The sequence below is a fragment of the Streptomyces sp. NPDC046303 genome (assembly GCF_055588085.1).
This window is the reverse complement of the sequence record NZ_JBVJFA010000027.1, coordinates 1-56,766: the sequence shown is the minus strand read 5'-3', so window position 1 is coordinate 56,766 and position 56,766 is coordinate 1. Positions and strand designations below refer to the sequence as shown.

The window sequence follows — 56,766 nt, the reverse complement described above, 5'->3', positions numbered from 1 at the left end:
GTCCGGTGCGTGGCGCAGGACGTGCGCCACGCACCAGGCCAGCCGCCGGCTGTTGCGGTCTTCCTCGGCCGTCGACATCGCAGCCCGCCTCGCGCTCGTACCCGTACCTGTACACGCACCCGTACATCAGTCCGACTACTGTCGATGATTGCAGGTCAGCGGAGGGGACGGTGCACGTTTTCCCGGGTCGAGGGGCCCGGGGCGGCGTCCGCGATCCAGGGGCCGTCGCCGGAGGGGTCGATGATGCCGTCCTCGAGCCAGGTGTAGGTGCCGCTCAGCACGCCTTGGACCACCTTGTGGTCGAGGGCGTCGGTATTGGTCCACAGCCGCCCGAAGAGCTCCTCGACCCGGATCCGGGACTGCCGGCAGAAGGCGTCGGCCAGCTGGTACGCCTCGCGGCCGTGGTCGCCCGTGGCACGCAGGTGCTCGGCGCGGACGCAGGCCGCGCTCATCGCGAAGAGCTCGGCGCCGATGTCGACGATCCGGCCGAGGAAGCCCTGTTTGGTCTCCATGCGGCCCTGCCAGCGGGACATCGCGTAGAACGTGGACCGGGCGAGTTTGCGGGCCCCGCGCTCGACGTAGCGCAGATGGATGGCGAGGTCCGGGTGGCCCGCGGGGTGGAAGGCCCGGTACGAGCCGGGGACCTGGCCGGGGCCGGTCGCCAGCTTGGGCAGCCACTTGGCGTAGAAGCCGGCGGCGCGGGCGCCCGCCCTGGCCTTGTCGCCGAGGTCCTTGTCGGGGTCGATGAGGTCGCCCGCGACCGACAGGTGGGCGTCGACGGCCTCGCGGGCGATCAGCAGGTGCATGATCTCGGTGGAGCCCTCGAAGATCCGGTTGATGCGCAGGTCGCGGAGCAGCTGCTCCGCGGGGACGGCGCGCTCGCCGCGGGCGGCGAGGGACTCGGCGGTCTCGAAACCCCGCCCGCCGCGGATCTGGACCAGTTCGTCGGCCATCAGGCAGGCCATTTCCGAGCCGTACAGCTTGGCGAGGGCGGCCTCGATGCGGATGTCGTTGCGGTCCTCGTCGGCCATCTGGGAGGCCAGGTCGACGACGGCCTCGAGGGCGAAGGTGGTGGCCGCGATGAAGGAGATCTTGGCGCCCACGGCCTCGTGCCGGGCCACCGGCCGGCCCCACTGCTCGCGCACCCCCGACCACTCGCGGGCGATCTTCAGGCACCACTTGCCGGCGCCGACGCACATGGCGGGCAGCGACAGCCGCCCGGTGTTGAGGGTGGTCAGGGCGATCTTGAGGCCGGATCCCTCGGGGCCGATGCGCTGCGCGGCTGGGACCCGCACCTGGTGGAAGCGGGTGACGCCGTTCTCCAGTCCGCGCAGGCCCATGAAGGCGTTGCGGTGTTCGACGGTGATGCCCGGCGAGTCGGCCTCGACGACGAAGGCGGTGATCCCGCCGCGGTGGTTCTCGCTCCGGGGCACCCGGGCCATCACCACGAGCAGGTCGGCGACCACCCCGTTGGTGGTCCACAGCTTCACCCCGTCGAGGACGTAGGCGTCGTCCCCGTCCGGGACCGCCGTGGTGGCCAGCCGGGCCGGGTCGGAGCCCACGTCCGGCTCGGTGAGCAGGAAGGCGCTGATGGCGGTGGTGGCGCAGCGGGGCAGGTAGGCGTCCTTCTGCTCCTGCGTGCCGAAGATCTTCAGCGGCTGCGGGACGCCGATGGACTGGTGGGCCGAGAGCAGCGCGCCGATGGCGGGGCTGACGGACCCGACGAGGGCGAGCGCCTTGTTGTAGTAGACCTGGGTGAGGCCGAGGCCGCCGTACTTGGGGTCGATCTTCATGCCGAGGGCGCCGAGCGCCTTCAGTCCGCGCACGGTCTCGTCGGGGATCTTCGCCTCGCGCTCGATGCGCGCGCCGTCGATCTCCGTCTCGCAGAAGGCCCGCAGCCGGGCCAGGAAGGCCTCGCCGCGCCGGACGTCCTCGTCGGCGGGAAGCGGGTGGGGGTGGATCAGGTCGAGGCGCAGCCTGCCGAGGAAGAGCTCCTTGGCGAAGCTGGGCTTGCGCCAGTCCTGTTCCCGGGCCGCTTCCGCGACCTGCCGTGCCTCGCGCTCGGTCACCTTGGGCTGTACGGGCTGTGTTGCGGACATGAGGGGACTCACCTCGCCGCCGAGTCGGGTGGTTCACCGGATTACCAGCCGGTGCTACCTGTGAGTCGTACCCAATGTGGGCGGAATGGAAAAGGGGGACGGCCGGAGCCCCCGCACAGTAGGCTCCGGCCGTCGGCTTTTTGGCCGTACGAGATCAGATGTCGAGGCCGGTCAGGACCAGGACTCGCTCGTACGTGTAGTCGTCCATCGCATAGCGGACACCCTCGCGGCCCACACCGGACTGCTTGACGCCGCCGTAGGGCATCTGGTCGGCGCGGTAGGACGGCGCGTCGCCGACGACCACGCCGCCGACCTCGAGCTCGCGGTGGGCACGGAAGGCGACCTGGATGTCGCGGGTGAAGACGCCGGTCTGCAGGCCGAACTTCGAGTCGTTCACCGCGGCGAAGGCCTCGTCGGTGTTCTCCACCTTCGTGAGGGTGAGGACCGGCCCGAAGACCTCCTCGGTGGCGAGCTTGACGCCCGCCGGGACCTCCGCGAGGACGGTGGGCTCGTACGAGGCGCCCTCGCGCTTGCCGCCGGTGAGCAGCTTGGCTCCGGCGGACACGGCCTCGTCGACCCAGGACTCGACCCGCTGGGCGGCGCTCTCGGAGACGAGGGGGCCGACGTCGGTGGCGGAGTCGGAGGGGTCGCCGGTGACCTGGGCCTGGACCTTCTCGACGACCTTCTCGACGAGGCGGTCGTAGACGGAGGCGTCGGCGATCACGCGCTGCACGGAGATGCAGGACTGGCCGGCCTGGTAGTTCGAGAAGGTCGCGATACGGGTCGCGGCCCAGTCGAGGTCGGCCTCGGAGGACCAGTCGGCGAGGACCACGGCCGCGGCGTTGCCGCCGAGCTCCAGCGTGCAGTGCTTGTGGGGCACCGACTGCTGGATGGCGTAGCCGACGGTGTCGGAGCCGGTGAAGGAGATGACGGGCAGGCGCTCGTCCTTGACCAGGGCGGGCATCTTCTCGTTCGCGACCGGCAGCACCGACCAGGAGCCGGCCGGGAGGTCGGTCTCGGCGAGCAGCTCGCCCAGGATCAGCCCGGACAGGGGCGTCGCCGGGGCGGGCTTGAGGATGATCGGCGCGCCGACGGCGATGGCCGGGGCCACCTTGTGGGCGCACAGGTTCAGCGGGAAGTTGAACGGCGCGATGCCGAGGACCGGACCCTTGACGAAGCGGCGGGTCAGCGCGAGACGGCCGACGCCACCGGCGTCGGTGTCCAGGCGCTGGGCCTCTCCGCCGTTGAAGCGGCGGGCTTCCTCGGCGGCGAAGCGGAACACGGACACCGCACGGCCGACCTCACCGCGCGCCCACTTGATCGGCTTGCCGTTCTCGGCGGAGATCAGCTGGGCGATCTCCTCGGTGCGCTCGGCGAGCCGCTTGGACACGTGGTCCAGGGCGGCGGCGCGCACGTGGGCGGGGGTCGCCGAGAACTCCGCCGTCACGGCGTACGCCGCGGCCACGGCCTCTTCGACCTGGGCGTCGGTGGGCACGCTGACCGTGCCGACCAGGCGGCCGTCCCACGGGGAGTGGACGTCGAAGCTGTCCTCGCCGGTGGCCAGGCGGCCGGCGAGCCAGAAGGCGTGGGTGGAAGTCATGCGAATCCCGGCCCTTCGGAGTGTGCGGTGGGGGCTTGTCCCCTCCACGGTAGGACCCGCTCCGGGATTCGTCGTTTAGCCGGGGTGTAGTACGCGCGGCGGGGGCCGCGCCGCTTTGTCAGTGTCCGTGGGGGTCGCGGCCGTGCCGGGCGCCTGCGGCGGGCACGCGGTACGGGTGCGGGCGCGGCGCCGTTGGCGGGGCTCCGCCCGGCCGGGCCCGCGCCTCGAACGGCCTACGACGGGCTCGGGGAGGCTTTGAGGGCGAGCCAGAGCTCCATGCGGACGTCCGGGTCGTCCAGGGAGCGGCCGAGGATCTCCTCGACCCGTTTCATCCGGTAGCGCAGGGTGTGCCGGTGCACGCCGAGGTCGGCGGCGGCCGCGTCCCACTGGCCGTGCCGGGAGAGCCAGGCCTGCAACGAGGCCACCAGGTCTCCGCGCCCGGTCGCGTCGTGCTCCCGCAGCGCGCGCAGGGTGCCGTCCGCGAAGGCCCGTACGGCGTCGTCGGCCAGCAGCGGCAGGACCGAGCCCGCCGCCATCTCCTCGTGCTCCACCATCGGCCGTCCCCGCCGCCGGGCCACGGCCAGGGCCTGGTCGGCCTGTTTGAGCGCCGCCGCGACGGTGCCCGGACCGGCCGCCGCGGACAGGCCGACCACCAGTTCGTCGGGCTCGGGGCCGGCGGCGTCCCGCCCGCGCCGCGCCTCCAGGAGTTCCGCGTGGTCCGTGCAGGCCTGGACGGCCGCTCCCCCGTCGGCGGCCAGGACCACCAGCCGGCCGGGCTCGGGGACCACCAGCAGCGGCTCCCCGCTGCGGGAGGCCGCCGACTCCACCGCGTCGGCCAGCAGGGCCAGCCCCTGGGGCTGGGCCGTGCCCGGCAGCGCGGCCTCGGCCGTGATCAGCCGGAACGGCGCCTCCAGCAGGCCCCCGTACAGGTCCCCGGCGACGGCCCGCGCGTGCTCGGCCTCCCCGGCCAGCAGCATCCGCAGCACCGCCGCGCCCAGCCGGGACTCGGCGTCGTGCAGCGAGCGGGAGCGCTCGGTGGTGAGGGTGAGCAGGGCGACCGCCGAATGCACGGCGTACCGCTCGGCCGTGCCCAGCGGGGCCCCGGTGCCGACGGCCAGGGCGCCGCGCGCCCGCCGGCCCGTGCCCAGGGACTGCAGTTCGACCCGGTCCTCCGAGCCGCCGACGACGGCGCTCGCGGGCGCGGGCCGCTCCCGCAGCCGCTCCACGTCAGGGGTGAGCCGGGCGGCGCGCCGGGCGGCCCAGTCGGGGGCGGCCGCGACGACCGCCCCCGACGTGTCGTAGAGGGCGGCCCAGCCGTGCACGTGCGCGGCCAGCTTCGACAGCAGCTCGGCCGGCCCGTCGGCGGACAGCGCGGCGCGCGTCAGCTCCCGCTGCGCCTCGAAACCGGCGGTCACGGCCCGGTACTGGTCGGCCGCGAGGGCGGCGGAGACGGCCTTGCTGATGGCGAGGAAGGGGGTCCGCCGCGGGACCTCCAGCAGCGGCATGTCCTCCTTCCGGGCGGCCTCGACCAGCGCTTCGGGGATCGCCTCGTAGTTGACGCCGACCGCGAAACCGATGCCCACGACCCCGGCCGCGGCGAGGCGGCGCACGTAGCGGCCCATCTCCTGCGGGTCCTCCGCGTCCAGCTTCATCGCGGTGATCAGGAGCAGCTCGCCGCCCTCCATGTAGGGCACGGGGTCGGCGAGTTCGCTGACGTGGGCCCAGCGCACGGGGGTGTCGAGGCGGCCCTCCCCCGCCCGGACGCTGAGTTTGAGCGCCGAGTGCTGGACGAGCGAGGCGAGGGTGAGCGGCATCGGTTACCGGGGCCTTAGCGGGAGGGGACGGCGGAAGGGGGGCGACAGAAGGCCAAGGCCATCAGGGCAGCCGCGCCCGATTTCGCCGTGTCGTATGAACGGCTCCCCTCGATTCTGCCACCTCGTACGGGTCCGTTCAGGTCGTTCCGCCGAGCCGGACCAGCAGCGGAGCCGCCCTCTCGCCCTGCACCGAGGTCAGGGACAGCACCGCGTGCCCCGGCGGCACCGCGTGCGCCAGGTCCGAGGCCGACCACCGTTCGCGCTCCACCTGCCGCACGGTGACCGCGTCGGTGGTGACGGCCTTGCCGGTGACGAGCTTGCGGAAGGCGTGGATCAGCCGGGTCAGCGGCTGGTCGGCGAAGACGGTGCGGTGGGTGACGTCGCGCGTCTCCACCCACTCGGTGCCCCAGGCCTCGGCGAAGCGCTTGCCGTCCCAGGTGGTGACCCCGGAGAAGGCCATGCGGCAGCCGGCCGCGCCGAGCAGCGGCGTCCGCAGTTCCTCCGGTACGTCGTCCAGCGTGCGCAGCGTGAGCAGCACTCCCGCGTTCGCGGAGCGCAGCCGCTGCACGCCCCGGACGGTCTGCGGGGTCAGGGTGTGCGAGGCGTCGTCGAAGGCGAGGAAGGCGAAGAGGGAGCGGTCGGTGCGGGCGGCCGCGGCGGCGTTGAACTGGGCGAGCAGCAGCCGGGCCAGGATCCGCGAGGCGTCGGCGTGGCCGCGCTCGGGCAGGTCGACGCGGACGCGGATGGGGTGCTCGAGGGTCCGCAGGGAGAACGGCCGGTTCTGGCCGGTGGTGTCGAAGAAGGCGGCGAAGGCGGGCCGGTCGAGCAGCGCCACCCGGTCGGCGAGGGCCGGTCCGGGGTCGCCGGGGGCCCGGTGCTGCCGTTCCCGTGCGTCGAGTTCGCGCAGCATCGCGTGGTGTCCGGAGTCGGCCAGCTCCCGGCGCAGCGCGGCGAAGGCGTCGGGCAGCGGGTCGAGCAGTTCGCGCAGCTCGGGCACGGCGGGGAAGCGGCCGTAGGCCGTGCGGAACGGGCCGAGGAGCTGGGCGAGCGCGGTCGCGGCCCGGCGCACCTCGATGCCGGGTACGTCCCCGACGAAGGCCTCGGCGAGGAGGGTGGCGGCCTCGTCCGGGTCGGTGCTGCCGCCGTACAGGTCGAGGTCGTAGACGGATCCGGGATCGCCGATGCGCACCACGACGTCGTAGGCGGCGTCCGGGCCGAGCTGGGCCCCGGCCGCGCCGACGGCGACGACGGCGGCCTGGCCGGCGAGCGCCTGGAGGGCGAGGGACTCGACCACGGGCCGGACCAGGCGGCGGGTCTTGCCGGATCCGGAGGGGCCGACAGCGAGCAGCGAGGTGCCCAGCACGTCGGGGTCCAGCGCGAGCGAGGTGCCGCGGCGGACGTAGGGGTTGCGGGGGCCGTCCTCGACGGTGCCGAGCCGCACCTGCCGGGCCAGCAGGTCGTGGCGGGCGGCGCGGACGGGCAGGTCCCGGGCCCCGGACGGGTGCACGCAGGCGCCGGCGCCCTTGTCCCGCACGGCCTCGGCGAAGGCCCGCAGGCGGGAGGGGTCGGCCCGTACGGAGTCCCAGGCCCGCCGGATGCGCGTGTAGTCCACGTCGTTCATCCGCCCGGCCCCGGCCTCCCCCTCCAGCCGGTCGGCGGCCTCGGCCAGCCCGGCGGCCCGCAGCTGCGGCCAGCGCGTGGGGTCGTCCGCGCCGCCCGCCTCGGGACGGTCCGGGGCGGCCGCGTGCACGGCGCGGACGGGGCGGCTGGTGAGGATGCGGCGGCCCAGCTCGCCCCAGCGGCCGAGGCGTCCGAAGCCCGTCGCCAGGATGCCGGCGACGATCGCGTACCAGACGTACGCGGCCACGACCGAGGGGAGCGTCCCGGCCCAGGAGTCGGGGGTGAACATGTAGAGGGGCCAGAGCCAGAAGCCCCCGAGGTAGCCGTTCCACAGCAGGGACCACAGGAGCAGCCCGGCCAGCAGGGCGATCAGGGCTCCGCTGACCAGTTGGCGGGTCGGGGTCTCCTCGGGCTCCTCGGCGGCCCGCGGCACGTGTCCGTACGACCAGACGCCGGGCCCGTCCGAGGCGCGCGGGACGCGCAGCCATTCGCCGAGCGACGGCCCGGCCGCGGGCGCGTGGGAGGGCTTGGGGGGAAGACCCGGGACCGGCGGGCCTGCCGGCCGGGGGATCCGCCCGGTCCCTGGCGGGCGCGTCTCGTGCGTGCCGTCGGTGTCCATGAAACCCCTGCCCCCTGCCCGTTCCTGCGCTGCGCCGCTCAATGTAGTTGCCGGGCGGCGGCCGTGGGCCGTACCCGCACGGGTTTCGCCGCGCGGCGTCCGCCCAAGTCCGGTGAAGCCGCTCCGCGGTCCTTCCTATGGCCGTCACGGACAAGGACACGCGGGCACCACTCCCGAACGGAGCATGCAGTACCCCCTCCGCCGGGCCTAGCCTGCGGACAAAGACACAAGTGCGTCCGAAAACACCCCCCAGGAGCCCTCTATGACCGCTGTCCCGCAGGAGCGCCGCATCGTCACCGCGATCCCCGGCCCCAAGTCGCAGGAGCTGCAGGCCCGCCGCCTCGAGACGGTGGCCGGCGGCGTGGGCTCCGTGCTCCCCGTCTTCACGGCCCGCGCGGGCGGCGGAATCATCGAGGACGTCGACGGCAACCGTCTGATCGACTTCGGCTCCGGCATCGCCGTGACCTCGGTCGGCGCTTCCGCCGAGGCCGTCGTGCGGCGCGCCTCCGCGCAGCTCGCGGACTTCACCCACACCTGTTTCATGGTCACCCCCTACGAGGGCTACGTGGAGGTCTGCGAGGCCCTCGCCGAGCTCACCCCGGGTGACCACGCGAAGAAGTCGGCGCTGTTCAACTCCGGCGCCGAGGCCGTCGAGAACGCCGTCAAGATCGCCCGTTCGTACACCAAGCGCCAGGCCGTCGTCGTCTTCGACCACGGCTACCACGGCCGTACGAACCTCACGATGGCGCTGACCTCGAAGAACATGCCGTACAAGCAGGGCTTCGGTCCGTTCGCCCCCGAGGTCTACCGCGTCCCGGTCGCCTACGGCTACCGCTGGCCCACCGGCGCCGAGAACTGCGGCCCCGAGGCCGCCGCCCAGGCGATCGACCAGATCACCAAGCAGATCGGCGCCGACAACGTCGCCGCGATCATCATCGAGCCGGTGCTCGGCGAGGGCGGCTTCATCGAGCCGGCCAAGGGCTTCCTCCCGGCGATCGTGAAGTTCGCCAACGACAACGGCATCGTCTTCGTCGCCGACGAGATCCAGTCCGGCTTCTGCCGCACCGGCCAGTGGTTCGCGTGCGAGGACGAGGGCATCGTCCCGGACCTGATCACCACCGCCAAGGGCATCGCGGGCGGTCTGCCGCTCGCCGCCGTGACGGGCCGCGCCGAGATCATGGACTCCGCGCACGCGGGCGGCCTGGGCGGCACCTACGGCGGCAACCCGGTGGCCTGCGCCGGTGCGCTCGGCTCCATCGAGACCATGAAGGAGCTCGACCTCAACGCCGCGGCGAAGAAGATCGAGTCCCTCATGAAGGCCCGCCTGACGGCCATGCAGGAGAAGTACGAGATCATCGGCGACATCCGGGGCCGCGGCGCCATGATCGCGATCGAGCTGGTCAAGGACCCCGCGTCCAAGACCCCGTTCCCGGAGGCGGCCGGTGCGCTGGCCAAGGCCTGCCACGCCGAGGGCCTGCTCGTCCTCACCTGCGGCACCTACGGCAACGTGCTCCGCTTCCTCCCGCCGATCGTCATCGGCGAGGACCTGCTGAACGAGGGCCTGGACATCCTCGAGGCCGCGTTCGCGGGCATCTGATCGAAGTGCTAGAACGTGCGAGCGCAGCGCCCGGTTCCTACCGGCGGTAACGGTCGGACGCTGTGAAGAAGGTGTGGGGGGCCGATGGCGGGTGCGCGTTCCTGCTGTCGGCCCCCCTCTCGCTGCCGTACGGTTTCTGCAGATGAGTGAGACACCCCGCTCTCGGGCAACCGGGGGCGATTCCAGTACCGGGCTTCCCCAGCGCCGTACTGGGCATGCGTTCGCGCACACTCCTCACCGATCGGACGGCCGACCGCCCCAAACCCCCCGGGGCGAGCGGCAACCCGATCCGGGCGGCCGTCCCGGAACCATCCCCCCTGTTCCGGGACGGCCGGCCACTCCCCTCCTGGCCGCCGCGGTCTGCGGCCTCCTCTTCTCCCTGGTCACCTGGCAGGTGCTGGTCTCCGGCCCGCTGCTGACCCCGGACCGCGCGCTGAGCCGCGCCCTGGTGCGCACGGTCCCGGACTCCGTCACCGAACGCCTCTCGGATCTGGGCAACGTGCCCGTCGCCGTGCCCGTCCTCGTGCTCGCCATGGCCTGCGCCGTCTGGCGCGGCCGGCGCCTCGCGGCCCGGGCGGCCGCGGCGGCCGGGCTGGCGATGGCCCTGGTGCCGGCCCTGGTCATCCCGTTCAAGCAGTGGACCGCCCGCCCGGGCCCCCTGGAGCCCTGGGCCGCCGGCTACTTCCCCTCGGGCCACACCGCCACGGCGGCCGTCGCGTACATCGGCGCGGCCCTGCTCGTGCGCCCGTACACCCGCCGGGCTGGTCCTGCGGGGCTGGCACTGGCCGCTGGACGTACTGGCCAGCCTGCTGCTGTGCGCGCCCCTGCTGCTCGGCGTGCGGTGGGTCAGCCGGCTGCGCCCGGGAAGTACGCGTCGAAGTTCCGGCTGAACTCCCCGCCGCCGAAGCGGTCCCAGTTGATCGACCAGGCCATCAGGCCGCGCAGCGCGGGCCAGGTGCCGTGCGTCGCGTAGCCGCCGCAGTTCGTCTTCTTCGTCAGGCAGTCCAGGGCCTTGTTCACCTCGGCGGGCGGGGTGTGGCCGTTGCCCGCGTTCGTCGTGGCCGGCAGGCCGATGGCCACCTGCTCCGGGCGCAGCGGCGGGAAGACGCGGGCGGTGTTCCCGGCGACCGGGAAGCCGGTGAGCAGCATGTCGGTCATGGCGATGTGGAAGTCCGCGCCGCCCATGGAGTGGTACTGGTTGTCGAGGCCCATGACCGGGCCGGAGTTGTAGTCCTGGACGTGGAGCAGGGTGAGGTCGTCGCGCAGGGCGTGGATGACCGGGAGGTAGGCGCCGGCGCGCGGGTCCTGGCCGCCCCAGGGGCCGGAGCCGTAGAACTGGTAGCCCAGCTGGACGAAGAAGGTCTCGGGGGCCATCGTCAGGACGAAGTCCGGGCCGTAGGCGGCCTTCAGGGTCTTCAGGGCCGAGATCAGGTTGACGATCACCGGCGTGGTGGGGGCCCGGAAGTCGGTGTCCCCGGCGGCCAGCGAGAGGGAGTGGCCCTCGAAGTCGATGTCGAGGCCGTCGAGGCCGTACTCGTCGATGATCGTGCGGACGGAGGAGACGAAGGTGTCGCGGGCGGCCGTGGTCGCGAGCTGCACCTGGCCGTTCTGGCCGCCTATGGAGATCAGCACCTTCTTGCCCGCGGCCTGCTTGGCCTTGACGGCCGCTTTGAACTCGGCCGGGGTCTCGGCGTTCGGGCACTCGGCGACCGGGCAGAGCCGGAAGCGGATGTCGCCCGAGGTCACGGAAGTCGGTTCGCCGAAGGCGAGGTTGATGACGTCCCAGGAGGCGGGCACGTCCGCCATCCGCACGTAGCCGGAGCCGTTGGCGAAGCTCGCGTGCAGGTAGCCGACGAGCGCGTGCGGGGGCAGGCCGCCACCCCCACCGCCGCCGCTCGCCGTGGTGACGGAGACGGGCGCGCTCTGGGGGGACTCGCCCGCCGCGTTCACCGCGCTGACCCGGAAGGTGTACGTCGTGGACGGGGCGAGGCCGGTGACGGCCGCTGGGGCGGAGGGGACGGACAGGGGCGCGGCGCCGTCCCGGTGGACGGTGTACGAGGTGGCTCCGGCCACCGCCGGCCAGGACAGGGACACCGAGGTCGACGAGGTGGCGCTCGCGCTCAGGCCGGTGGGGGCGGCCGGCGGCAGGGGCTGACCGGGGCCGCCGGGATCGGGGCCGATCAGGGTGAGGTCGTCGGTGAAGTGGGCGGGCTGGCCGTACCAGCCGTGGGTGTAGACGGTCACGGAGGTGGTCGACGGGCCGGTGCGGAAGGTGGTCGTCAGCTGTTTCCAGGCGCCCGGGCTCTGGGTCCAGGCGGACACGTCGGTGGTGCCGGTCCCGCTCGCGCCGAGGTACACGTACGCGCCCTGCACCCAGGCGGCCAGCGTGTACGCCGAGCCGGGCGTGACGGCGACGGTCTGGGCGCAGCGGGCGTTGTCCTGCCCGGCCGGGGTCGCCTTGAGGGCGGAACTCCCGCTGTGGACGGGGGTGGTGACGGGCATTGCGCTGCCCGCCGAGCAGTTCCAGCCGTCCAGGCCGGCCTCGAAGCCGCCGTTGCGGACGAGGTCGGCGTCGGCCGCCGCGGCCGGCGGGCCCGCGGCGAGGAAGCCGGCCGCCGCCAGGGCGGCGGCCGTAAGGAGGGACCAGGCTCTGCGCACAACTGCCTCCGGAACATGGGGGGATGGAGGGGGTCAGCGGCGACCAACATGGTCCAGACCAATATCCTTGTCAAGGCTTCCGGCCCTCCTCGGCCACCACGCGCGCGGCCGCCTCGTGCATCGCGAGCTCCAGCACGGCCGGATCGGTGAGCGTCCCCTGCCCGTCGGGGAGCACCAGCCAGCGCACTCCGCCGGTCGCCCGGCCCGGGTACGGGACCACGATCCAGGTCCCGCGGCCCGCTCCCCGCACGCCCGTGCCGATCCAGCGGGACGCGGTGCCCGGAGGCACGAAAAAGCCCAGCCGCGAGTCGCCGAAGTCGGCGAGCACGGGGCCGGGCCGTTCGAGGAGCAGGTTCAGTACGTCGAGGGTGGCCTGCCCCAGTTCCCCGGGCAGGATCAGCACGTCCCAGCGCCGGCCGGCGGGCAGGAGGACCACCCCGAGGGGGTTGCGCTCCCACTCCCACCGGCAGGCGTCGGGATCCGGCGCCACCGATACGAGCCATTCCACTGCCGTCTTTTCCCCCGGCGTCGTCATCGCCCGGCCTCCGTTCGTCTCGTGCGGTGAAGGGTTCTCACCGGGAGAGAGCGCGGCCGGGCGCGGCTATGACGCGGGTTCCGTTACTCCATGGTGGTGAAGCGGGTCACGGGACGGGCGGCGGTGTGCGCCGGGGGCGTGCGGGCGTCCACTCGGCGGATCCCGCCGGACCGGGACGGCTCGCGGCGGGTCAGCTGTCGAAACCGAGGCCGAGGCGGTCGAGCGTCCGCAGCCAGAGGTTGCGGTGCCCGCCGTGGCGGTCGGCGCGGGCCAGCGACCACTTGGTGAGGGTGATGCCCGTCCAGGCGAAGGGCTCGGGCGGGAACGGCATCGGCTTGGACCTGACCATCTCCAGCCGGGTGCGCTCGGTGGGGACCCCGTCGAGCAGGTCCAGCATCACGTCCGCGCCGAAGCGGGTGGCGCCGACCCCGAGCCCGGTGTATCCGGACGCGTAGGCCACCTTCCCGGAGTGCGCGGTGCCGAAGAAGGCGGAGAAGCGCGAGCAGGTGTCGATCGCGCCGCCCCAGGCGTGGCTGAACCCCAGGCCCTCCAGCTGCGGGAAGGCGGTGAAGAAGTGCTCCGCGAGCTTGAGGTAGGTCTCGGGCCGGTGGTCGTACTCGGAGTCGAGCTTCCCGCGGTAGGGGTAGATCGCGTCGTAGCCGCCCCACAGGATCCGGTGGTCCTTGGTGATCCGGAAGTAGTGGAACTGGTTGGCGCTGTCGCCCAGCCCCTGCCGGTTCTTCCAGCCGACCGAGGCGAGCTGCGCCTCGTCCAGCGGCTCGCTCATCAGCGCGTAGTCGTAGACCGGCACGGTGAACGGGCGGATGCGGCGGACCAGCGAAGGAAAGATGTTGGTGCCCAGGGCGACCCGGCGCGCGAGGATCGTGCCGTAGGGGGTCTGGACGGTCATGCCCCGGCCCGCCGAGGCCATCTTCAGGCCGCGGGTGTTCTCGTAGATCCGCACCCCGAGGTCCAGACAGGCCTGCTTGAGGCCCCAGGCCAGCTTCGCCGGATGGAGCATGGCGACGCCGTCTCGGTCCCACAGGCCCGCGAGGAAGGCCGGTGAGTCCACTTCGGCGCGCAGCGCGTCGCCGTCGAGCCACTCGTAGCCGCCCGCGAGGCCGAGCCGCCGGGCCTCCTCGTGGAGTGCGCGCAGTTCCTCGACCTGGTGGGGCTCGGTGGCCACGTCGATCTCGCCCGTGCGCTCGAAGTCGCAGTCGATGCCGTAGCGGGCGACCGCCTCCTCGATGGCGTCGAGGTTGCGGGCGCCCAGCTCCTCCAGCTTGGCGAGCTCGCCGGGCCAGCGGGCCAGCCCGTTGGCGAATCCGTGGGTGAGGGAGGCGGCGCAGAAACCGCCGTTGCGGCCGGAGGCGGCCCAGCCCGCCTCCTTGCTCTCGATCAGCACCACGTCCCTGCCGGGGTCGCGCTCCTTGGCGAGCAGCGCCGTCCACAGCCCGCTGTAGCCGCCGCCGATGACCAGCAGGTCGCACCGCTCGTCGGTGGTGAGCGCCGGCTGCGCGGCGGGCTTGCCGGGGTCGTCCAGCCAGTACGAGACCGGCTTCGCTTCGGAAAGGGATTTCGCAACGCTACGCATGGCGACTGGGGCCATGGCTTCCAACTCCCTACAGGGCTCTACTTCGGCTGTGCCTTCTTGCGGCGGTTGCCGGCCATCTGGCCGGCGAGGACCACCAGTACGGCGATGACGAACATCGCCGTTCCGATGACGTTGATCTGCACGGGCGTACCGCGCTGGGCCGATCCCCACACGAACATGGGGAAGGTGACGGTGTTGCCCGAGTTGAAGTTGGTGATGATGAAGTCGTCGAAGGAGAGCGCGAAGGAGAGCAGTGCGCCCGCCGCGATACCGGGTGCCGCGATCGGCAGCGTGACCCGTACGAAGGTCTGCACCGGGCCCGCGTAGAGGTCGCGGGCGGCCTCCTCCAGCCGCGGGTCCATGGACAGCACCCGCGCCTTGACGGCGGCGACGACGAAGCTGAGGCAGAACATGACGTGGGCGATGAGGATCGTCCAGAAGCCCAGCTGGACGCCCATGTTGAGGAAGAGCGCGAGCAGCGAGGCGGCCATCACGATCTCGGGCATGGCCATGGGCAGGAAGATCAGCGAGTTGACCGCGCCGCGCGCCGTGAAGCGGTAGCGGGCGAGCGCGAAGGCGATCGCGGTGCCCAGGACGGTGGCGCCGAGGGTCGCCCACAGGGCGATCTGGAGCGAGAGCGCGAGGGAGCCGCACAGGTCGGCGACCCCGCAGGGGTCCTTCCACGCGTCGAGCGAGAACTCCTGCCAGGCGTAGTTGAACCGCCCGGTGGGGTTGTTGAAGGAGAAGACGGTGACGACCACGTTCGGCAGGATCATGTACGCGAGGGTGCCGAGACCGGCGATCACTACGAGATTGCGGCGAAGCCAACGCATCAGACCAGGTCCTCCGTCCCCGCTCGGCGGATGTAGATGGTGACCATGATCAGCACAATGGCCATGAGGATGAAGGACAGCGCGGCCGCCGTCGGATAGTCCAGGATCCGCAGGTACTGCGACTGGATGACGTTGCCGATCATCCGGGTGTCCGTGGAGCCGAGCAGTTCGGCGTTCACGTAGTCGCCGCTCGCCGGGATGAAGGTGAGCAGGGTCCCGGAGACCACACCCGGCATGGAGAGCGGGAAGGTCACCTTCCGGAAGACCGTCGCGGGGCGGGCGTACAGGTCACCGGCCGCCTCGTGGAGGCGGGTGTCGATGCGCTCCAGCGAGGTGTACAGCGGAAGGATCATGAAGGGGAGGAAGTTGTACGTCAGACCGCAGACCACCGCGAGGGGCGTGGCCAGGACCCGCTCCCCCTGGGTGAGGCCCATCCAGCTGGTGACGTCGAGGAAGCCGATGCCGTTGAGGACGGCGACCAGGGGGCCGCCGTCGGCCAGGATCGTCTTCCAGGCGAGGGTGCGGATCAGGAAGCTGGTGAAGAACGGCGCGATGACGAGCACCAGCAGCAGGCCCCGCCAGCGGCCCGCCTTGAAGGCGATCAGGTAGGCCAGCGGGTATCCCAGCAGCAGGCACAGCAGGGTGGCGGTGCCCGCGTACAGCAGGGAGCGCAGGAACTGCGGGTAGTACTCGGTGAAGGCGTCCCAGTAGGTCCGGAAGTGCCAGGTGACCTCGAAGCCCTCTTCGAGCGAGCCGGTCTGCACCGAGGTGGAGGCCTGGTAGACCATCGGCAGCACGAAGAAGACCAGCAGCCACAGGATGCCGGGGAGCAGCAGCCAGTACGGGACGAGGCGTTTGCGCGCGGACGGCTTGTGCACCGGGGGTTCGGCGGGGGCGGGCGCCTGGGGCGGCGCTGTGTTCACCGCGGGCCCGGTCACGCGGACTCCTCGACCGTCTCGATGCCCGCGTCGATGTCCTGGGCGGCGTCCAGGCCGAAGGTGTGCTCCGGGTTCCAGTGCAGGATCACCTCGGCGCCGGGCACGAGGCGGCCGTCCCGCTCGATGTTCTGCGCGTACACCTCCAGCCCGGGGCAGACCGGGCTGTCGATGACGTACTGGGTGGACACGCCGATGAAGGAGGAGTCCGCGATCCGGCCGGGGACCTGGTTGCGGCCGGCCGCGATGGTGTGCTCCTCGTCGGCGTGGACCAGGGAGATCTTTTCCGGGCGCACTCCGACCAGCAGCTTGCCGCCGCTGCGGGGGCTGGTCGCGCAGCGGGCCGCGGGCAGCCGCAGCTTCGTACCGGAGGCGGCGACCACCACCTCGGAGCCGGCGGACTCCACCGAGGCCTCGATGAGGTTGGAGGTGCCGAGGAAGTTGGCGACGAAGGTGGTGCCCGGGTTCTCGTACAGCTCGGCCGGGGCGCCCAGCTGCTCCACGCGCCCGCCGTTCATCACGGCGACCGTGTCGGCCATGGTCATGGCCTCCTCCTGGTCGTGCGTGACGTGCACGAAGGTGATGCCGACCTCGGTCTGGATGCGCTTGAGCTCCAGCTGCATCTGGCGGCGCAGCTTGAGGTCGAGGGCGCCGAGCGGCTCGTCGAGGAGGAGCACCTGGGGGTGGTTGATCAGCGCGCGGGCGACGGCCACGCGCTGCTGCTGTCCGCCGGAGAGCTGGTGCGGCTTGCGCTGGGCGAACTGGCCGAGCTGGACCAGCTCCAGCATGTCGTCGACCTGCTTCTTGACCGACTTGATGCCGCGGCGGCGCAGGCCGAAGGCGACGTTCTCGTAGATGTTCAGGTGCGGGAAGAGGGCGTAGCTCTGGAAGACCGTGTTGACCGGGCGCTTGTACGGGGGCAGGTGGGTGACCTCGCGTTCGCCGAGGCTGACCGTGCCGGTGGAGGGCTCCTCCAGGCCGGCGATCATGCGCAGGGTGGTGGTCTTCCCGCAGCCCGAGGCGCCGAGCAGGGCGAAGAAGGAGCCCTGGGGGATGGTGAGGTCCAGCGGGTGCACGGCGGTGAAGGTGCCGTAGTGCTTGCTGATCCCGGCGAGGCGGACGTCGCCGCCCGCGGTCTTGTCAGTCATGGGTGGGTCCCGGGGTTGGGTGGGGAAGGGTCAAGGGGCGGGGCGGAGCCGGCCGGGGTGCACGGCCGCCGGTGGCGTCCGGTGGGCTGTGCCCCGGTCCTCCACGGCTCGCCGCGCGGGGCGTCGGGCGTCAGGCTCCGATCAGCTTGGCGAACTTCTCCTCGTACGCCGTCTCTTCTTCGCCGGTCAGGGAGCGGAAGGCGTGGGCCTTGGCGGCCATGGCCTTGTCCGGGACGATCAGCGGGTTGTCCGCGAGGGCGGGGTCGATCTTGGCGAGTTCGTCCTTGACGCCCTCGACCGGGCAGACGTAGCTGATGAAGGCGGCCAGCTGGGCGGCGACCGGGGGCTCGTAGTAGTAGTCGATCAGCTTCTCCGCGTTGGCCTTGTGCCGGGCCTTGGCGGGCACCAGCAGGTTGTCGCTGGAGGTGATGTAGCCGGGGGCGGGGATCGCGTACTGGATGTCCGGGTTGCCCGCCTGGAGCTGGATGACGTCGCCCGCCCAGGCCAGACAGGCCGCGAGGTCGCCCTTGTCGAGGTCGGCGGTGTAGTCGTTGCCGGTGAAGCGGCGGATCTGCCGGGAGTCCACGCCCTTCTGGAGGCGGCCGATCGCACCGTCGAAGTCGGCGGTGGTGAAGTTCGCCGGGTCCTTGCCCTGGTCGAGGAGGGTCATGCCCACGCTGTCGCGCATCTCGGTGAGGAAGCCGACCCGGCCCTTGAGGGTGGGGTCGTCCAGCATCTGCGTGACGGAGTCCACCTTCTTCCCGTCGGTGGCCTTGGTGTTGTAGGCGATGACGGTGTCGATGCCGGTCCACGGGTAGCTGTAGGCGCGGCCCGGGTCCCAGTCGGGGGTGCGGAACTGCGGGATCAGGTTGGCGTAGGCGTGCGGCAGGTGGGAGGGGTCCAGCTTCTGCGCCCAGCCCAGGCGGATGATGCGCGCGGCGAGCCAGTCGGTGACGACGATCAGGTCGCGGCCGGTGTCCTGGCCGGCGGCGAGCTGCGGGCGGATCTTGCCGAAGAACTCGACGTTGTCGTTGATGTCCTCGGTGTACTTGACCTCGATCCCGGTCCGCTTGGTGAACTCCTCCAGGGTGGGCCGGGTCTTCTCGTCTTCGCTGGTGTCCATGTACTCGGTCCAGTTGGAGAAGTTGATCTCCTTCTCCTGGGCCGAGTGGTCGTCGGAGGCCACCGCCGCGTCGCCCTCGCGTTTGGCGGGCGGGATTCCGCACCCGGCGAGGGTGGACAGGCCTCCGAGGGTGAGCGCTCCGACTCCGGAGGCGCGCAGCAGCGAGCGGCGGGTGAGGGCGCCGCGCCCGCTGGTGAGGCTGCGCCGCATCGCGGCGAGTTGCGCCGCCGAGAGGCGGTCGGGCTCGAACTGCTCCATGCGCTGTGCCCTTTCGGGAGGTGTGCCGCTGGTCAGGCGGGGTGGGTTTCACGCGGCGGTGGCCGCAGATGGTTACGGACGGTCCCCGAAGATGGTGCGGTGCCAGTCCTTCGCGGCTACCGCGGTGTTGTCGTACATCACGTGCTTGACCTGCGTGTACTCCTCGAAGGAGTAGGCCGACATGTCCTTTCCGAAGCCGCTGGCCTTGTAGCCGCCGTGCGGCATCTCGCTGATGATCGGGATGTGGTCGTTGACCCAGACGCAGCCCGCCTTGATCTCGCGGGTGGCCCGGTTCGCCCGGTAGAGGTCGCGGCTCCAGGCGGAGGCGGCGAGTCCGTACGGGGTGTCGTTGGCCAGGGCGAGGCCCTCGTCGTCGGTGTCGAAGGGCAGGACGACAAGGACCGGGCCGAAGATCTCGGACTGCACGACCTCGCTGTCCTGGGCGGCGCCGGTGATGAGGGTGGGCCGGTAGTAGGCGCCTTCGGCCAGCTCGCCCCCCGGAACCTCGCCGCCGGTGACGACGGTGGCGTAGGCGCGGGCCCGCTCGACGAACCCGGCGACCCGGTCGCGCTGGGCGTGGGAGACCAGCGGGCCGAGGTCGGTGGTGGGCGCGAAGGGGTCGCCCAGGCGGACGGTCTCCATCAGCTCCGCGACGCGCGCGACGAAGGCGTCGTGGAGCGGGCGCTGGACGTAGGCGCGGGTGGCGGCGGTGCAGTCCTGGCCGGTGTTGATGAGGGAGGCGGCGACGGCGCCGTGCGCGGCGGCTTCCAGGTCGGCGTCGTCGAAGACGAGGAAGGGCGCCTTGCCGCCGAGCTCGAGGTGGAGCCGCTTGACGGTGGAGGTGGCGATCTCGGCGACCCGCTTGCCGATCGCGGTGGATCCGGTGAAGGAGGTCATGACCACGTCGGGGTGGCCGACGAGGTGCTCGCCGGCCTCGCGGCCGGCGCCCGTGACGATGTTGATCACGCCGTCGGGCAGGCCCGCGTCCTTGGCGGCCTGCGCGAACATCAGGGAGGTCAGGGGGGTGAGCTCGGCGGGCTTGAGGACGATGGTGTTGCCCGCGGCGATGGCCGGGAGGATCTTCCACGCGGCCATCTGGAGCGGATAGTTCCAGGGGGCGATGGAGCCGACCACGCCGATGGCCTCGCGGCGTACGCAGGAGGTGTGGTCGCCGGAGTACTCGGCGGCCGCCTGCCCCTGGAGGTGGCGCGCGGCCCCCGCGAAGAAGGCCGTGTTGTCGATGGTCCCCGGCACGTCGAACTCCGTGGACAGCTTGATCGGCTTGCCGCACTGGAGGGACTCGGCGTACGCGAAGTCCTCGGCCTGCTCGGCCAGTACGGCCGCCAGGCGGTGCAGGGCGTCCGACCGCTCCCCGGGGGTGGCGCCCGCCCAGCCCGGGAAGGCCCGCTGGGCGGCGGCGACGGCCTCGTCCACGTCCGCCGTGCCCGCGAGTTCGTAGGTGAGGACCTCGTCCCCGGTGGCCGGGTCGACCACGGTGTGTGACCTGCCCGAAGTGCCGGGCCTGAGCCGGCCGTCGATGTACTGCGCGCCGTCCGCGAAGCGGTCCTTGACCTGGAAGCGGTTGCCCATCACGCTCTCACGCTCTCCGTAGCTACAGTTCGAGCTACAGCTCGAATTGAGTGCCGATCCTGGCAGAGGAGGCTCCCCTGTCCAAGTGATTCCGTTGTTGCCTTTTGATTACGCGACGGATTCGGTCGACCAAGTGTCGAGGCACGCCCGAAATCCCGTACGAGTTGTCCGTGGCGACTGCCAGACTGGCGTGCATGGACATGATCGACGACCTGATCCGGCAGGTCAGCCGTGGTGAGCGAGTGAAGTACCTGCCGTTCTGGGGGCACCGGCCGAGGCCGGACGGGACCCTCGGTCCGAGCTGCCTGAGCCAGTGGTGGCCGTCCGAGTTCACTGTGGGTGACGTCCGCTATGCGACGGCGGAGCACTGGATGATGGCCGGGAAGGCGCGCCTCTTCGGGGACGCGGAGGCGGAGCGGGCGGCCCTCTCCGCGCGGACCCCGGCCGAGGCGAAGAACGCCGGACGGCTCGTGCGCGGCTTCGACGAAGCGGTGTGGGAGCGCGAGCGGTTCGCCCTGGTCGTGGAGGGCAGCGTGCACAAGTTCGGCTCCGACCCGGCGCTGCGCTCCTACCTGCTGACCACGGGCGACCGGGTCCTGGTGGAGGCGAGCCCCCTGGACCGCGTCTGGGGCATCGGCCTGGCGGCCGACGACGAACGCGCCCTGGACCCGGCCCGCTGGCAGGGCCTGAACCTGCTGGGCTTCGCCCTGATGGAAGCCCGCGAGCGGCTGCGCCAGGCTGATCGCTAATTGCGTGGCGGAGCCCGGGCCCTGCACCTAACGTTGTCCCTGTCCAGGTGCGCAGGTGAGACATACTTCCACTGTTAATGGGGCGGTCGCGGGTTCGAGTCCCGTCATCGACTTCGGGTCGGTGTAGCTCAGTTGGCAGAGCACCACGTGGTTTCGCCGACCTTGTTCTCTGGACACCTACGTCACGCACCTCCCGGTGCGCAGGCTGCGGCTCCTTCTTTTCCCAAGACACCAGGCCGCCGCCACCTTGATCTCGGGAGGCCGCGTGCGGGATGCCCGGTGCGCAGGCAACGGTTACTTCTTTCATCAGCGGGTCGCGGGTTCAAGTCCCGCCCGGCTCCGGCCGGTAGCTCAGACGATTAGAGCAGCTGACACAAGTCCGTCGCCGACTTCCGATCTCGGGCATCCCGCACGTCACGCCTCCCCCGCTTTCCTTTGAATTCGGGGGGATTCACATGTCTCGCTTCAACCTGCGCGCGTCCAAGGCGGCGCCCGCCTCGCCCACGTCGCCCGTGCGCTCGGTCGGCCGCGCCCGCACCCACCAGGGCGGCCCCGGCCACCTCCGCGACCCGCGCTCCGAGCTGTTCCTGCTCGCCGTCGCCAACTTCGTGACGCAGCGCACCGCGTACGAGAGCGGCGAGGCCCGCGACGACCGCTTCGCGGCACTCGTGCGGCAGCTCGCCGTCGAGGACCCCGCGTGGACGGCCGGCCTGCTGGGCTGGCTCCGCGGGGAGGCGAACATGCGGACCGCCTCACTCGTCGGCGCCGCCGAGTACGTGAAGGCACGCCTCGACGCGGACGTCGCCGAGGGGCCGTCGAACCGCCGGGTCGTGGACTCCGTACTGCAGCGCGCGGACGAGCCCGGCGAGCTGCTGGCCTACTGGACGGCGACCTACGGACGGAACGTGCCCAAGCCCGTCAAGCGCGGCATCGCCGACGCGGTACGCCGCCTCTACTCCGGCAGCTCGCTGCTGAAGTACGACACCGACTCCAAGAGCTACCGCTTCGGTGACGTCCTCAACCTCGTGCACGCCTCCCCCGACCCGGCCAAGTCCTGGCAGGGCGAGCTGTTCCGCTACGCGCTGGACCGCCGGCACCACCCGGAGACCGCCGAGGTCCCGGCCGGCAACCGGACCCTCGCCGCCCACCGGGCGCTGATGGCGCTCCCGGTGTCCGAGCGGCGCGGTGTGCTCACCGCACCGGACGGCGCCGAGCGGCTCGCGCGGGCGGGCATGACCTGGGAGGCGCTGGCCGGCTGGCTGCAGGGGCCCATGGACGCGGCCGCCTGGGAGGCGGTCATCCCGTCCATGGGTGCGATGGCCCTGCTGCGCAACCTGCGCAACTTCGACCAGGCCGGGGTCTCGGACGAGGTGGCAGCGGCGGTCGCGGCGAAGATCTCCGACCCGGAGACCGTCGCCCGGTCGCGGCAGTTCCCCTTCCGCTACCTGGCCGCCTACCAGCACGCGCCGTCGCTGCGCTGGGCGTTCCCGCTGGAGCGGGCGCTCGGCCATTCGCTGGCGAACGTGCCGGCGCTGCCCGGCCGGACGCTGGTCCTCGTGGACCGGTCGGGGTCGATGTGGTCCCCGCTGTCGGACCGCTCGCAGCTCAACCGGGCCGACGCGGCAGCGGTGTTCGGGGCGGCCCTCGCGCTGCGCGCCGAGCACGCGGACCTGGTGCAGTTCGGGACGACCAGTGCGGTGGTCCCGTACACGCGGGGCGAGTCCGTGCTGAAGGTGCTCGAGCGGTTCGGGGACCTCGGCGGGACGTACACGGCCAAGGCCGTCAAGCAGCACTACCGCGGTCACGACCGGGTACTGATCGTCACCGACGAGCAGGCCGCCTCGTACGGCTACAGCGGTGACCCGACGGCGGAGGTTCCGCAGACGGTGCCGGTGTACACCTGGAACCTGGCGGGCTACCGGGTGGGTCACGCCCCGTCCGGTTCCGCGAACCGGCACGCCTTCGGCGGGCTCACCGACGCGGCCTTCCGCATGGTGTCCCTGATCGAGCGCGGCCAGGACGCCGACTGGCCGTGGGTGTCCCACGCCTGAGCCGGCGGATGAGCGTGAGCCCCGGGCCGTTCTTCGGCCCGGGGCTCATATCTTCTCGCGCTGCCGGGAGTCCGAGTACGGGCTGTCGTCGCGGAAGTCGCTGTTCCAGCCGTCTTCCATGAACGGGGCGAACATGGCGAGCAGCATCAGGGCGCCGAGCACGATGCCGATCGCGCCGAGGATGATGCCGGCCAGCGCCATCCCGCCGTTGTCGGCCTCGCCGCGGTTCGCCTTGCCCTTGCCGAGGGCGCCGAAGACCACCGCCCCGATCCCGATCCCGATGGCCAGGACGCTGGTGATGCAGCCGACGACGGAGAGGATGCCGAGGACGAGCGCGGTGACGCCGAAGCCGTTGCTCCTGGCCACCGCGTACGGCGGGTAGGAGGCCGCGCCCGGGTATCCGGGATATCCCGGGTATCCCGTGTCGCCAGGGTACCCGTAGCCCGGCAGGGCGGACGGCCCGGTGGGATATCCGTACCCGCCCGGCTCCGGCTGGGCCGGATACCCGTACGCGGGCGGCGCGATGGGCACCGTCGCCGGCGACGGCGACGCGGCGGGCTGGGGCTGAGGCTGGGGCTGGAGCTGCGGCTGGGGGGCGGAATATGGCGCTCCGGCCCCCGGCATCCCGGCGACCGTCTGCTGGTCGTGCACGGACGGCGGGCCCGGCACTCCCGGCGCGGCCTGCTGCTTGCCCAGGTCCACCGCCGGCCGCTCCGGCGGCGCCCACGGGTCCCTCGGCTCAGGGCTCTGGTCGGTCATGCGGCACCCCCCTCTCGTACGGCCATGCTAAGCGCTGCCACCGACAGTCACCGGCGTGCCTACGATGAAGGCCGAACCGACCGCACGCGCGCCCTCCCGGAGGCACCTTCATGACCGACCTGCACCCCTTCATCGCGGGGCTGCCCAAGGCGGAACTCCACGTCCACCACGTCGGCTCCGCCTCACCGCGCATCGTCGCCGAGCTCGCCGCCCGGCACCCCGACTCGAAGGTCCCGACCGATCCCGAGGCGCTCGCCGACTACTTCACCTTCACCGACTTCGCGCACTTCATCGAGGTCTACCTGTCGGTCGTCGACCTCGTCCGCACCCCCGACGACGTACGCCACCTCACCTTCGAGGTGGCCCGCGACATGGCCCGGCAGAACATCCGCTACGCCGAACTGACCATCACCCCCTACTCCTCCACCCGCCGCGGCATCGAGGAGAAGGCCTTCATGGCGGCCATCGAGGACGCCCGCAAGGCCGCCGAGTCCGAACTCGGCGTCATCCTGCGCTGGTGCTTCGACATCCCCGGCGAAGCCGGCCTGGAAGCCGCCGCCGAGACCGCCCGCCTCGCCGTGGACCTGCGCCCCGAGGGCCTGGTCTCCTTCGGCCTGGGCGGCCCCGAGATCGGCGTACCGCGCCCCCAGTTCAAGCCGTACTTCGACCAGGCCCGCGCCGCCGGCCTGCACAGCGTGCCGCACGCCGGCGAGACCACCGGCCCCGAGACGGTCTGGGACGCCATCCGCGAGCTGGGCGCCGAGCGCATCGGCCACGGCACCAGCTCCACCCAGGACCCCGAGCTGCTCGCCTACCTGGCCGAGCACCGCATCGCGCTGGAGGTCTGCCCGACCTCCAACATCGCCACCCGCGCGGTGACCGACCTGGACCGGCACCCCGTCAAGGAGATGGTCGCCGCGGGTGTCCTCGTCACCATCAACAGCGACGACCCGCCGATGTTCGGCTCCGACCTCAACAACGAGTACGCGGTGGCGGCGCGCCTCCTCGACCTCGACGAGCGCGGTCTGGCCCAGCTCGCGAAGAACGCCGTCGAGGCCTCCTTCCTGGACGAGGCCGGCAAGGCGGCGATCACCGCGGAGATCGACGCGTACACGGCCGAATGGCTCGCGCGCTGACGTCCCGTCCCGCGGCCGGCCCCCGAGAATGGGGCCATGCGCACCCTGACTGCCGTCGCCCACCGCGGCGATCCCTACCGTGCCCGTGAGAACACCCTGTCCTCGATCCGCTCCGCGTTCGCGCGCGGGGCGGACGCGGTCGAGATCGACGTGCGGCTGACCCGCGACGGGGTGCCGGTCCTGCTCCACGACGACACGCTCCAGCGGCTGTGGGGGCATGACGTGCGGCTCGACGCCGTCACGTCCCCGCAGCTCAAGGAGCTGACGGGGGGCGGGGTTCCGACCCTGCGCGAGGCGGTGCTGGCGGCCGGGGCGGGCCGGCTGATGCTCGACCTGCCCGGTGCCTCGTACGAGGCGGTACGGACCGTCGTGGACCAGGTCCGCGAGTGCGGGGCGCGCGAGCGCACCTTCTACTGCGCGGGCCCGAAGACCATGCTGGCGGTGCGCGCCGCAGATCCGGGTGCGGAGATCGCGCTGACCTGGACCACGCTGTCGCCGCCGCGGCGGGTGCTGATCGACGCGGTGGCCCCCCGGTGGCTCAACTACCGCTTCGGTCTGGTCAGCCGGGAGCTGACGGACGCGCTGCACCGGGACGGCCTGCTGGTCTCGGCCTGGACCGCGGACACCAAGCGGACGATGCGGGCGCTCATCAGGGCCGGGGTCGACTCGGTCACCACGAACCGGATGGACGCGCTGACCGCCGTACGGGCCGAGTTCGGCCGGTGATACGCGCGGGGGCGGTGCGGCTGGGCGTGCGGCCGCGCGTGCGGCTGGACCGGGTCCGGCCGTGGGGCGTGGACCTGGGTCTGACGCTGCTGGTGCAGCTGGCCGTCACGATGCCGTTCGTACTGCCCCGGGAGGCCGGGCTGCCGGCCGTGACCTGGGGCTCGTACGCGATGACCACGCTGGGGGTGCTGCCGCTGGTGTGGCGGCGCCGCCGGCCGGTCACGGTGCTGGTGGTGATCCTGCTCGTCGGCGGCGTCTACAAGCTGGCGCTCGACGGTCCCGGCCAGCCGCTGCCGTACGCGGGGCTGATCTCCTTCTACACGGTCGCCCTGCTGTGCCCCGCACGGGTGCGGATGGCGGTGGGGGTGCTCTCGGTGGCGGCCGTTATCGCGTCCGTGGGGCTGGAGACGGGTACGGCCAGGGAGCTGTCCTTCACCCTGTTCTGCGCGGGGGCCGCCTATGCGCTGGGCCGGCTCCAGTACACGCGGCAGGCCTACACCGCGGCGGTCGAGGACCGGGCGGCGCAGCTGGAGCGGGCGAACCGGATCGAGGCGGAGCAGGCCGTGGCGCGCGAACGGGCCAGGATCGCACGGGAGATGCACGACATCCTCTCGCACGCCGTCAGCATCATGATCGTGCAGGCGGAGGCCGGTCCGGTCGCGGTGCGAAGGGCCCCGGAGCGGGCCGAAGCGGCCTTCGAGGCGATCTCGGAGACCGGCCGGGAGGCGATGGCGCAGCTGCGGGCGATGCTCGGGGTGCTGCGGGAGGACGGTCCGGCGCCGCGTGAGCCGCAGCCGGGGGTGGCGGCGCTGCCCCGCCTGCTGGACCGGGTGCGGCAGGGCGGTCCGGAGGTGTCGTACGAGGAGACCGGCGAGGTGCGGGTGCTGCCCGCGGCGGTGGACACGGCCGTGTACCGGATCGTGCAGGAGGCCCTGACGAACGTGGTGAAGCACGCCGCGGCCCGGCGGGTGGCGGTCCGGCTCCACCACGCGCGGGAGGAGCTGACGGTCACGGTGACGGACGACGGGCGGGGTCCGGGGCGTCCGGGGGGTCCCGTCAGGGGCGGCGGCGGGCACGGCCTGATCGGGGTCCGGGAGCGGGCGGCGGCGCACGGCGGGTCGGTGGAGGCCGGTCCGGGGCCGGGCGGACGCGGATTCGTTCTCCGGGCCGTCCTTGTAACCTCCCCGCTGGAGGTGGGCGGATGACGATCCGTGTGGTGGTGGCGGACGACCAGGAGCTGGTGCGCAGCGGGTTCGCGATGATCCTGGACGCGCAGGACGGCATCGAGGTCGTGGCGGAGGCCGGGGACGGCGCGGCGGCGGTGGAGGCGGTGGTGCGGCAGGAGCCGGACGTGGCCCTGCTGGACATCCGGATGCCGGTGCTGGACGGGATCGAGGCCTGCCGGGCGATCTCGGCGCGGAGCGCGTGCCGGACGGTCATGCTGACGACCTTCGACGCGGACGAGTACGTGTACGAGTCGCTGCACGCGGGGGCGAGCGGGTTCCTGCTGAAGGACGTGCGGCGGGACGATCTGGTGCACGCGGTACGGGTGGTGGCGGCGGGCGAGTCGCTGCTGGCGCCTTCGGTGGCGCGGCGGCTGATCGAGGAGTACACGGCGGCGACGGCGCGGCCTTCGGTCCTGGCGCGCTCGGCGGCCCGGCTGGAGGTGCTGACGGCGCGGGAGCGGGAGACGCTGCTGCACCTGGGGCGGGGGCTTTCGAACGCGGAGATCGCGGCGGCGCTGGTGGTGAGCGAGCACACGGTCAAGTCGCATGTGGGGAACGTGCTGGCGAAGCTGGGGCTGCGCGACCGGATCCAGGCGGTGATCTGCGCCTACGAGACGGGCCTGATCGCGGCGGGGGATCCCTCTGGGGTATCTCCCTCTGGGGAGTGAGAGATGGGCGTGTCGGCTCCCTCGCGCCGGTGAGTTGTCGTACTGCTGAAGACCCCTCCGTGGGGTGATCCGCAACGGGCCCTGCGACCAGCAGCATGGGGTGACCGGGGGCCGCAGTGGCCCCGGGTGTCTCACAGGGGGATCGCCATGAACGCTCGTACGCGCACACTGATCGCCGCAGCTCTGGTGCTGGGGGTCGCTTCCGGTCCGGTCGTCGCCCATGCGGCGCCGGCGCCCGCACCCGTCTCCGCCGCGCCGGCCGCGCCGGCCGCGCCCGTCATCCGTACGCCGCCCGACGCGGCGGCACTGGAGAAGGCGATCGCCGCTCTGGGTCCGGAGCATGGGCATGCGACGGCCGCACTGGTCCGGGTCGGCGGTACGAGCGGCAGCTGGCGCGGGAGTTCGGGTGTCGCGGACATCCGCACCGGGCGTCAGGCCGTGGAGCAGGGCCGCTTCCGGGCCGGGTCGGTGACCAAGGCCTTCACCTCGGCGGTGGTGCTCCAGCTGGTGGCGGAGGGCCGGGTGGAGCTGGACAGGCCGGTCCGGTGGTACCTGCCCGGGTCGGTCCCCGATGCCTACGGCGCGGTCACGGTCCGGCAGTTGCTCAACCACACCAGCGGCATACCGGCGGCGGACGGTCCGGGCGACTCCTTCGAGGCGCAGTGGGAGCACCGCTTCGATGTGACGGACCCGCACGATCAGCTGGCCAACGCCTTCGCGAAGGAGCCGGAGTTCACCCCGGGCTCGGCCCAGCACTACCTGAACATCAATTACACGGTGCTGGGCGTGCTCATCGAGGAGGTGACGGGCAGCTCGTACGAGGAGGAGGTCGCCCGGCGGATCCTGCGGCCGCTGGGTCTGCGGCAGACCTCCTTCCCGGCCCGGACGCAGACGAGGATCCACGGTCCGCACAACCGGGGCTACCAGGCGATAGCGGGGGCGGACGGCTCCCGGGAGCTGCGCGATGTGACGGAGTGGAACTCCTCGGACCGGTGGGCCGCCGGGGACATCATCTCGACCACGGCCGACCTGGAGCGCTTCACCGTGGCCCTGTTCAGCGGCCGCATCGTGCCCGGGGCGCAGCTGGAGGAGATGTTCACGGTGCCCGCGGTGAAGGACTACGTCACCGGGAAGGACGCCGCGCTGACGGCGGGCCTGTCGCGGCTCGTCCTGCCCGACGGCACCGTGGCCTGGGGCAAGACGGGCGGCCGGCACGGCTACAACGCGGCGATAGGCGCGACCCGCGACCTCTCCCGCACCCTCGTGTACGCGGTGAACTCCACCGACGCCAAGGGCCGGGACACGAACCCGGTGGCCCTTGGCATCGTGATGGCCGCCTTCGCTAAGCCGGCATGACCTCAAGGCGCTTGATCATGCGGCGCAGCACCAGGAGCGGAATGACTCCGAAGACCCCGAACGACATGTCGATGACGCTCCACCAGAAGGGGATCCCGCGGATCGGGCCGCAGATCAGGGCGAGCGGGATGACGCCTGCGCAGGCGATCACACCGGCTTCGACGATCCATATGTTGCGCACCGGGTCGCGGTGGACGCCGTAGAAGAAGACGGCGATGACCAGGTGGGCGAAGGCCAGCCAGTCGGTGCCGTAGAGGAGGAAGGGGTATTCGGCATCGGCCCGCTCCAGCCCGTCACCCACCCGCCGGAGCCATTCGTGGTCCACCAGGGCGTTGGCCCAGCGGAGTTCGGTGACCAGCGGGAAGGCAGTGAGCCCGCTGAGTACGAGGCAGACGAGGAACAGGGTCAGCCAGACACGGATACGCCGCTGGAGGGCGCTTCTCTCGCTCATGGAAGGAAGCCTACGCCCATTTCTGAACGCGTTCAGCCAATCTCCTGAACATGTTCAATTCCATTGAGGCGCGGCCTCGGTGAACGCGAAGGGGCGGGCCGTGGACATGGTGTCCACGACCCGCCCCGTCAGCGGTCGGCTCTGACCGATGCGACCGGTCAGCCGTCGAGCGAGGTCATCACGTGCTTGATGCGCGTGTAGTCCTCGAAGCCGTAGGCGGAGAGGTCCTTGCCGTAGCCGGACTTCTTGAAGCCGCCGTGCGGCATCTCGGCGACGAGCGGGATGTGGGTGTTGATCCACACGCAGCCGAAGTCGAGGTTCTTGGACATCCGCATCGCGCGGCCGTGGTCCTTGGTCCACACGGAGGAGGCGAGGGCGAACTCGACGCCGTTCGCGTACTCCACGGCCTGGGCCTCGTCCGTGAAGGACTGGACGGTGATGACCGGACCGAAGACCTCGTTCTGGATGATCTCGTCGTCCTGCTTGAGGCCGGAGACCACGGTCGGGGCGTAGAAGTAGCCCTTCTCGCCGACCTGGTGGCCGCCCGCCTCGACCTTGGCGTGGGCGGGGAGGCGCTCGATGAAGCCCGCGACCTGCTTGAGCTGGTTCGGGTTGTTCAGCGGGCCGTACAGCACGTCCTCGTCGTCCGGCTGGCCGGTCTTGGTGTCGGCGGCGGCCTTGGCGAGCGCGGACACGAACTCGTCGTGGATGGACTCGTGGACGAGCACGCGGGTGGCGGCCGTGCAGTCCTGGCCGGCGTTGAAGTAGCCGGCGACCGCGATGTCCTCGACAGCCTTGGCGATGTCGGCGTCCTGGAAGACCACGACCGGGGCCTTGCCGCCGAGCTCCAGGTGGACGCGCTTGACGTCCTTTGAGGCGCTCTCGGCCACCTGCATGCCCGCGCGCACCGAGCCGGTGATGGAGGCCATCGCCGGGGTGGAGTGCTCGACCATGGCCTTGCCGGTCTCGCGGTCACCGCAGATGACGTTGAAGACGCCCTTGGGCAGGATCGAGTCGATGATCTCCGCCATCAGGACGGTGGAGGCGGGGGTGGTGTCCGAGGGCTTGAGGACCACGGTGTTGCCCGCGGCGATGGCCGGGGCGAACTTCCACACGGCCATCATCATCGGGTAGTTCCACGGCGCGACCTGGGCGCAGACGCCGACCGGCTCGCGGCGGATGATCGAGGTCATGCCCTCCATGTACTCGCCGGCCGAGCGGCCCTCGAGCAGCCGGGCGGCACCCGCGAAGAAGCGGATCTGGTCCACCATCGGCGGGAGCTCCTCGCTGGCCGTGAGGCCCAGCGGCTTGCCGGTGTTCTCCGACTCCGCGGCGACGAGCTCCTCCGCGCGGGCCTCGAAGGCGTCCGCGATCTTCAGCAGCGCTTTCTGGCGCTCGGCGGGCGTGGTGTCGCGCCAGCCCGGGAAGGCGGCCGCGGCGGCGGCCATGGCGGCGTCCACATCGGCCTGACCCGAGAGCGGGGCGGTGGCGTACGCCTCGCCGGTGGCCGGGTTCACCACCTCGGTGGTCCGACCGTCGGCGGCGTCCTTGAACTCTCCGCCGATGTAGTTGCGCAGACGACGCAGTTCGGTGGTCACTACAGCCACTCTCCTGATCACATGTCCAACGATTGAGACGATTCCCAAGAGTAGCCCCTCGGCGGACGCTTTCGACAGAGCCAGAGACCACCAACTACGAAATCGGTGAGATCTGAGTCGCCAAACGACGGATTTCATCGATTCCGTCTTGCGGAACAGACGACTCCTCGTGCACAGTGTGGTCGTGGTCAGTCGAAGCGCAGATTCCAGGAACAGACAACCGTCCCCTTCGGTCGATGCTGTGTCCCTGGCGATCATCGAGCAACTGCAGGAGGACGGTCGCCGTCCCTACGCAGCGATCGGCAAGGCCGTCGGCCTGTCGGAAGCGGCCGTGCGCCAGCGCGTGCAGAAGCTGCTCGATCAGGGCGTCATGCAGATCGTCGCCGTCACCGACCCGCTCACCGTGGGCCTGCGACGCCAGGCCATGGTCGGCATCAACGTCGAGGGAGACCTCGACCCGGTGGCGGACGCCCTGACCGCCATGGCCGAGTGCGAGTACGTGGTGATGACCGCAGGGTCCTTCGACCTGATGGTCGAGATCGTCTGCGAGGACGATGACCACCTGCTCGAAACGATCAACAAGAAGATCCGCGCGCTCCCCGGCGTGCGATCAACCGAAAGCTTCGTTTACCTGAAGCTGAAGAAGCAGACCTACATGTGGGGAACTCGATAACCCGTGAGCCAGGACCTCTCCAAAACCGCGTACGACCACCTGTGGATGCACTTCACCCGCATGTCGTCCTACGAGAACGCGCCCGTGCCCACCATCGTGCGCGGTGAGGGCACCTACATCTTCGACGACAAGGGCAAGCGCTACCTCGACGGCCTCGCCGGCCTGTTCGTGGTCAACGCCGGTCACGGCCGCAAGGAACTGGCCGAGGTCGCCTACAAGCAGGCGCAGGAACTCGCGTTCTTCCCCATCTGGTCGTACGCCCACCCCCAGGCCGTGGAGCTCGCCGAGCGCCTCGCCGACTACGCCCCGGGCGACCTGAACAAGGTCTTCTTCACCACCGGTGGCGGCGAGGCCGTGGAGACCGCCTGGAAGCTCGCCAAGCAGTACTTCAAGCTGCAGGGCAAGCACACCAAGTACAAGGTCATCTCGCGTGCGGTCGCCTACCACGGCACCCCGCAGGGCGCCCTGTCCATCACGGGCCTGCCGGCCCTGAAGGCCCCCTTCGAGCCGCTGGTCCCCGGCGCGCACAAGGTGCCGAACACCAACATCTACCGCGCCCCGATCTACGGCGACGACCCCGAGGCCTTCGGCCGCTGGTGTGCCGACCAGATCGAGCAGGAGATCCTCTTCGAAGGCGCCGACACCGTCGCGGCCGTCTTCCTGGAGCCGGTGCAGAACGCGGGCGGCTGCTTCCCGCCGCCGCCCGGGTACTTCCAGCGCGTCCGCGAGATCTGCGACGAGTACGACGTCCTGCTCGTCTCCGACGAGACGATCTGCGCCTTCGGCCGCCTCGGCACGATGTTCGCCTGTGACAAGTTCGGCTACGTCCCGGACATGATCACCTGTGCCAAGGGCATGACCTCGGGCTACTCCCCGATCGGTGCCTGCATCGTCTCGGACCGCATCGCGGAGCCCTTCTACAAGGGCGACAACACCTTCCTGCACGGCTACACCTTCGGCGGCCACCCGGTCTCCTCGGCGGTCGCGCTGGCCAACCTCGACATCTTCGACAAGGAAGGCCTCAACCAGCACGTGCTGGACAACGAGGACGCCTTCTTCTCGACGCTGAAGAAGCTGCACGACCTGCCGATCGTCGGCGACGTCCGCGGCAACGGCTTCTTCTACGGCATCGAGCTCGTCAAGGACAAGGTCACCAAGGAGTCCTTCACGGACGAGGAGACGGAGCGCGTGCTCTACGGCTTCCTCTCCAAGGCGCTGTTCGAGAACGGCCTGTACTGCCGCGCCGACGACCGAGGGGACCCGGTCATCCAGCTGGCCCCGCCGCTGATCGCCGACCAGGGCACCTTCGACGAGATCGAGGGCATCCTGCGCTCGGTGCTCACCGAGGCGTGGACCAAGCTCTGATCAGCCGCCGGACCAGGCTGTAAATCGTCCGACCACACGGCCCGGATCCTCCGTTCGAGTGAGAACGCGGGGGTCCGGGCCGTGTGCTGTCACCATCCAAGACGTTCATCTCTTTACATCGCAGTGCGGCGCCAGTGACCGAACCGGTTCCGCTTCGTTCCCCCGGACGGAGGTGTACGCCATGGTGGCTCCACCGGATTCAGCCCCACCCGACAACGACGTTCTGTGGGCGCGGTCCCTGCACTACTCCCACGGGAGGTCCCGCCGGACGAAATCCGGAGGAGGTTCCCCCGGTCTCGTCGGGGTCTCCGTCGGGGTCCGCCAGGGCGAGATCCTGGCCCTGACCGGCCCGCGCGGCAGCGGGAAGACCACCCTGCTGCGCTGCCTGTCCGGACAGCTGCGCCCCGAGCAGGGCGAGGTCTGGTTCAACAGCGTCCCCGTGCACACCATGGGGGTCCGGGCCCGCGAGCGGCTGCGCCGCGACCGGTTCGGCTGGATCGGCCCCGAGCCGCAGCTGCTGCCCGAGCTCAAGGTGTGGGAGAACGCGGCCCTGCCGCTGCTGCTCGCCGGCGCCTCGTACCGCAGCGCCCGGCACGCCGCCTGCGAATGGCTGGACCGCCTGGACATCGGCGCGCTCGCCCGCAAGCGCCCCGGCGCCCTCAACCGGCCCGAGTCCCAGCGGGTGGCGCTGGCCCGGGCCCTCGTCAACGAGCCCGCGGTGATCTTCGGCGACGAGCCCACGGCTCCGCTGCACCGGGCCGAGCGCGCCCTGCTGCTCCGTACGCTCACCACCGCGGCCCGCTCGCACGGCATCACCGTGGTGCTCGCCACGCACGACGAGGAGACCGCGGCCGCCGCCGACCGCCGCCTGGCCCTCCTCGACGGCCGGCCCGCCGCCACGGCCGCCGCCGCGGGCCCGCAGGGCCCCCCGCCCGCCGAGACCACGGAGGGGCAGGCCGCGTGCTCGCTCTCCGCCTAGCCCGCGGCTCCCGCCCGCTGGTCCAGCTGCGCCGGCTGCTGGTCGCCGCCGCCTCGGCCGGAACCGGGTTCCTCCTCCTCTACGTGCTCGCCGGGGCGGTGGCCCACCCCGGCGGATCGTTCCGTCGCCTGCTGTGGACCCTGGTGCCGCTGGCCGCCACCGTCCAGTTCGCCGTCGCCGTGGCCCGTACCGACCCGGCGACCCGGCCCCGCGAAGGACTGGACGCCGCCGGGCTGGGACCGGTACGGCTCAGCATGGTCGCGGCGATCTCCACCGCCGTCGCCTGCACCCTGGGCAGCGCACTGGCCCTGGCCGCCTTCCTCCACCTGCGCGGGGACCTGGCCGGGCTGCCCTTCGACGGAGCCGGCGCCGCACTGCTCCACGCCGGCCAGCCGCTGCCCGTGGCTGCTTCGCTCACCCTCCTGGCCCTGGTCCCGCTGACCGCGTCGGCCGCCGTGCTCACCCTGCCGCGGCGCAGGCCCCTGGCCCCGCAGACCGGGCTGCCGTGGGGCATCGCGATCACCGCCTGCGGACTCGCGGCCCTGGCCTACGCCGGGCCGGGCGGGCCGGGAATGCTCGCCGGCTGGTCGCTCACCGCCCTCGGCCTGGCCCTCGCGGGGCCCGGCCTGGCCTACGCCTGCGGCGCCCTGATCCAGGCCGTACGCCCCGGCGCGCTGCGGCTGCTGGCCGGCCGGGCCCTCCAGGAGGAGGCGCCCCGGGTCGGCCCGCCGCTGGGGGTGCTCTGCGCCGTCGGTGCGGCCGCCCTCACCGCCCTGGCCCTGCGGGACCGCGGGGGACTGCTCCTCCCCCTCGGTCCGCTGACCGGACCGGCCGCCGCCCTGGTCGCCGTGTGCGCCGCCGCGACCCTTCTCACATCCGCGGTGGAGGCGCGCCAGAGCCGCGCCGCCGACCGCGAGGCCCTGACCGACCTCGGCGCTCCCGCCAAGGTCCTGCGCACGGCCGCGAGTTTGCGGGCCACTGCCCTGCTGGCCGTGTGCGTACCGCTCAGCTGGGGTGTGGCACAGCTGACGTCACTGGCCCTGACCCGCTGACACGGCAGCCCTTAGGGTGGGCCGAATGGTCAACGCAGACATCGAGATCGAGACGCTCGCCGAATTCGACCAGGTCGTGGCCCGCGGCTCGCTCAGCGGCTACCGCGTCCAGTCGGTCAACCTGCTGGAGCGGACCTTCGCGCTGCTGTCCGCCGACACCTCGGACGCCGTGTTCCTCGGCTGCGCGATGGAGCCCGACGCCTCGGCGAAGGTCCGCGCCGACGGCGCGATGGTCTTCCCGCCCGTGCCGGACCTGCCGTTCAACCCGTACCGGGGCCTGCTCTACACGCCGGAGGAGCTGTTCACCGGACTGCCCTCCGGATACGAGGCCACCCCGGACGCCCTGGCCTACGCCTGGTTCCAGGAGACCAAGGCCGACGGCGACGTCCTCTCCTCGATGCTCCGCTCCCTCCACGACGACGCCGTCTCCGACGCCCTCGACGAGCACCTCCGGGGTGCCCGGGTGGTCGGGGTGATGGGCGGCCACGCCATGTCCCGCGGCAGTACGGAGTACCGCGGCGCGGCGGAGCTCGGCCGGGCACTGACCCGGTCCGGGCTCACCGTGGCCACCGGCGGCGGCCCCGGCGCGATGGAGGCCGCCAACCTCGGCGCCTACCTGGCTCCGGCCCCGGACGAGGCCCTTGCCGAAGCCCTTGAGCTGCTGGCCAAGGCGCCGTCGTTCGCCCCGTCGGTATCCGACTGGGCGCGGGCGGCCTTCGCCGTACGCGACCGGTGGCCCGGCGGCGGCGACTCGGTGGGCATCCCGACCTGGTTCTACGGGCACGAGCCGCCGAACGCCTTCGCGGCGCACATCGGCAAGTACTTCGCGAACGCCATCCGGGAGGACGGGCTGCTGGCCCGGTCCACGGCGGGCACGGTGTTCCTGCCCGGCGCGGCCGGAACCGTCCAGGAGCTCTTCGACAGCGCGACGCCGAACTACTACTCCTCGCGGGGCGAGCCGGCGCCGATGGTCCTGGTCGGCCGGGCGCACTGGACCGAGCACCTCCCCGCCTGGCCCCTGCTCCAGGCACTGGCGCGCGGCCGGGCGATGGAGTCCAAGATCGCCCTCGTGGACTCGGTGGACGCGGTCCCGGACGCACTCGCCGCAATGGCCTGACTCCGGGAGGCAACTTCCCGGCGCGTTCTGACGTCTGGCAGAGGTACCGCAAACCTGCCAGACGTGAACGGAGCCTTCGGTGCTCATAGGCCTGCTGACCGCTGTCGCGGCATCCATCTGCTACGGGACGGGATCCGTCCTGCAAGCCGTCGGATCCCGCCGCGCCGCCCGGATGTCCCCGTCCGCCGCCGGGGTGACGGCGCACGGCGGCCCCAACCTGGCGTCCACTGCGAAGGCGGCGATGACCTGGGAGTTCATCGTCGGCACCATCCTGGACTTCGTGGGCTTCGGGCTGGGCGCCCTGGCGGCCCGCCTCCTGCCGCTGTTCCTGTCCCAGACGGTGATCAGCGCCAACCTGGTGATCACCGCGGTGCTGAGCGTCAAGATGCTGGGCATCCGGCTGAGCCGCAAGGAATGGACCTCCATCGGCGTCGTCTGTACGGCGCTGGTGCTGCTGGCGACGGCCGCGGGCCACGAGGGCGGCCACCACGCCCCGATGTCCACGCACTGGTGGCTGCTGGGGATCACCCTGCTGCTGATGGTGGGCGGCACGGTGGCCGTACGCCTCCTCGGCGGCAGGGCGGCGATCCTGGCGGGCCTGCTGTCCGGCCTGGGATTCGGCGCGCTCGGCGTCGGCGTCCGGATCCTGGACGGCGTCGACCCGTTCGACCTGGGCACCCTCCTGGCCGATCCGGCCCTGTACGCCATCCTCGCGGCGGGCTTCGGCGGCATGTACCTGCACACGGTCGCCCTCCAGATCGGTTCGGTGAACGGCGCGACGGCCGCCCTGGTCGTCGGCGAGACGGTCCTGCCGGGTGCGATCGGCGTGCTCTGGCTGGGCGACGCCTCCCGGCCGGGCCTGGCCTGGCTGGCGGCCTTCGGCTTCGTCCTGGCCGTCACCGGCGCGGTGGCGGTCGCCTGGTACGGCAAGCACGAGGGGGCCGACCCGGAGGTGGAAGCCCGGGTCCCCGAACCGGAACCGGAACCGGTGGCTTGAGCAGTACTAGCGGCCGGGGGCGCCGGCGGGCAGGACGACCACCTCGGACGGGGTGAAGGACACCGCGACCCGGTCCCCCGCGGCCGGCGCCCCCGCCAGCCCGCACTCCGCCTCCAGCACCGGCCCCGACTCGGGGCGCAGCAACAGCGCGACGTGCGTGCCGCGGAAGGTGCGGGAGACGACCTCGCACCGCAGACCGGCCGCGGCCAGGACGACTCCGGCCGGGCGGATCAGCAGCTGCCGGTCGCCCTCCGGGGAGCCGGCCGGGACCGGGACCTTGCCCCACGGGGTACCCGCGGTCCCGGCCGAGACCACCGCCGGGACCACGTTCTCGAAGCCCAGGAAGCGCGCCACGAACTCCGAGGCCGGGCGCTGCCACACCTCCAGCGGGGTCCCGGCCTGTGCGACGCGCCCGTCCCGCATGACCACCACCCGGTCGGCCAGCGCGAAGGCCTCGCCCTGGTCGTGCGTGACGGCCAGCACCGTGGTCCCCAGCCGGGAGAACAGCCCCTGCAGCTCGACCACCAGCCGCTCGCGCAGCCCCCGGTCCAGCTGCCCCAGCGGTTCGTCCAGCATCAGCAGGCGTGGCGACGGCGCCAGCGCGCGGGCCAGCGCCACCCGCTGCTGCTCGCCGCCGGACAGCGAGGCCACCGCCCGGTCCTGGGCGCCGGGGAGGCCGACCAGCTCCAGCAGCTCCGCGACCCGGGCCTCGTACGAGCCGCGGCCCGCGCCCCGCATCCGCAGCCCGAAGGCGACGTTCCCGGCGACGTCCCGGTGCGGGAAGAGCTGGTGGTCCTGGAACATGAGGCCGAGGCCCCGCCGGTGCACGGGCACGCCCGCCTGGTCCGCGCCGCCCAGCGTCACCCGGCCCGCGGACACCGGCTGGAGCCCGGCGACGACGCGCAGCAGGGTCGACTTCCCGCTGCCGCTCGGCCCCAGCACGCACACGATCTCGTGCTCGGCGACCTCCAGGTCCACCCGGTCCACGACCGCGCGTTCACCGAAGCGGACCGACACCCCGTCCAGCCGGAGCAGTGCCATCAGAATTCTCCCGAGGTCTTGTCGGGCCGCAGTCGCTCCAGCACCAGCAGGGACACCGCGCACACCAGCATCAGAATCGTGCTCAGGGCCATCGCCTGCCCGTAGTTCATCTCTCCGGCCCGCCCCAGCAGCCGCGCCACGGCCACCGGCAGCGTCGGACGGTCGGGCCGTGCGATGAAGACGGTCGCGCCGAACTCCCCGAGCGAGACGGCGAAGGCGAAACCCGCCGCGATCAGCAGCGCCCGCCGCACCAGCGGCAGGTCCACCTCCCGCCAGGCCCGCAGCGGGGACGCGCCGAGCACGGCGGCGGCTTCCCGCAGCCGCCCGTCCACGGCGCGCAGCACCGGCAGCATGGTCCGTACGACGAACGGCACGCCCACCAGGGCCTGTGCGAGGGGCACCAGGATCCACGAGGTCCGCAGGTCCAGCGGCGGCTCGTCCAGGGTGATCAGGAATCCGAAGCCCACCGTCACGGCGGACACCCCGAGCGGCAGCATCAGCAGCGCGTCGAAGCCCCGTACGAAACGGCCGCCGCGCCGGGTGAGGGCCGCGGCCGCGAGCCCGCCGACCACCAGGGCGATGGCCGTGGCGGCGAGCGCGTACTGCAGGGAGTTCCAGATCGCCTCCAGCGGCGGCACCAGGAAGGTTCCGCCGCCCGCGCCCGCGCCCTGGAGCGCCCGGTAGAAGCCGAAACCGTACCCGCCGGGCGCGTCGAAGGACCGCTCCACCAGCACCGCCAGCGGGGCCACGATCAGCAGGGCGACCGTCAGCAGCACCCCGCCCAGCAGGGTGCGCTGCGCCCAGCCGCGCGGCCGGTGCGTCGTGCGCCCCGGGTCGACCAGCCGCAGCGCCGTCTCCCGCTTGCGCACGGTCCAGGCGTGCACGGCGAGGATCGCGCCGATCGCCGCGAACTGCACCATCGTCAGCACGGCGGCCGTGGGCAGGTCCAGGAGCTGCGCCGTCTGCCGGTAGACCTCCACCTCCAGGGTGGAGTAGGCGGGCCCGCCGAGGATCAGTACGACGCCGAAGGAGCTGAAGGTGAACAGGAACACCATCAGCGAGGCGGCGGCCACGGCCGGGGCCAGCGCGGGCAGCGTCACCCGCCGCCAGGCGGCGAACCGCCCGGCGCCCAGGACCCGGGCGGCCTCCTCCTGGCGCGGATCCAGCTGCGCCCACAGCCCGCCGACCGTGCGGACGACGACGGCGTAGTTGAAGAAGACGTGCGCGAGGAGGATCGCCCAGACGGTGGTGTCGAGCCGGACCCCCACCCGTTCGTCCAGCAGCCCGCCCCGGCCGACCAGCGCGAGGAAGGCGGTGCCGACGACCACGGTCGGCAGCACGAAGGGAACGGTCACCAGGGCCCGGAGCAGCTGCTTGCCGGGGAACTCGAAGCGCGCGAAGACGTACGCGCCGGGGAGTGCGATCAGCAGCGTGAGCGCGGTGGAGGCGAGCGCCTGCCAGGTGGTGAACCACAGCACGTCGGCGATGTCGGGCCGGGCGAGGACCTCGCCGATCCGGCCGAACTGCCATCCGGTGCCGGTCTTGAGCCCGCGTCCGACGATCGCGGCCACGGGATAGGCGAAGAACAGCCCGAAGAAGGCGAGGGGCACGGCCATCAGGGCGAGCCGTACGGCCGTGGCCCGCCCGCCGTCGCGGGGGCCGGGGGCCGGCGCGGCGCCCCCCGGCGCCGCGCCCGCTCCCTTGGTGCCGCTTACTTCACGACGAGCGAGGTCCACGTCTTGACCCACTGCTCACGGTTCTTGGCGATGGCCTCGGGCGCCACGTTCTCGGGCTTCTCGACCACCACACCGTGCTTGGTGAACAGCTCCGGCAGGGAAGCGTTCTTCGTCACCGGGTTCACGAACATCTGGAGCGGCATGTCCTCCTGGAACTTCTTGCTGATCAGGAAGTCCACGAGGGCCTTGCCGCCGTCCTCGTTCTTCGCGCCCTTGAGCAGGCCCGCGAACTCGATCTGGCGGAAGCAGGTACCGGTGGCGACGCCCGTCGGCGCCTCGGCCGGCTGCGGCTCGCCGTACAGCACCTCGACCGGCGGGCTGGAGGCGTAGGAGACGACCAGCGGGCGGTCGCCCTTGGCCTTCTTGCCGCCCGCCGAGCCGGAGAAGCGCTCGTTGTAGGCCTGCTCCCAGCCGTCGACGACCTCGACGCCGTTGGCCTTGAGCTTGCTCCAGTAGTCCTTCCACCCCTCGTCGCCGTACTTGCCGACGGTGGCGAGCAGGAAGCCGAGGCCCGGGGAGGAGGTCGCGGCGTTCTCGGTGACCAGCAGGTTCTTGTACTCCGGCTTGATCAGGTCGTCCAGCGTCTGCGGCGGGGCGATCTTCTTGTCGGCGAAGTAGGCCTTGTCGTAGTTGACGCAGATGTCACCGGAGTCGATCGGGGTGACCCGGTGCTCCTTGTCGAGCTGGAACTCGGGCTTGACCTCGCCCAGGCCCTTGGCCTCGTACGGGGTGAAGATCCCGTTGTCCAGGGCGCGGGAGAGCAGGGTGTTGTCCACGCCGAAGAAGACGTCGCCGCGCGGGGAGCCCTTGGTGAGGATCTCCTGGTTCAGCGCCGCGCCCGCGTCCCCGGACTTCAGGACCTTGACGGTGTAGCCGCTCTGCTGCTCGAACTCCTTGAGGACCGCTTCGGTCGCATTGAAGGAGTCGTGGGAGACGAGGGTGACGGTCTTGGACTTCGGCGCGTCGCCGGCGCCGGCGGGCTTGTCCTTGGCGTCGCCGCCGCCGCAGGCGCTGAGCGTGGTGACGCCCAGGGCGGCCGCGAGCGCTGCGCCCGCGATCTTCTTGGTGGTGCTCACTGGTGATTCCTCCTGGGATGACCAGGAGAAGACGCGGCCCTGCCCGGCGCTCTGGGGGAGCGGACGCCGGGCAGGGCGCAACAGCATGAGTGGTGACCGAACTTCCTACCCCGAATGACCGGGGCGAGGTTCAGAGGGTCTGCGGATGACGGATACCGCACTCTCAGCGCTGTGGCGCTCCCCTGTCGGAATATGCAATTGGTTCGGCCACAGGGTACCCCGTGGCCGAATACGCACGCCGCGAGGCGGAATCTAGCGCTCCGAGGCCGCGAGCTGGCCGCACGCGCCGTCGATCTCCTGGCCGCGGGTGTCCCGCACGGTCACGGGCACGCCGTGGCGGGCGATGGCCTCCACGAAGGCCCGCTCGTCCTCGGGCCGCGAGGCGGTCCACTTGGAGCCCGGCGTCGGGTTCAGCGGGATCAGGTTGACGTGGACGCGCTTGCCCTTGAGCAGCTTGCCCAGCAGGTCGCCGCGCCAGGCCTGGTCGTTGATGTCGCGGATCAGGGCGTACTCGATGGAGATCCGGCGGCCGGACTTCTCCGCGTACTCCCAGGCCGCGCCGAGGACCTCGCGCACGTTCCAGCGGGTGTTCACGGGAACGAGGGTGTCGCGCAGCTCGTCGTCGGGCGCGTGCAGCGAGACCGCGAGGCGGCACTTGAAGCCCTCGTCGGCGAAGCGCAGCATGGCCGGGACCAGGCCGACGGTGGAGACGGTGATGCCGCGCTGCGACAGGCCCAGGCCGTCGGGCTCCGGGTCGGTGAGGCGGCGGATGGCGCCGACCACGCGGTTGTAGTTGGCGAGCGGCTCGCCCATGCCCATGAAGACGATGTTCGACAGCCGTGCCGGGCCGCCGGGGACCTCGCCGTCGCGCAGCGCGCGCATGCCGTCGACGATCTGGTGCACGATCTCGGCGGTGGACAGGTTGCGGTCCAGACCGGCCTGGCCGGTGGCGCAGAACGGGCAGTTCATGCCGCAGCCGGCCTGCGAGGAGATGCACATGGTGACCCGGTCGGGGTAGCGCATGAGCACGGACTCGACGAGCGTGCCGTCGTGCAGCTTCCACAGGGTCTTGCGGGTGGTGTCGTCGTCGCACGAGATGTGCCGGACGACGTTCATCAGCTCGGGCAGCAGCTCCTGCTGGAGCTTCTCCCGCGAGCCCGCCGGGATGTCGGTCCACTCGGCCGGGTCGTGCGCGTAGCGCGCGAAGTAGTGCTGCGAGAGCTGCTTGGCCCGGAACGGCTTCTCGCCGATCGCGGCGACCGCCTCGCGGCGCTCGGCCGGGGTCATGTCGGCGAGGTGCCGGGGCGGCTTCTTGGCCCCGCGAGGGGCGACGAAGGTGAGCTCTCCCGGAACGGGGCGGGCCATGGCAGGTACTCCTTGTAAGACGAAAGGCGCGCCGCAGAAGCAGCGCGCCTTTCAAGAGTAACCGCCCGGCGTCTTGGGACGCCTTTCCGCAGGTCAGCCCGTGCCCACGAACGCCGCCAGCAGCAGCCAGACCACCGGCGCGGTGGGCAGCAGCGAATCCAGCCGGTCCATGATGCCGCCGTGGCCCGGCAGCAGGGTGCCCATGTCCTTGATGCCCAGGTCGCGCTTGATCATCGACTCGCCCAGGTCGCCCAGGGTGGCGCTGACCGCGACCGCGAGGCCCAGCAGCAGCCCCTGCCACCAGGAGCCGCCGTCGATCAGGAACTCCATGCACAGCGCGCCGGCCGCCATGGCGAAGGCCACGGCGCCGAACAGGCCCTCGCGGGTCTTCCCGGGGCTGATGCGCGGGGCGAGCTTGGTCTTGCCGAAGCGCCAGCCGACGGCGTAGGCCCCGGTGTCGCTGACCACCGTCAGCACCAGGAAGGTGACCACGCGCTGCGGTCCGTCGTCGGCGGTGAGCAGCATCGCGACGAAGGTGGCCAGGAAGGGCACGTAGAACGCCGCGAAGACGCCCGCCGTGACGTCCTTGAGGTAGTCCTCGGGCGGTTCGGTCATCCGCCAGACCAGCACGGCGAGGGCCGTCAGGGCCATGGCGACCCAGGCGCCCTCGGCCCCCCGGACGTATCCGGCGATGACCATGGCCGCGCCGCCGACGGCGAGCGGGACCAGCGGGGCCTTGATGCCCTTCTTCTCCTGGAGGCGGGAGGTGAGCTCCCACAGGCCCACGACGACCGCGACGACGATGACGCCGACGAAGACCGCCTTGACCACGAACAGCGAAGCGAAGATCACCGCACCGAGGCCGACGCCGACCCCTATGGCAGCGCGCAGGTCCCTCCCCGCCCGCTTCTTGGGCGGCGGAGGCGAGGCGTCCTGCGGTGCCTGTGAAGGCGGGGGCGGGGGGCTGGGCATGGGCTCCTGCGGCGGCGTTTCGGCGCGGAAGAGGGGGCCGCCGTCCGCGGCGGCCCCCCGATCGCGTGCTTCCCGGTCGTCGAAGTCACGGCCGGCGGCATCGGGCACGATGGGCATGGGCCGAGTGTGCGGGCCCACCTGCGCATCGTATGCGGGACCCGCCGGAACCGGCTCCGGCTGCCAGGAAGAGTCGTTCATCAGACTTCGAGGAGCTCGGCTTCCTTGTGCTTGAGGAGCTCGTCCACCTGCGCGACGTACTTCGCGGTGGTGTCGTCGAGCTCCTTCTCCGCGCGGCGCACCTCGTCCTCGCCGGCCTCCTTGTCCTTGATCAGCTTGTCAAGGGCGTCCTTCGCCTTGCGGCGGATGGAGCGGATGGAGACCTTGGAGTCCTCGGCCTTGTTCTTCGCGACCTTGATGTACTCCTTGCGGCGGTCCTGCGTCAGCTCGGGGAAGGTCACCCGGATGATGCTGCCGTCGTTGCTCGGGTTGACACCGAGGTCGGAGTCGCGGATGGCCTGCTCGATGTTGCGCAGGGCGCTCTTGTCGAACGGGGTCACGATCGCCATGCGCGGCTCGGGGACCGAGAAGGAGGCGAGCTGGTTGATGGGCGTGATGGCGCCGTAGTAGTCCGCCACGATCTTGTTGAACATCGCCGGGTGCGCACGGCCGGTGCGAATCGCGGCGAAGTCTTCCTTGGCGACGACGACGGCCTTTTCCATCTTCTCCTCGGCCTCGAGGAGGATCTCTTCGGTCACCACGTGCTCCTGCATGTCTTGAATGGATGGTTCAGGCGGGCGGGGCGGGCGGGGCCGGTCCGGGCTCGGTCCGGCAGCGGACTGCTCAGGCCCGGGTTCCCTGGTCGCTGACGAGCGTGCCGATCTTCTCACCCTTGACGGCGCGGGCGATATTGCCCTCGGCGAGCAGCTCGAAGACGAGGATCGGGAGCTTGTTGTCGCGGCACAGCGTGATGGCGGTGGCGTCGGCGACCTTGAGGTCGCGGGACAGGACTTCGCCGTACTCCAGCGCGTCGAACTTCACCGCGTCCGGGTTCTTCTTCGGGTCGGAGTCGTAGACGCCGTCGACCCCGTTCTTGCCCATGAGCAGCGCTTCGGCGTCGATCTCCAGGGCGCGCTGGGCGGCCGTGGTGTCGGTGGAGAAGTACGGCATGCCCATGCCGGCGCCGAAGATGACGACGCGGCCCTTCTCCAGGTGCCGGACGGCGCGCAGCGGGATGTACGGCTCGGCGACCTGGCCCATGGTGATGGCGGTCTGCACGCGGGAGTCGATGCCCTCCTTCTCCAGGAAGTCCTGGAGTGCGAGGCAGTTCATCACGGTGCCGAGCATGCCCATGTAGTCGGACCGCGCCCGGTCCATGCCGCGCTGCTGGAGTTCGGCGCCGCGGAAGAAGTTTCCGCCGCCGATCACGACGGCGATCTCCGCGCCGTCACGGACCACCGCGGCGATCTCGCGCGCGATGGCGTGGACGACGTCGGGGTCGACGCCCAGTCCTCTGCCACCCGAGAAGGCCTCGCCCGACAGCTTCAGCATGAAGCGGCGGCCCTTCTTGTCCTGGTCGCTCTTGTCGTCGGATGCGGTGTGGGGGTCCACGCCCTGATTCATGGAGATCTCCTCGTGCACATACGAAGAAGGCCATTGCCGGTGGGTCCTTGCGGTTCCCTCTGCGGCAATGGCCTCCTCGTCAGATCTGCGGTCGCCTCGCGCAAGCGCGGGCGACTGCCTCAGACCCTACCGGGGTCCGGTGTCCGTCGTGTACGGACGGACTCAGATGCCGACCTTGATGCGGGCGAAGCGCTTCAGGGTGACACCGGCCTCGTCCAGGACCTTCTGGACGGACTTCTTGTTGTCCAGCGCGTACGGCTGGCCGAGGAGGGTGGCCTCCTTGAAGAAGCCGTTGACGCGACCCTCGACGATCTTGGCGATGGCAGCCTCGGGCTTGCCCTCCGCGCGGGTGACCTCTTCGGCGATGCGACGCTCGGACTCGACCTTCTCGGCCGGGACGTCCTCGGCGGACAGCCACTGCGGGGCGAACGCGGCGATGTGCTGCGCGACGCCGCGGGCGACGTCCGCGTTCTCCTTGTCGAGCTCGACCAGGACGCCGATCTGGAACGGCAGGTCGGGCATCGTGCGGTGCATGTACGAGGTCACGTAACCGCCGGTGAACTGCGCGAAGCGGTCCAGGACGATCTTCTCGCCGAGGTTGGCGTTGGCCTCGTCGACGAAAGCGGTGACGGTCTTGCCGGGCTCGATCTCGGACGCGAGCAGCGCCTCGAGGTCGGCCGGGGAGGTCTTGGCGACGTGCGCGGCCAGCTGGTTGGCGACGGCCAGGAACTTCTCGCCCTTGGCGACGAAGTCGGTCTCGCACTTCAGCTCGACGATGACACCGGAGGTGTTGTCGTCGGCGATGAGGGTGACGACCGCACCGTTCTCGGCAGAACGGCCCTCGCGCTTGGCGACGCCCTTCTGACCCTTGATGCGGAGCGCTTCCATGGCCTTGTCGACGTCACCGTCGGAGTCCACAAGCGCGTTCTTGCAGTCCAGCATGCCGGCGCCGGTGAGCTCGCGGAGCTTCTTGACGTCAGCGGCGGTGTAGTTCGCCATGAGTCTGTGATTCTCTCTCGAAGTCGTAGATCTACGGGTGAACGGCGGAGGCGCCGCGCTTGTGGCGCGGCTCCCCCGCCGTCATCGTCCGTGCTGTGAGGGCCCGGCGCGTGAACGCCGGGCGCTCTCAGTGGGTCAGGCCTGCTCGGCGTCGGCGGCCGGGGCCTCAGCCTCGGCGGCCGGGGCCTCGACGGGCTCGGCGGCGGCCTCGGCCGGAGCGGCCTCAGCAGCGTCGTCGGCCTTCTTGTCGCCCTCGAGCAGGTCGCGCTCCCACTCGGCGAGCGGCTCGGCAGCGGCCTTCTCGCCCGGCTTCGAGTCGCCGGTCGCGGCGCCGGAGCGGGCGATGAGGCCCTCGGCGACGGCGTCGGCGATCACGCGGGTGAGCAGGGTGACGGAGCGGATCGCGTCGTCGTTGCCCGGGATCTTGTAGTCGACCTCGTCGGGGTCACAGTTGGTGTCGAGGATCGCGACGACCGGGATGTGGAGCTTGCGCGCCTCACCGACGGCGATGTGCTCCTTCTTGGTGTCGACGATCCAGACGGCGCTGGGGACCTTCGACATCTCGCGGATACCACCGAGGGTCTTCTCCAGCTTGGTCTTCTCGCGGGAGAGGACCAGGAGCTCCTTCTTGGTGAGACCCGAGGCGGCGACGTCCTCGAAGTCGATCGCCTCAAGCTCCTTCAGACGCTGGAGGCGCTTGTAGACGGTGGAGAAGTTGGTGAGCATGCCACCCAGCCAGCGCTGGTTGACGTACGGCATGCCCACGCGCGTCGCCTGCTCGGCGATGGCCTCCTGCGCCTGCTTCTTGGTGCCGACGAACATGATGGAGCCACCGTGCGCGACGGTCTCCTTCACGAACTCGTAGGCGCGGTCGATGTACGACAGCGACTGCAGCAGGTCGATGATGTAGATGCCGTTGCGCTCCGTGAAGATGAAGCGCTTCATCTTCGGGTTCCAACGACGGGTCTGGTGACCGAAGTGGACGCCGCTTTCCAGCAGCTCCCGCATCGTGACGACGGCCATGGCCATCTCCTTGGTTTCTCGGTTTGGTTCCTGACGCCCCGCCGCGCCCTGCCCCGAAAAGGGACCGAGAGACGCTCTCACCTGGCCGTTTCAGGCTGGTGCTGGGGCGTGCGAAGTCGACCCGGTGACCCGGATCGCCACAAGAAGTGTACGGGACCCGGCGGTATGCCGGGTGACGCCGTTGTCCACACGCCGCGGCCCGTCCACAGGGCGGCGCGCGGGACGGACCGGCGCGGGACGCTGTCCGCCATGACGACACTGCTGCTCAGCCTGCTGCTGACACTGCTCCAAGCCGCCGCTCCCGGGCCGGCCGGGGCGGTCCGCCCGCTGCCCGCGCCGCTGTCCGTGGCCCGCTGGTGGGACCCGCCGCCGACCCCGTACGCGGCCGGGCACCGCGGCGTGGACCTGGAGGCGCCGGTGGGCGCGGAAGTCCGGGCGGTCGCGGCCGGCCGGGTGCACTACGCCGGCCAGGTGGCGGGCCGCGGGGTCCTCTCCCTGACCCTGCCGAACGGCTTGCGCACGACCTACGAACCGGTCCGCGCGCTGGTCGCGGAGGGCGAGGCGGTGGTGGCGGGCCAGGTGGTGGCGGTCCTCACGGAGGGCACCCACTGCGCGGCCCCGTGTCTCCACTGGGGCCTCCTGTCGGGCGAGACCTACCTCAACCCCCTGACCCTCGCCCCCCGCCCGACCCCCCGGCTGCTCCCACCGGACCCCGCCGCACCCTCCAGCCCCGCCGGCGGTTGAGGCGCGGGGTCCGGGACGGAGCCCCGGGGACCTCAGCCCCGGACGCCCCGCAGAGCCATCGCGACCGCAGTCTCCGTCACGACCTCGGGATCCTCGGCCGCACCGAGCTCGATCCGCCGGACGGCCGCGTCCACGACCCCCTGCAACAGCATCGCGGCCAGCCTGGGCTCCGCCTGCCCCAGCGCGGCCAGCGCCTCGACGATCATCGCCACCAGGCCCCCGTGGGCCGCGCGGATCTTCTCCCGCGCCCCGGCGTCCAGCTCGCTCGCGGAGATGGCCACCACCGCCCGGTGCCGCCGGTCGCCGACCAGCCCCAGCTGGCTCCGCACGTAGGCCTCGATCTTCGCCTCGGGCGACTGCGCCTGCTCCATGGCCGCTTCGATCTCGGCGGCCCAGACGGGGAAGTCCACCGCGCACAGCTCTTCGACGACGGCCGCGCGGGAGCGGAAGTACTCGTACACGGAGGACCGGGCGAGCCCGGTCCGCTCCGCGAGGGCGGGGAAGGTCAGCGCCTCCGTCCCGCCTTCGGACAGCAGGGAACGCGCGGCGTCCAACAGGGCGCCGCGCTGCATCGACCGGTGCTCGGCCACGGAGGCCGCTCGAATCCTGGGCACGCCTCCACTGTACGGAGGTACCGCAAGCTCACCGCCCCACATCGGCGAGCTTGGCCCGCAGTTGCAGCACGGACTTGGTGTGGATCTGGCTGACGCGGCTCTCGGTGACGCCGAGCACGTTGCCGATCTCGGCCAGCGTGAGCCCCTCGTAGTAGTAGAGGGTGACCACCGTCTTCTCCCGCTCGGGCAGTGTGTTGATGGCCCGGGCCAGCAGGCGCCGCAGCTCCCGGTCCTCCGCCACCTCCACCGGGTTGTCGGCGGCGGTGTCCTCCAGGGTGTCCATCAGCGAGAGGCGGTCGCCGCCCTCCCCGCCGACGTGCAGCAGCTCCTCCAGGGCGACCACGTTGGCCAGGGACAACTGGCTGAAGACCGTGTGGAGGTCCTCCACCGCGATCCCCATCTCCCCGGCGACCTCGGTCTCCGTCGGAGTGCGCCTCAGCTGGGCCTCCAGCGTGGCGTAGGCCCGCTCCACGGCGCGCGCCTTCTGCCGCACCGAACGCGGGATCCAGTCCAGTGCGCGCAGCTCGTCGATCATCGCCCCGCGGATCCGGGTGATCGCGTACGTCTCGAACTTGATCGACCGGTCGATGTCGAACTTCTCGATGGCGTCGATCAGTCCGAAGACCCCGGAGGAGACGAAGTCGGCCTGCTCCACATTGGGCGGCAGGCCCACGCTGACGCGCCCGGCCACGTACTTGACCAGCGGCGAGTAGTGCAGGATCAGCTGCTCCCGCAGCCGCTCGTCACCGGAGTCCTTGTACGAGCGCCAGAGCACCTCCAGGGACGAGGGCGCGGTGGACCGCCCACTGCCGCGGGCAGCGGGGGGCACCGCAGCGCGGTCGGACCCTGAGGTGTGCTGGGGCATGCTTCGCCTTTGCCGGAGCCGGATTCCTTGGGAGCGTAGCGTGACGGAAGTGTCGCGGTGCGCGAAGAGTACGGGATGGCGCGGGGGCGCACGGGCGCCCCGACTCGCGCGGGCGACCCGGGACCGGCGCCTGGCGCACGGTCCCGGCGACTGCCACCGGGAGGACCGCGTCTCTCATCGGTTTCACTCTTTCACCGGAACGCCCCAGGTCAACGACCGCCTCGCCGGGTGGCTCCGGTTTGTGTGCCGCCTCCAGGCGTTCGACCGGTCAACTGCCAGGCGTCGCCCTGCCGTTCGACGAACCCCAGAGAGTGAAGTTCGTACAGTCTGCCGATGACTTCATCGGTGCCGTTGCCGGAGGCACGTGCCAACTCCTCCACCTGGACCGGCCGGCCCGCCGGGAGTGCTTCGAGCACCCGGCCGGTCTCCCGGTCCAACAGGTCCCGGGCGAGTACGGGCCCGCGCCGCTCGGGAGCCAGCTCGCCGATGGAGCCGACGAGTTCGACCACCTCCGCCGCGTCGGTGACGAGGACGGCCTCGCCCCGCAGCAGTTCGTGGACCCCGGCCGAGAGCCCGCTGGTGGCCGGCCCCGGGACTCCCATCGTGAACCTCCCGAGCGCCTGGGCGCGCCGGGCGGTGACCAGGGAGCCGCTGCGGTGGGCGGCCTCCACCACGACCGTGCCCCGGGTGAGGGCGGCGATGACCCGGTTGCGCAGGACGAACCGGGTCGGGGTCGGGTGGCTGCCGGGCGCCAGTTCCCCGAGGACCAGCCCCTGTCCGGCGATCCGGCCCAGGAGCCCGGCGTGTCCGCGGGGATAGGCGACGTCGACCCCGCAGGCCAGCACCGCCGCGGTCGCCCCGCCCGAGGCGAGGGCCCCGCGGTGGGCGGCGCCGTCGATCCCGTACGCGGCTCCGGACACGACGACCCAGCCCCGCTCGGCGAGTCCGGCGGCCAGGGTCTGGGCCATGTGCGCCCCGTACGGAGTACAGGCCCGGGCCCCGACCACGGCCACCGAACGCAGCGCCCACGTCCGCAGGTTGGGCCGGCCCCGCAGCCACAGTCCGACGGGCCGGGCGTCACCGAGGTCGTCGAGCTGGGTGGGCCACTCCGCCGAACCGGGACAGACGAACCGTCCCCCCGCCTCCGCGGCCAGTGCCAGGTCCCGCCGGGGATCGGCCAGCGCCGCCCGCCTCCGGTACCCGGCCAGCCGCTCGGCCCCCACCCCGGCCGGCCCCTCCGCCTCGGGTCCGGTCAGCATCCGTATCAGCTCCACCGCCCCGTACTCCCGCAGCCACCGCCCGCCCCGCTCCTCACCGGGCTCCAACACCCGCGTGAGCGCCGCCCGCGCCAGCAGTTCGGGCGTCATGGCCGCTCCCCCGTCATGAGCGGTACGCCCCGTGCGATGCCCGTGCGGAGCTCCAGGGCCACGGCCACGTCCAGGGCGGTGGGGCGGTCCCTGCCGCCCAGGTCCGCGACGGTCCAGGCCACCCTCAGCACCCGGTCCAGCCCGCGCGCGGTGAGCAGGCCCCGCTCGAGGTCCCGCTCGGCCTGCGCCAGCGCCCCCGGGTGGGGCTTCCATCGCGTGCGCAGTTCCCGCCCGGGGACCTCGCTGTTGATCCGCCAGGGGGTGTCGCCGAGGCGGTGGGCCGCGCGCGCCCGGGCCTCGATGACCCGCTCGGCCACGGTGGCGCTGCTCTCGCCCCGCCCGTGGCCGAGCAGTTCGGACCGGCTGACGGGTTCGACCTCGATGCGCAGGTCCACGCGGTCCAGCAGGGGACCCGACAGACGCGCCTGGTAGCGCCTGATCGACGAGGGCGCGCAGTCGCAGCCCGCGCCGAGCAGGGTGTGGCGCCCGCAGGGGCAGGGGTTGGCCGCGAGCACCAACAGGAACCGGGCCGGCAGGCGGACCACTCCGGCAGCCCGGGCGACCACGATGTGCCCCGATTCGAGGGGCTGTCTCAGCGCGTCCAGTACTTGGGGGCGGAACTCGGGCGCCTCATCCAAAAAGAGGACGCCTTTGTGGGCCAGGGACACCGCCCCGGGTCTCGGCAGGCCGCTGCCGCCGCCGACCAGGGACTGCATGGTGGCCGAGTGGTGTGGTGCGCAGTACGGCGGGACGGTCACCAGGGGCTCACCCGGGGGCAGGATCCCGGCGACCGAGTGCACGGCGGTGACCTCCAGCGACTCCTGTTGGGTGAGCGGCGGCATGATGCCCGGCAGCCGCTCGGCCAGCAGGGTCTTGCCCGCTCCGGGCGGACCGCTCAGCAGCAGGTGATGGCCGCCGGCCGCAGCGACCTCCAGGCCCCGCCGGGCCGGTCGCTGCCCGGCCACGTCGGCGAGGTCCAGTCCGTCCCAGCCCCCGGAGGGCCCCGCCAGCCCCGTGCCCATGCCCGTGCCCGGGAGGACCAGGCCGGCCAGTATCGGGTCGGGTCGGCCCGGCGGGTCGGGGGGGTCCTCCTCGGGGTCGACGTCGCCGCCGGTCAGGACCGCGATCAGCCGGCGCAGGCTGCGTACGCCGAGGACCGAGACGTCCGGCACGAGCGCGGCCTCGGCGGCGCACTGCTGCGGGACCACCACCTGCCGGTAGCCGGCCTCCGCGGCGGCGAGGACGGCCGGGAGGATCCCCCGGACCGGACGCACCCGGCCGTCCAGCCCCAGTTCGCCGATCAGCACGAGATCGGCGATCGCGGCCGGGTCGACCACCTCGGCGGCGCCGAGCACGGCGGCCGCCACGGCCAGGTCGAAGCCGGCTCCGGACTTCGGCACGGAGGCCGGGCTCAGGCCCACGGTGAGCTTCTTCTGCGGCCAGACCGCTCCCGAGTTGACCACGGCGGCCCGCACCCGGTCCCGGCTCTCGACCAGGGTCTTGTCCGGCAGCCCCACGAGGGTGAAGGCCGCGACCCCGGGCTCCAGGTCGGCCTGGACCTCGACCACCACGCCGTCGACGCCCACCAGGGCCACCGAACAGGCTCGGGCGAATCCCATCAGGCCACCCCCCTGACGTGCTCCACCACGGGCGCGCCGCGCCGGGGCAGCAGGACTCCGACCAGGTCGATGCGCACTCCGCCCGGCGGCGGCCCGCCGTGGTCGGCGAGCCAGCGCCCGGCGAGCATGCGCAGGCGCTCGGCCTTGCCGGGCCGCACGGCGGCCATGGGATGCTCGAAGTGCCCCGCCCGGCGGGTCTTGACCTCGCACACGACGAGGGCGTCACCGTCCCGGGCGACGATGTCGATCTCCCCGCCGCGGCACCGCCAGTTCCGCGCGATCACGGTCATCCCGGCCTCGGCCAGCCGCCGCGTCGCGAGCTCCTCGCCGTACCGCCCCAATGCCTGCTGTGCCACGCCCTTCGCGTTCATCCGGCACCACCTCCGGTACCGACGATCGCGCGCCCCCGCCCACCTTGTGGATCTTGGTGGAGAACTCCGCCGCTGTGGATAACCCGGTCACCCGTACGGCGGAGGAAATCAGCTGCCCGGCAGTTCGAGGTCGCTCTTGTTGAGCTCCTCGATGTTCACGTCCTTGAACGTCAGCACCCGCACCTGCTTCACGAACCGGGCCGGCCGGTACATGTCCCAGACCCAGGCGTCCGCCATGGAGACCTCGAAGAAGACCTCCCCCTGGACCGAGTGCACCTGCATCTCGTAGTCGTTGGTGAGGTAGAAACGGCGTTCGGTCTCGATCACGTACTTGAACAGCCCGACGACGTCGCGGTACTCCCGATAGAGCTTCAGCTCCATCTCGGTCTCGTACTTTTCGAGGTCCTCGGCACTCATGGCATGTTCCCCTTCAGCCGTGCGTCCCCCTATTGTGCGCCAGGCCCCTGCGCCCCTAAACGATTTCCGGGGCCAGGACCACCGGCGCACCCGGAGGACCGTCGTCGAGCAGCGTACGGAGCAGCTCGGCGAGTCTGGTCGGATACACCGTCTCACGCGCCGAGAGAAGTTCCTCGGAGGTCCACCACCTGGCTCCGGTGACACTGCGCCGCTCCAGCTCCGTGAGCCCGCCCGGCCGGGTCCGCGTCTGGGCGGTTCGGGCCAGGAAGTACCACTCGTCCTGCTCCCAGCGGCGCCCGTCGAAGGGGAAGGAGCAGTACCGGTGCCACAGCACCGGCCCCAGATCCACCTGTGTGATCCCCGTCTCCTCGGCGAGTTCCCGCAGTGCGGCCTGCTCCCTGGTCTCGCCCTCCTCCAGCCCGCCGCCGGGGGTGAACCACCAGTCGTCCGCCGGATCCGCCGGTTCGAAGCCGTGCAGCAGCAGGATCCGGTCCGCCGGGTCCAGGAGGATCACCCGCGACACCTTCCGGGGGCCAGGCGCCGGACCCGGACCCGGACCCGGAGCCGCCGGGTCAGTGGACACCGGCCCGCTCCCGCCGCCGCCCGCGCCCGAGAACCCGTACGAGAGGTCCGTACGCCGCGCCCAGCAGCACCAGGGCCGCACCGGCCGCCACGGTCACGAGCTGGAGCCGCAGCGGGCCCGGCCGGGAGATTCCGCCGGGCAGCGCCGCGTACGTCCCCGGCCGCTCCAGCATCGCCATGGAGGGCCAGGCGACGGCGTCCACGCGGCCGCTGACCGCCGACCGGGGCACGGTGCCCTGGCCGGCCTCCTGGAGGTGGGCCCTGGAGTCGAGGGAGGCGGCGCGGCGGTCGCCGAGCAGGAAGAGGTTCCCCTCGGGAACCGTCACCTCGAAGGGGGTCCCCGGGGGCGCCGGGGCCTGCCCGGGCGGCATCGCCAGACCGGAGTCGGGCTTGGTGTGGTCGGCGTACGGCTCGTCGAGGGCGGTGCCGTTTACGGTCAGCTCGCCGCCCGCGCCGCAGCACTTCACGGTGTCGCCGCCGATGCCGACGACCCGCTTGAGCATGGGCGAATCGCTCCACATGGAATCAGTAAAGATGACCACGTCCCCCCGGCGCACCTCGCCGCCGTCGATGCGCTGGGCCAGCACCCGGTCCCCGGGCAGCACCGTGGGCATCATCGAGTCGGTGGGCACGGTGTACGGCCGGTAGACCAGCGCCCCCCACAGGAAACCGCCGAGGAAGAGCGCAAAGCCGACGGCCACGGCGATGCCCGACAACACGTTGCCGAGACCGCCGCGGCCGTCCTTGCCCCTGCGTATTGCCTCTGTTCCGCCCATTGCAGCGCTCCCACGTCGGAGATCGTCGACCTGGGCGGCACCCTACCCGGCGGTACGGCCCGTGGTCAGCCTCCGCCGGCGCCACATGACGAGCGGCACGGCGCCCGTGAGTCCGAGGGCGGCGGGAGCGAGCCCGACCGGCGCCAGACCGGCGGCGCCGAGGCCGAGCGCGGTCGCCGCGGCCTGGTTGCCGATGCCCGGCTGGTCGAAGGTGTCGGGGACGGGCAGGGTGGACCAGCGGGTGAGCGGCCACGCGACCACGATGGCCCGCCCGACGACCTTGTCGACGGGCACGAAGCCCTGGGTGGAGTCCTGCATGTGGTAGCGGGAGTCCTGGGAGTTCTGCCGGTGGTCGCCCATCACCCAGATCTTGCCCTCGGGCACGGTGAGGGGGCCGAAGGGGGCGTCGTCGCACGCGGTGTTGCCGGGGAAGATGTACGGCTCGTCGAGCGCCTTGCCGTTGACGACGACCGGTCCCCCCTTCTTGCACTCGACCGTGTCACCGCCGATGGCAATGGTCCGCTTGATCAGGTCCTTCTCGGCGGCGTCCGGCATCAGGCCGATCTTGCTGAGGATCTGCTGGGCCAGGTTCGGCTCCGGGGTGGGCTCTCCGGACAGCCAGTTCGCCGGGTCGTGGAAGACGACGACCTCGCCCCGCTCCGGTTCGGAGCCGAACCACGGGGTCAGCTTGTCCACCAGCACCCGGTCGCCGCGCTGCAGGGTGTTCTGCATCGAGTCGGACGGGATCGAGAACGCCTGCACGAGGAAGGTCTTGATCAGGAGGGCCAGCAGCAGCGCGATACCGATCAGGAGCGGGAGCTCCTTCCAGAACGAGCGGTGCGGGCGCGCCTTGGTGCCGCCGTCCTCCTCGGCCTCGTGCCTGACGGCGTCGTCCGGCCGCTCCTCACCCTCGTCGCGTCCGGATCGTGCGCCTACCGCCACGTCCCCCACATCCACTCCTCAGTCCGATTCGCCGCCCGCTCCGAACCGGAAGACGGGCCCTCCCCTCCCTTAACGAGCGGGAGTTCCCTAAGGCGCGGGAGACCCAGGACACACTATGCGAACGGCGGGGTCCGACGGCGCCCACGACGCCCGCGTGCCTCGCGCCGGGCCTGATCGGGGACCATCCGGAAGGTCTCGGGCGTCTCCAGCCGGCGCCAGTGCCCGAACGGCCAGGCGATCACCACGGCTTCGCCGACGACCTCGTTCTCGTCGATGGTGCCGTCGAAGGCCTCGTCGAGGTGGTAGCGGGAGTCGGCCGAGTTCGCCCGGTGGTCGCCCATCACGAAGATCCGGCCCGGCGGCACCTGCACCTCGAAGCGGATCTCCGAGGGTGCGTTGCCCTCGTTCACGTACGGCTCATCGAGCGGCGAGCCGTTGACGGTGACCCGCCCCCGGGCGTCGCAGCACTTGACGGTGTCGCCGCCGACGCCGATGACGCGCTTGATCAGGTCCTGCTCGTCCGCCGAGGGCAGCAGCCCGATGAAGGTGAGGGCCTGCTTGATCTGCTTGACCCCGACCGGGTCCGGGGCCGGCCGGGCGATCTCGCCCTTGAGCCAGCCGCCGGGGTCCTTGAACACGACGACGTCGCCGCGTTCGACCTTGGAGCCGAACCACGGCGTCAGCTTGTCCACCAGCACCCGGTCGCCGATCCGGATGGTCTGCTCCATCGACCCCGAGGGGATGAAGAAGGCCTGCACCAGGAAGGTCTTGAGGAGGAGCGCTATGCACAGCGCGACGACCACCAGCAGGGGCAGTTCGCCCGCGCGGCGCGTGCGGCGGCGGCGCCGCACCTTGCGGGCCAGCCGGCGCCGCTGGGCCCGGCCGCCCTCCGCCACGACGGGTTCCGGCTCCGGCTCGGGTCTGCGCTCGGGCTCCCGCCCGCCGCGCGGCCGCCCGCGGCTACCCATGTCCGCCGCCGGCCGCGCCCCAGCGGGAGACGGGCCAGCCGATCCATGCGGCCCGGCCGATCACCTTCTCCACCGGCACCATCCCCCCGCCCGGTTCGCCCAGGTGGTCCCGCGAATCGCGGGACTGGGACCGATGATCCCCCATCACCCACAGGGTCCCCAGGGGTACGACGATCCGGAAGGGCACCTTCGAGGGCGCGTCGCCCGGGTAGAGGTACGGCTCGTCCAGCGGGGCGCCGTTCACCTCGACGCGTCCGGCGGCATCGCAGCACACCACGTCGTCGCCGCCGACGCCCACGACCCGCTTGACGAAGTCGGTGTCGGCGGGCTCGGCGAGCCCGAGCGCCGAGGCCGCGCCGTGCAGCAGCTCGCCGACCGGATGGCCCGCCGGGCGTTCCCGTACGAAGGACCCGGTGCCGTCGAAGACCACCACGTCACCGCGGCGCGGCTGGTCGCCGAAACGGTACGCCAGCTTGTCGACCAGCACCCGGTCGCCGACCTGGAGCGTCGGCTCCATCGAGCGGCTCGGGATCAGGAAGGGCTGGAGCACGAAATGGCTGAGCAGCAGCAGGAAGACGGTGCAGATCACACCCAGCGCTCCGGCCCGCCGCCAGGTCAGCGGCCACAGGCGCGCGGAAAACGCACAGCGGGGGGGGGGGGGGGGGGGGGGGGGGGGGGGGGGGGGGGGGGGGGGGGGGGGGGGGGGGGGGGGGGGGGGGGGGGGGGGGGGGGGGGGGAAGGGG

At 71.9% G+C, this 56,766-nt stretch carries 51 protein-coding genes and 1 tRNA gene (1 of these 52 only partly in view); 16 read left to right on the top strand and 36 right to left on the bottom strand.

Annotated features, from left to right (window positions below; all coding sequences use genetic code 11):
* The 5 genes from ACZ6I1_RS25740 to ACZ6I1_RS25720 form a co-directional block, all read right to left on the bottom strand.
* On the bottom strand, positions 1–78 hold the 5' end (the start) of the coding sequence (locus ACZ6I1_RS25740) for a hypothetical protein (RefSeq protein WP_469290922.1). The gene continues 1,236 nt to the left of window position 1, outside the view; the window shows 78 of its 1,314 coding nt (coding positions 1–78); the start codon lies at positions 76–78; the stop codon falls past the left edge of the window.
* A gap of 77 nt (positions 79–155) precedes the next feature.
* Positions 156–2,099, bottom strand: a complete 1,944-nt coding sequence (locus ACZ6I1_RS25735; protein ID WP_469290920.1) for an acyl-CoA dehydrogenase family protein — start codon at positions 2,097–2,099, stop codon at positions 156–158.
* A 154-nt stretch (positions 2,100–2,253) separates the two neighbouring features.
* Positions 2,254–3,699, bottom strand: coding sequence for an aldehyde dehydrogenase family protein (locus tag ACZ6I1_RS25730; RefSeq protein ID WP_469290918.1), 1,446 nt, complete (start codon positions 3,697–3,699; stop codon positions 2,254–2,256).
* A 233-nt stretch (positions 3,700–3,932) separates the two neighbouring features.
* Positions 3,933–5,513, bottom strand: coding sequence for a PucR family transcriptional regulator (locus tag ACZ6I1_RS25725; RefSeq protein WP_469290916.1), 1,581 nt, complete (start codon positions 5,511–5,513; stop codon positions 3,933–3,935).
* A 136-nt stretch (positions 5,514–5,649) separates the two neighbouring features.
* Positions 5,650–7,752: a type IV secretory system conjugative DNA transfer family protein gene (locus tag ACZ6I1_RS25720; protein ID WP_469290914.1), complete on the bottom strand. Its 2,103-nt coding sequence runs from the start codon at positions 7,750–7,752 to the stop codon at positions 5,650–5,652.
* Between the two features lie 262 nt (positions 7,753–8,014).
* Between ACZ6I1_RS25720 and gabT the strand changes: the two genes are divergently transcribed.
* Positions 8,015–9,349: a 4-aminobutyrate--2-oxoglutarate transaminase gene (gene gabT / locus ACZ6I1_RS25715; RefSeq protein WP_069922176.1), complete on the top strand. Its 1,335-nt coding sequence runs from the start codon at positions 8,015–8,017 to the stop codon at positions 9,347–9,349.
* A gap of 846 nt (positions 9,350–10,195) precedes the next feature.
* Here the strand turns inward: gabT and ACZ6I1_RS25710 are convergent.
* The 8 genes from ACZ6I1_RS25710 to ACZ6I1_RS25675 form a co-directional block, all read right to left on the bottom strand.
* Positions 10,196–12,007 (bottom strand): chitinase, encoded by a 1,812-nt coding sequence (locus ACZ6I1_RS25710; protein ID WP_469290912.1) that lies wholly within the window; start codon positions 12,005–12,007, stop codon positions 10,196–10,198.
* A 70-nt stretch (positions 12,008–12,077) separates the two neighbouring features.
* Positions 12,078–12,542: a hypothetical protein gene (locus ACZ6I1_RS25705; protein ID WP_469290910.1), complete on the bottom strand. Its 465-nt coding sequence runs from the start codon at positions 12,540–12,542 to the stop codon at positions 12,078–12,080.
* Positions 12,543–12,732: 190 nt separating this feature from the next.
* Complete coding sequence (locus ACZ6I1_RS25700; protein ID WP_469290908.1) at positions 12,733–14,151, bottom strand: NAD(P)/FAD-dependent oxidoreductase; 1,419 nt, start codon at positions 14,149–14,151, stop codon at positions 12,733–12,735.
* A gap of 23 nt (positions 14,152–14,174) precedes the next feature.
* A complete protein-coding gene (locus tag ACZ6I1_RS25695; protein WP_469290906.1) occupies positions 14,175–14,969 on the bottom strand; it encodes an ABC transporter permease in 795 nt (264 codons plus the stop codon).
* Positions 14,969–15,907 (bottom strand): ABC transporter permease, encoded by a 939-nt coding sequence (locus ACZ6I1_RS25690; RefSeq protein ID WP_469290904.1) that lies wholly within the window; start codon positions 15,905–15,907, stop codon positions 14,969–14,971. Before ACZ6I1_RS25690 ends, ACZ6I1_RS25695 begins: the two co-directional genes overlap by 1 nt.
* The gene (locus ACZ6I1_RS25685; RefSeq protein ID WP_469290902.1) at positions 15,904–17,052 is read right to left on the bottom strand and encodes an ABC transporter ATP-binding protein; all 1,149 of its coding nucleotides are present in this window, start codon (positions 17,050–17,052) and stop codon (positions 15,904–15,906) included. Before ACZ6I1_RS25685 ends, ACZ6I1_RS25690 begins: the two co-directional genes overlap by 4 nt.
* 130 nt (positions 17,053–17,182) lie before the next feature.
* A complete protein-coding gene (locus tag ACZ6I1_RS25680) occupies positions 17,183–18,433 on the bottom strand; it encodes a polyamine ABC transporter substrate-binding protein (protein WP_469290900.1) in 1,251 nt (416 codons plus the stop codon).
* Positions 18,434–18,505: 72 nt separating this feature from the next.
* Positions 18,506–20,023 (bottom strand): gamma-aminobutyraldehyde dehydrogenase, encoded by a 1,518-nt coding sequence (locus ACZ6I1_RS25675; RefSeq protein ID WP_469290996.1) that lies wholly within the window; start codon positions 20,021–20,023, stop codon positions 18,506–18,508.
* 194 nt (positions 20,024–20,217) lie between these two features.
* Between ACZ6I1_RS25675 and ACZ6I1_RS25670 the strand changes: the two genes are divergently transcribed.
* The 3 genes from ACZ6I1_RS25670 to ACZ6I1_RS25660 all read left to right on the top strand — a co-directional run bounded on the left by ACZ6I1_RS25670 (position 20,218) and on the right by ACZ6I1_RS25660 (position 22,823).
* Positions 20,218–20,772, top strand: coding sequence for an NADAR family protein (locus ACZ6I1_RS25670; RefSeq protein WP_469290898.1), 555 nt, complete (start codon positions 20,218–20,220; stop codon positions 20,770–20,772).
* 29 nt (positions 20,773–20,801) lie between these two features.
* Positions 20,802–20,882: transfer RNA gene (locus ACZ6I1_RS25665), tRNA-Asn, on the top strand.
* A 345-nt stretch (positions 20,883–21,227) separates the two neighbouring features.
* A complete protein-coding gene (locus tag ACZ6I1_RS25660) occupies positions 21,228–22,823 on the top strand; it encodes a TROVE domain-containing protein (protein WP_469290896.1) in 1,596 nt (531 codons plus the stop codon).
* Positions 22,824–22,868: 45 nt separating this feature from the next.
* On the opposite strand, the gene ACZ6I1_RS25655 is transcribed toward ACZ6I1_RS25660, so the two are convergent.
* A complete protein-coding gene (locus ACZ6I1_RS25655; protein ID WP_469290894.1) occupies positions 22,869–23,582 on the bottom strand; it encodes a DUF4190 domain-containing protein in 714 nt (237 codons plus the stop codon).
* 110 nt (positions 23,583–23,692) lie between these two features.
* On the opposite strand from ACZ6I1_RS25655, the gene ACZ6I1_RS25650 reads away from it, so the two are divergent.
* The 5 genes from ACZ6I1_RS25650 (at position 23,693) to ACZ6I1_RS25630 (ending at position 28,694) form a co-directional block, all read left to right on the top strand.
* Positions 23,693–24,718, top strand: a complete 1,026-nt coding sequence (locus tag ACZ6I1_RS25650) for an adenosine deaminase (protein ID WP_469290892.1) — start codon at positions 23,693–23,695, stop codon at positions 24,716–24,718.
* A 36-nt stretch (positions 24,719–24,754) separates the two neighbouring features.
* Entirely contained in the window at positions 24,755–25,444 is a 690-nt protein-coding gene (locus ACZ6I1_RS25645) for a glycerophosphodiester phosphodiesterase (RefSeq protein WP_469290890.1), read from the top strand.
* The gene (locus tag ACZ6I1_RS25640; RefSeq protein WP_469290994.1) at positions 25,444–26,649 is read left to right on the top strand and encodes a sensor histidine kinase; all 1,206 of its coding nucleotides are present in this window, start codon (positions 25,444–25,446) and stop codon (positions 26,647–26,649) included. Before ACZ6I1_RS25645 ends, ACZ6I1_RS25640 begins: the two co-directional genes overlap by 1 nt.
* A complete protein-coding gene (locus ACZ6I1_RS25635) occupies positions 26,646–27,338 on the top strand; it encodes a response regulator (protein WP_469290888.1) in 693 nt (230 codons plus the stop codon). Before ACZ6I1_RS25640 ends, ACZ6I1_RS25635 begins: the two co-directional genes overlap by 4 nt.
* A gap of 147 nt (positions 27,339–27,485) precedes the next feature.
* Positions 27,486–28,694 (top strand): serine hydrolase domain-containing protein, encoded by a 1,209-nt coding sequence (locus ACZ6I1_RS25630; protein WP_469290886.1) that lies wholly within the window; start codon positions 27,486–27,488, stop codon positions 28,692–28,694.
* Here the strand turns inward: ACZ6I1_RS25630 and ACZ6I1_RS25625 are convergent.
* Together ACZ6I1_RS25625 and ACZ6I1_RS25620 are read right to left on the bottom strand one after the other, a co-directional pair.
* Entirely contained in the window at positions 28,681–29,145 is a 465-nt protein-coding gene (locus tag ACZ6I1_RS25625) for a hypothetical protein (RefSeq protein WP_469290884.1), read from the bottom strand. The genes ACZ6I1_RS25630 and ACZ6I1_RS25625 overlap by 14 nt on opposite strands.
* Before the next feature lie 158 nt (positions 29,146–29,303).
* Positions 29,304–30,743 (bottom strand): gamma-aminobutyraldehyde dehydrogenase, encoded by a 1,440-nt coding sequence (locus ACZ6I1_RS25620; protein WP_469290882.1) that lies wholly within the window; start codon positions 30,741–30,743, stop codon positions 29,304–29,306.
* 169 nt (positions 30,744–30,912) lie between these two features.
* Between ACZ6I1_RS25620 and ACZ6I1_RS25615 the strand changes: the two genes are divergently transcribed.
* The 6 genes from ACZ6I1_RS25615 (at position 30,913) to ACZ6I1_RS25590 (ending at position 36,926) form a co-directional block, all read left to right on the top strand.
* The gene (locus ACZ6I1_RS25615) at positions 30,913–31,416 is read left to right on the top strand and encodes an Lrp/AsnC family transcriptional regulator (protein WP_069922162.1); all 504 of its coding nucleotides are present in this window, start codon (positions 30,913–30,915) and stop codon (positions 31,414–31,416) included.
* Between the two features lie 3 nt (positions 31,417–31,419).
* Positions 31,420–32,781: an aspartate aminotransferase family protein gene (locus ACZ6I1_RS25610; protein WP_469290880.1), complete on the top strand. Its 1,362-nt coding sequence runs from the start codon at positions 31,420–31,422 to the stop codon at positions 32,779–32,781.
* A 181-nt stretch (positions 32,782–32,962) separates the two neighbouring features.
* Complete coding sequence (locus ACZ6I1_RS25605; protein WP_469290878.1) at positions 32,963–33,760, top strand: ABC transporter ATP-binding protein; 798 nt, start codon at positions 32,963–32,965, stop codon at positions 33,758–33,760.
* Positions 33,742–34,812 (top strand): hypothetical protein, encoded by a 1,071-nt coding sequence (locus tag ACZ6I1_RS25600; RefSeq protein ID WP_469290876.1) that lies wholly within the window; start codon positions 33,742–33,744, stop codon positions 34,810–34,812. The genes ACZ6I1_RS25605 and ACZ6I1_RS25600 overlap by 19 nt, the downstream gene beginning before the upstream one ends.
* Before the next feature lie 25 nt (positions 34,813–34,837).
* Positions 34,838–35,929 carry an LOG family protein gene (locus ACZ6I1_RS25595; protein ID WP_469290874.1) on the top strand — a complete coding sequence of 364 codons (1,092 nt, stop codon included), beginning with the start codon at positions 34,838–34,840 and terminating at the stop codon, positions 35,927–35,929.
* 79 nt (positions 35,930–36,008) lie between these two features.
* Positions 36,009–36,926, top strand: coding sequence for a DMT family protein (locus ACZ6I1_RS25590; protein WP_469290872.1), 918 nt, complete (start codon positions 36,009–36,011; stop codon positions 36,924–36,926).
* Between the two features lie 6 nt (positions 36,927–36,932).
* Here ACZ6I1_RS25590 and ACZ6I1_RS25585 read toward each other — a convergent pair whose 3' ends face one another.
* The 9 genes from ACZ6I1_RS25585 to rpsB form a co-directional block, all read right to left on the bottom strand.
* Positions 36,933–37,967, bottom strand: a complete 1,035-nt coding sequence (locus ACZ6I1_RS25585) for an ABC transporter ATP-binding protein (RefSeq protein WP_469290870.1) — start codon at positions 37,965–37,967, stop codon at positions 36,933–36,935.
* A complete protein-coding gene (locus ACZ6I1_RS25580) occupies positions 37,967–39,583 on the bottom strand; it encodes an ABC transporter permease (protein ID WP_469290992.1) in 1,617 nt (538 codons plus the stop codon). Before ACZ6I1_RS25580 ends, ACZ6I1_RS25585 begins: the two co-directional genes overlap by 1 nt.
* Before the next feature lie 95 nt (positions 39,584–39,678).
* A complete protein-coding gene (locus ACZ6I1_RS25575; protein WP_469290868.1) occupies positions 39,679–40,779 on the bottom strand; it encodes a thiamine ABC transporter substrate-binding protein in 1,101 nt (366 codons plus the stop codon).
* Between the two features lie 252 nt (positions 40,780–41,031).
* On the bottom strand, positions 41,032–42,144 hold the full coding sequence (gene rlmN, locus ACZ6I1_RS25570) for a dual-specificity RNA methyltransferase RlmN (RefSeq protein WP_469290866.1): 1,113 nt from the start codon (positions 42,142–42,144) through the stop codon (positions 41,032–41,034).
* A gap of 93 nt (positions 42,145–42,237) precedes the next feature.
* Positions 42,238–43,314, bottom strand: coding sequence for a phosphatidate cytidylyltransferase (locus ACZ6I1_RS25565; protein ID WP_469290864.1), 1,077 nt, complete (start codon positions 43,312–43,314; stop codon positions 42,238–42,240).
* Positions 43,314–43,871 carry a ribosome recycling factor gene (gene frr / locus ACZ6I1_RS25560; RefSeq protein ID WP_362302603.1) on the bottom strand — a complete coding sequence of 186 codons (558 nt, stop codon included), beginning with the start codon at positions 43,869–43,871 and terminating at the stop codon, positions 43,314–43,316. Before frr ends, ACZ6I1_RS25565 begins: the two co-directional genes overlap by 1 nt.
* A gap of 85 nt (positions 43,872–43,956) precedes the next feature.
* Positions 43,957–44,736, bottom strand: coding sequence for a UMP kinase (gene pyrH / locus ACZ6I1_RS25555; protein ID WP_073913371.1), 780 nt, complete (start codon positions 44,734–44,736; stop codon positions 43,957–43,959).
* 162 nt (positions 44,737–44,898) lie between these two features.
* Entirely contained in the window at positions 44,899–45,735 is an 837-nt protein-coding gene (gene tsf, locus ACZ6I1_RS25550; RefSeq protein WP_469290862.1) for a translation elongation factor Ts, read from the bottom strand.
* A gap of 135 nt (positions 45,736–45,870) precedes the next feature.
* Positions 45,871–46,758 (bottom strand): 30S ribosomal protein S2, encoded by an 888-nt coding sequence (rpsB, locus tag ACZ6I1_RS25545; protein ID WP_469290860.1) that lies wholly within the window; start codon positions 46,756–46,758, stop codon positions 45,871–45,873.
* A gap of 249 nt (positions 46,759–47,007) precedes the next feature.
* Here rpsB and ACZ6I1_RS25540 point away from each other — a divergent pair, with 249 nt between their 5' ends.
* Positions 47,008–47,502, top strand: coding sequence for a M23 family metallopeptidase (locus ACZ6I1_RS25540; protein WP_469290858.1), 495 nt, complete (start codon positions 47,008–47,010; stop codon positions 47,500–47,502).
* Positions 47,503–47,534: 32 nt separating this feature from the next.
* Here ACZ6I1_RS25540 and ACZ6I1_RS25535 read toward each other — a convergent pair whose 3' ends face one another.
* The 11 genes from ACZ6I1_RS25535 to lepB (ACZ6I1_RS25485) all read right to left on the bottom strand — a co-directional run.
* Positions 47,535–48,074 carry a TetR/AcrR family transcriptional regulator gene (locus tag ACZ6I1_RS25535; RefSeq protein WP_469290991.1) on the bottom strand — a complete coding sequence of 180 codons (540 nt, stop codon included), beginning with the start codon at positions 48,072–48,074 and terminating at the stop codon, positions 47,535–47,537.
* Between the two features lie 70 nt (positions 48,075–48,144).
* A complete protein-coding gene (whiG, locus tag ACZ6I1_RS25530; RefSeq protein ID WP_469290856.1) occupies positions 48,145–48,981 on the bottom strand; it encodes an RNA polymerase sigma factor WhiG in 837 nt (278 codons plus the stop codon).
* 209 nt (positions 48,982–49,190) lie between these two features.
* Positions 49,191–50,348, bottom strand: a complete 1,158-nt coding sequence (dprA, locus tag ACZ6I1_RS25525) for a DNA-processing protein DprA (protein ID WP_469290854.1) — start codon at positions 50,346–50,348, stop codon at positions 49,191–49,193.
* Positions 50,345–51,967 (bottom strand): YifB family Mg chelatase-like AAA ATPase, encoded by a 1,623-nt coding sequence (locus ACZ6I1_RS25520; protein ID WP_469290852.1) that lies wholly within the window; start codon positions 51,965–51,967, stop codon positions 50,345–50,347. The genes dprA and ACZ6I1_RS25520 overlap by 4 nt, the downstream gene beginning before the upstream one ends.
* Positions 51,967–52,338 carry a YraN family protein gene (locus ACZ6I1_RS25515; protein WP_469290850.1) on the bottom strand — a complete coding sequence of 124 codons (372 nt, stop codon included), beginning with the start codon at positions 52,336–52,338 and terminating at the stop codon, positions 51,967–51,969. Before ACZ6I1_RS25515 ends, ACZ6I1_RS25520 begins: the two co-directional genes overlap by 1 nt.
* 108 nt (positions 52,339–52,446) lie before the next feature.
* Complete coding sequence (locus ACZ6I1_RS25510) at positions 52,447–52,755, bottom strand: DUF2469 domain-containing protein (RefSeq protein ID WP_005311352.1); 309 nt, start codon at positions 52,753–52,755, stop codon at positions 52,447–52,449.
* Positions 52,756–52,810: 55 nt separating this feature from the next.
* Entirely contained in the window at positions 52,811–53,338 is a 528-nt protein-coding gene (locus tag ACZ6I1_RS25505; protein WP_469290848.1) for an NUDIX hydrolase, read from the bottom strand.
* Positions 53,328–54,113 (bottom strand): signal peptidase I, encoded by a 786-nt coding sequence (gene lepB / locus ACZ6I1_RS25500; protein WP_469290846.1) that lies wholly within the window; start codon positions 54,111–54,113, stop codon positions 53,328–53,330. The genes ACZ6I1_RS25505 and lepB (ACZ6I1_RS25500) overlap by 11 nt, the downstream gene beginning before the upstream one ends.
* 42 nt (positions 54,114–54,155) lie before the next feature.
* A complete protein-coding gene (lepB, locus tag ACZ6I1_RS25495) occupies positions 54,156–55,055 on the bottom strand; it encodes a signal peptidase I (protein ID WP_469290844.1) in 900 nt (299 codons plus the stop codon).
* Positions 55,056–55,168: 113 nt separating this feature from the next.
* Positions 55,169–56,023, bottom strand: coding sequence for a signal peptidase I (gene lepB / locus ACZ6I1_RS25490; RefSeq protein ID WP_469290842.1), 855 nt, complete (start codon positions 56,021–56,023; stop codon positions 55,169–55,171).
* Positions 56,016–56,766: signal peptidase I (lepB, locus tag ACZ6I1_RS25485; RefSeq protein WP_469290840.1), on the bottom strand; the 751-nt coding region annotated here is incomplete at its 5' end. The genes lepB (ACZ6I1_RS25490) and lepB (ACZ6I1_RS25485), both read right to left, overlap by 8 nt.

Coding starts and splice junctions, on each gene's coding strand:
- ACZ6I1_RS25695 (WP_469290906.1), bottom strand. CDS start 14,969: ATGCGTTGGCTTCGCCGCAATCTCGTAGTGATCGCCGGTCTCGGCACC.
- ACZ6I1_RS25685 (WP_469290902.1), bottom strand. CDS start 17,052: ATGACTGACAAGACCGCGGGCGGCGACGTCCGCCTCGCCGGGATCAGC.
- ACZ6I1_RS25630 (WP_469290886.1), top strand. CDS start 27,486: ATGAACGCTCGTACGCGCACACTGATCGCCGCAGCTCTGGTGCTGGGG.
- dprA (WP_469290854.1), bottom strand. CDS start 50,348: ATGACGCCCGAACTGCTGGCGCGGGCGGCGCTCACGCGGGTGTTGGAG.
- rlmN (WP_469290866.1), bottom strand. CDS start 42,144: ATGGCCCGCCCCGTTCCGGGAGAGCTCACCTTCGTCGCCCCTCGCGGG.
- ACZ6I1_RS25595 (WP_469290874.1), top strand. CDS start 34,838: ATGGTCAACGCAGACATCGAGATCGAGACGCTCGCCGAATTCGACCAG.
- tsf (WP_469290862.1), bottom strand. CDS start 45,735: ATGGCGAACTACACCGCCGCTGACGTCAAGAAGCTCCGCGAGCTCACC.
- ACZ6I1_RS25520 (WP_469290852.1), bottom strand. CDS start 51,967: ATGGGATTCGCCCGAGCCTGTTCGGTGGCCCTGGTGGGCGTCGACGGC.
- ACZ6I1_RS25540 (WP_469290858.1), top strand. CDS start 47,008: ATGACGACACTGCTGCTCAGCCTGCTGCTGACACTGCTCCAAGCCGCC.
- ACZ6I1_RS25735 (WP_469290920.1), bottom strand. CDS start 2,099: ATGTCCGCAACACAGCCCGTACAGCCCAAGGTGACCGAGCGCGAGGCA.
- ACZ6I1_RS25585 (WP_469290870.1), bottom strand. CDS start 37,967: ATGGCACTGCTCCGGCTGGACGGGGTGTCGGTCCGCTTCGGTGAACGC.
- ACZ6I1_RS25730 (WP_469290918.1), bottom strand. CDS start 3,699: ATGACTTCCACCCACGCCTTCTGGCTCGCCGGCCGCCTGGCCACCGGC.
- ACZ6I1_RS25660 (WP_469290896.1), top strand. CDS start 21,228: ATGTCTCGCTTCAACCTGCGCGCGTCCAAGGCGGCGCCCGCCTCGCCC.
- ACZ6I1_RS25705 (WP_469290910.1), bottom strand. CDS start 12,542: ATGACGACGCCGGGGGAAAAGACGGCAGTGGAATGGCTCGTATCGGTG.
- gabT (WP_069922176.1), top strand. CDS start 8,015: ATGACCGCTGTCCCGCAGGAGCGCCGCATCGTCACCGCGATCCCCGGC.
- ACZ6I1_RS25635 (WP_469290888.1), top strand. CDS start 26,646: ATGACGATCCGTGTGGTGGTGGCGGACGACCAGGAGCTGGTGCGCAGC.
- lepB (WP_469290842.1), bottom strand. CDS start 56,023: ATGGGTAGCCGCGGGCGGCCGCGCGGCGGGCGGGAGCCCGAGCGCAGA.
- ACZ6I1_RS25625 (WP_469290884.1), bottom strand. CDS start 29,145: ATGAGCGAGAGAAGCGCCCTCCAGCGGCGTATCCGTGTCTGGCTGACC.
- lepB (WP_469290846.1), bottom strand. CDS start 54,113: ATGGGCGGAACAGAGGCAATACGCAGGGGCAAGGACGGCCGCGGCGGT.
- ACZ6I1_RS25535 (WP_469290991.1), bottom strand. CDS start 48,074: ATGCAGCGCGGCGCCCTGTTGGACGCCGCGCGTTCCCTGCTGTCCGAA.
- ACZ6I1_RS25725 (WP_469290916.1), bottom strand. CDS start 5,513: ATGCCGCTCACCCTCGCCTCGCTCGTCCAGCACTCGGCGCTCAAACTC.
- ACZ6I1_RS25580 (WP_469290992.1), bottom strand. CDS start 39,583: ATGGCCGTGCCCCTCGCCTTCTTCGGGCTGTTCTTCGCCTATCCCGTG.
- whiG (WP_469290856.1), bottom strand. CDS start 48,981: ATGCCCCAGCACACCTCAGGGTCCGACCGCGCTGCGGTGCCCCCCGCT.
- ACZ6I1_RS25515 (WP_469290850.1), bottom strand. CDS start 52,338: ATGAACGCGAAGGGCGTGGCACAGCAGGCATTGGGGCGGTACGGCGAG.
- ACZ6I1_RS25680 (WP_469290900.1), bottom strand. CDS start 18,433: ATGGAGCAGTTCGAGCCCGACCGCCTCTCGGCGGCGCAACTCGCCGCG.
- ACZ6I1_RS25650 (WP_469290892.1), top strand. CDS start 23,693: ATGACCGACCTGCACCCCTTCATCGCGGGGCTGCCCAAGGCGGAACTC.
- pyrH (WP_073913371.1), bottom strand. CDS start 44,736: ATGAATCAGGGCGTGGACCCCCACACCGCATCCGACGACAAGAGCGAC.
- ACZ6I1_RS25655 (WP_469290894.1), bottom strand. CDS start 23,582: ATGACCGACCAGAGCCCTGAGCCGAGGGACCCGTGGGCGCCGCCGGAG.
- ACZ6I1_RS25510 (WP_005311352.1), bottom strand. CDS start 52,755: ATGAGTGCCGAGGACCTCGAAAAGTACGAGACCGAGATGGAGCTGAAG.
- ACZ6I1_RS25565 (WP_469290864.1), bottom strand. CDS start 43,314: ATGAACGACTCTTCCTGGCAGCCGGAGCCGGTTCCGGCGGGTCCCGCA.
- rpsB (WP_469290860.1), bottom strand. CDS start 46,758: ATGGCCGTCGTCACGATGCGGGAGCTGCTGGAAAGCGGCGTCCACTTC.
- ACZ6I1_RS25670 (WP_469290898.1), top strand. CDS start 20,218: ATGGACATGATCGACGACCTGATCCGGCAGGTCAGCCGTGGTGAGCGA.
- ACZ6I1_RS25605 (WP_469290878.1), top strand. CDS start 32,963: ATGGTGGCTCCACCGGATTCAGCCCCACCCGACAACGACGTTCTGTGG.
- ACZ6I1_RS25675 (WP_469290996.1), bottom strand. CDS start 20,023: ATGGGCAACCGCTTCCAGGTCAAGGACCGCTTCGCGGACGGCGCGCAG.
- ACZ6I1_RS25720 (WP_469290914.1), bottom strand. CDS start 7,752: ATGGACACCGACGGCACGCACGAGACGCGCCCGCCAGGGACCGGGCGG.
- ACZ6I1_RS25700 (WP_469290908.1), bottom strand. CDS start 14,151: ATGGCCCCAGTCGCCATGCGTAGCGTTGCGAAATCCCTTTCCGAAGCG.
- ACZ6I1_RS25645 (WP_469290890.1), top strand. CDS start 24,755: ATGCGCACCCTGACTGCCGTCGCCCACCGCGGCGATCCCTACCGTGCC.